The 57,671-nt window shown below is 58.1% G+C and carries 48 protein-coding genes and 2 tRNA genes (2 of these 50 only partly in view); 12 read left to right on the top strand and 38 right to left on the bottom strand.

The genetic code is table 11. From position 1 onward, the window contains the following. The 6 genes from HMPREF2749_RS08075 to HMPREF2749_RS08050 form a co-directional block, all read right to left on the bottom strand. Positions 1-1,838, bottom strand: the 5' portion of a protein-coding gene (locus HMPREF2749_RS08075) for an N-acetylneuraminate synthase family protein (RefSeq protein WP_070594034.1). 406 nt of this gene lie to the left of the window's left edge; the window shows 1,838 of its 2,244 coding nt (coding positions 1-1,838); the start codon lies at positions 1,836-1,838; its stop codon lies off the left edge, out of view. Positions 1,839-1,928: 90 nt separating this feature from the next. Continuing rightward, positions 1,929-2,657, bottom strand: a complete 729-nt coding sequence (locus HMPREF2749_RS08070; RefSeq protein ID WP_049346748.1) for an acylneuraminate cytidylyltransferase family protein — start codon at positions 2,655-2,657, stop codon at positions 1,929-1,931. After that, complete coding sequence (locus HMPREF2749_RS08065; protein WP_070594033.1) at positions 2,657-3,751, bottom strand: RNA-binding protein; 1,095 nt, start codon at positions 3,749-3,751, stop codon at positions 2,657-2,659. The genes HMPREF2749_RS08070 and HMPREF2749_RS08065 overlap by 1 nt, the downstream gene beginning before the upstream one ends. Continuing rightward, positions 3,744-4,310: an acyltransferase gene (locus tag HMPREF2749_RS08060; RefSeq protein ID WP_012904026.1), complete on the bottom strand. Its 567-nt coding sequence runs from the start codon at positions 4,308-4,310 to the stop codon at positions 3,744-3,746. Before HMPREF2749_RS08060 ends, HMPREF2749_RS08065 begins: the two co-directional genes overlap by 8 nt. Beyond that, complete coding sequence (locus tag HMPREF2749_RS08055; protein WP_049341578.1) at positions 4,301-5,299, bottom strand: CgeB family protein; 999 nt, start codon at positions 5,297-5,299, stop codon at positions 4,301-4,303. Before HMPREF2749_RS08055 ends, HMPREF2749_RS08060 begins: the two co-directional genes overlap by 10 nt. Before the next feature lie 258 nt (positions 5,300-5,557). Continuing rightward, entirely contained in the window at positions 5,558-6,478 is a 921-nt protein-coding gene (locus tag HMPREF2749_RS08050; RefSeq protein ID WP_070594031.1) for a glycosyltransferase family 2 protein, read from the bottom strand. Between the two features lie 181 nt (positions 6,479-6,659). Between HMPREF2749_RS08050 and HMPREF2749_RS08045 the strand changes: the two genes are divergently transcribed. Further along, positions 6,660-7,622, top strand: coding sequence for an alpha-1,2-fucosyltransferase (locus HMPREF2749_RS08045; RefSeq protein WP_070594029.1), 963 nt, complete (start codon positions 6,660-6,662; stop codon positions 7,620-7,622). Next, positions 7,619-8,587, top strand: coding sequence for a glycosyltransferase family 2 protein (locus HMPREF2749_RS08040; protein ID WP_070594027.1), 969 nt, complete (start codon positions 7,619-7,621; stop codon positions 8,585-8,587). Before HMPREF2749_RS08045 ends, HMPREF2749_RS08040 begins: the two co-directional genes overlap by 4 nt. 101 nt (positions 8,588-8,688) lie before the next feature. On the opposite strand, the gene HMPREF2749_RS08035 is transcribed toward HMPREF2749_RS08040, so the two are convergent. After that, positions 8,689-10,497, bottom strand: a complete 1,809-nt coding sequence (locus HMPREF2749_RS08035) for an ABC transporter ATP-binding protein (RefSeq protein ID WP_246823523.1) — start codon at positions 10,495-10,497, stop codon at positions 8,689-8,691. A gap of 721 nt (positions 10,498-11,218) precedes the next feature. Between HMPREF2749_RS08035 and HMPREF2749_RS08030 the strand changes: the two genes are divergently transcribed. Next, the gene (locus HMPREF2749_RS08030; protein ID WP_070594024.1) at positions 11,219-12,343 is read left to right on the top strand and encodes an arsenate reductase/protein-tyrosine-phosphatase family protein; all 1,125 of its coding nucleotides are present in this window, start codon (positions 11,219-11,221) and stop codon (positions 12,341-12,343) included. Between the two features lie 148 nt (positions 12,344-12,491). Here HMPREF2749_RS08030 and HMPREF2749_RS08025 read toward each other — a convergent pair whose 3' ends face one another. From HMPREF2749_RS08025 to HMPREF2749_RS08015, 3 genes are all read right to left on the bottom strand, one after another. After that, a complete protein-coding gene (locus HMPREF2749_RS08025; RefSeq protein ID WP_049352070.1) occupies positions 12,492-13,472 on the bottom strand; it encodes a ribose-phosphate diphosphokinase in 981 nt (326 codons plus the stop codon). 20 nt (positions 13,473-13,492) lie between these two features. Next, the gene (gene glmU / locus HMPREF2749_RS08020; protein WP_070594023.1) at positions 13,493-14,947 is read right to left on the bottom strand and encodes a bifunctional UDP-N-acetylglucosamine diphosphorylase/glucosamine-1-phosphate N-acetyltransferase GlmU; all 1,455 of its coding nucleotides are present in this window, start codon (positions 14,945-14,947) and stop codon (positions 13,493-13,495) included. Between the two features lie 87 nt (positions 14,948-15,034). Continuing rightward, positions 15,035-15,105, bottom strand: a tRNA-Gln gene (locus HMPREF2749_RS08015). Positions 15,106-15,340: 235 nt separating this feature from the next. Here HMPREF2749_RS08015 and HMPREF2749_RS08010 point away from each other — a divergent pair. Then, the gene (locus tag HMPREF2749_RS08010) at positions 15,341-17,170 is read left to right on the top strand and encodes an ABC-F family ATP-binding cassette domain-containing protein (protein WP_070594022.1); all 1,830 of its coding nucleotides are present in this window, start codon (positions 15,341-15,343) and stop codon (positions 17,168-17,170) included. An 85-nt stretch (positions 17,171-17,255) separates the two neighbouring features. On the opposite strand, the gene HMPREF2749_RS08005 is transcribed toward HMPREF2749_RS08010, so the two are convergent. The 6 genes from HMPREF2749_RS08005 to rsmI all read right to left on the bottom strand — a co-directional run bounded on the left by HMPREF2749_RS08005 (position 17,256) and on the right by rsmI (position 23,617). Next, positions 17,256-18,266 carry a 4-(cytidine 5'-diphospho)-2-C-methyl-D-erythritol kinase gene (locus HMPREF2749_RS08005; RefSeq protein WP_070594020.1) on the bottom strand — a complete coding sequence of 337 codons (1,011 nt, stop codon included), beginning with the start codon at positions 18,264-18,266 and terminating at the stop codon, positions 17,256-17,258. A gap of 68 nt (positions 18,267-18,334) precedes the next feature. Then, positions 18,335-19,207 (bottom strand): 16S rRNA (adenine(1518)-N(6)/adenine(1519)-N(6))-dimethyltransferase RsmA, encoded by an 873-nt coding sequence (rsmA, locus tag HMPREF2749_RS08000; RefSeq protein WP_049327929.1) that lies wholly within the window; start codon positions 19,205-19,207, stop codon positions 18,335-18,337. A gap of 45 nt (positions 19,208-19,252) precedes the next feature. Next, entirely contained in the window at positions 19,253-20,074 is an 822-nt protein-coding gene (locus HMPREF2749_RS07995; protein WP_049346770.1) for a glycosyltransferase family 25 protein, read from the bottom strand. A 385-nt stretch (positions 20,075-20,459) separates the two neighbouring features. Further along, positions 20,460-21,281, bottom strand: coding sequence for a glycosyltransferase family 25 protein (locus HMPREF2749_RS07990; protein ID WP_070594019.1), 822 nt, complete (start codon positions 21,279-21,281; stop codon positions 20,460-20,462). A 230-nt stretch (positions 21,282-21,511) separates the two neighbouring features. Next, positions 21,512-22,585, bottom strand: coding sequence for a TatD family hydrolase (locus HMPREF2749_RS07985; protein WP_049346771.1), 1,074 nt, complete (start codon positions 22,583-22,585; stop codon positions 21,512-21,514). 66 nt (positions 22,586-22,651) lie between these two features. Then, positions 22,652-23,617 (bottom strand): 16S rRNA (cytidine(1402)-2'-O)-methyltransferase, encoded by a 966-nt coding sequence (gene rsmI, locus HMPREF2749_RS07980; RefSeq protein ID WP_049358446.1) that lies wholly within the window; start codon positions 23,615-23,617, stop codon positions 22,652-22,654. A 197-nt stretch (positions 23,618-23,814) separates the two neighbouring features. Between rsmI and HMPREF2749_RS07975 the strand changes: the two genes are divergently transcribed. Further along, on the top strand, positions 23,815-25,461 hold the full coding sequence (locus HMPREF2749_RS07975; RefSeq protein WP_070594018.1) for a dolichyl-phosphate-mannose--protein mannosyltransferase: 1,647 nt from the start codon (positions 23,815-23,817) through the stop codon (positions 25,459-25,461). A 168-nt stretch (positions 25,462-25,629) separates the two neighbouring features. Here the strand turns inward: HMPREF2749_RS07975 and HMPREF2749_RS07970 are convergent, their stop codons facing one another. The 3 genes from HMPREF2749_RS07970 to HMPREF2749_RS07960 all read right to left on the bottom strand — a co-directional run bounded on the left by HMPREF2749_RS07970 (position 25,630) and on the right by HMPREF2749_RS07960 (position 27,769). After that, entirely contained in the window at positions 25,630-26,964 is a 1,335-nt protein-coding gene (locus HMPREF2749_RS07970) for a TIGR01906 family membrane protein (RefSeq protein ID WP_070594017.1), read from the bottom strand. Positions 26,965-27,110: 146 nt separating this feature from the next. Beyond that, positions 27,111-27,332: a DUF3499 family protein gene (locus tag HMPREF2749_RS07965; RefSeq protein WP_049346776.1), complete on the bottom strand. Its 222-nt coding sequence runs from the start codon at positions 27,330-27,332 to the stop codon at positions 27,111-27,113. A gap of 20 nt (positions 27,333-27,352) precedes the next feature. Continuing rightward, positions 27,353-27,769, bottom strand: coding sequence for a WhiB family transcriptional regulator (locus HMPREF2749_RS07960; protein WP_070594016.1), 417 nt, complete (start codon positions 27,767-27,769; stop codon positions 27,353-27,355). 694 nt (positions 27,770-28,463) lie between these two features. Here HMPREF2749_RS07960 and HMPREF2749_RS07955 point away from each other — a divergent pair. After that, positions 28,464-29,264 carry a TIGR03089 family protein gene (locus tag HMPREF2749_RS07955; RefSeq protein ID WP_070594015.1) on the top strand — a complete coding sequence of 267 codons (801 nt, stop codon included), beginning with the start codon at positions 28,464-28,466 and terminating at the stop codon, positions 29,262-29,264. Between the two features lie 180 nt (positions 29,265-29,444). Here HMPREF2749_RS07955 and HMPREF2749_RS07950 read toward each other — a convergent pair whose 3' ends face one another. After that, positions 29,445-30,062 carry a GtrA family protein gene (locus HMPREF2749_RS07950; RefSeq protein ID WP_012904046.1) on the bottom strand — a complete coding sequence of 206 codons (618 nt, stop codon included), beginning with the start codon at positions 30,060-30,062 and terminating at the stop codon, positions 29,445-29,447. Between the two features lie 363 nt (positions 30,063-30,425). On the opposite strand from HMPREF2749_RS07950, the gene HMPREF2749_RS07945 reads away from it, so the two are divergent. From HMPREF2749_RS07945 to HMPREF2749_RS07935, 3 genes are all read left to right on the top strand, one after another. Continuing rightward, entirely contained in the window at positions 30,426-31,616 is a 1,191-nt protein-coding gene (locus tag HMPREF2749_RS07945; RefSeq protein ID WP_070594014.1) for a 5-(carboxyamino)imidazole ribonucleotide synthase, read from the top strand. 99 nt (positions 31,617-31,715) lie between these two features. Next, the gene (gene purE, locus HMPREF2749_RS07940; RefSeq protein WP_070594013.1) at positions 31,716-32,354 is read left to right on the top strand and encodes a 5-(carboxyamino)imidazole ribonucleotide mutase; all 639 of its coding nucleotides are present in this window, start codon (positions 31,716-31,718) and stop codon (positions 32,352-32,354) included. Between the two features lie 19 nt (positions 32,355-32,373). Further along, positions 32,374-33,375: a lipid II:glycine glycyltransferase FemX gene (locus tag HMPREF2749_RS07935; RefSeq protein ID WP_049341541.1), complete on the top strand. Its 1,002-nt coding sequence runs from the start codon at positions 32,374-32,376 to the stop codon at positions 33,373-33,375. A 198-nt stretch (positions 33,376-33,573) separates the two neighbouring features. Here HMPREF2749_RS07935 and glpX read toward each other — a convergent pair whose 3' ends face one another. Further along, positions 33,574-34,581: a class II fructose-bisphosphatase gene (gene glpX, locus HMPREF2749_RS07930; protein ID WP_049327916.1), complete on the bottom strand. Its 1,008-nt coding sequence runs from the start codon at positions 34,579-34,581 to the stop codon at positions 33,574-33,576. 417 nt (positions 34,582-34,998) lie between these two features. Between glpX and HMPREF2749_RS07925 the strand changes: the two genes are divergently transcribed. Together HMPREF2749_RS07925 and HMPREF2749_RS07920 are read left to right on the top strand one after the other, a co-directional pair. Beyond that, positions 34,999-35,718, top strand: coding sequence for a carbonic anhydrase (locus HMPREF2749_RS07925; protein ID WP_049338718.1), 720 nt, complete (start codon positions 34,999-35,001; stop codon positions 35,716-35,718). Positions 35,719-35,942: 224 nt separating this feature from the next. Next, the gene (locus tag HMPREF2749_RS07920; protein ID WP_070594012.1) at positions 35,943-37,349 is read left to right on the top strand and encodes a class II fumarate hydratase; all 1,407 of its coding nucleotides are present in this window, start codon (positions 35,943-35,945) and stop codon (positions 37,347-37,349) included. A gap of 132 nt (positions 37,350-37,481) precedes the next feature. Here HMPREF2749_RS07920 and HMPREF2749_RS07915 read toward each other — a convergent pair whose 3' ends face one another. The 5 genes from HMPREF2749_RS07915 to mca all read right to left on the bottom strand — a co-directional run bounded on the left by HMPREF2749_RS07915 (position 37,482) and on the right by mca (position 42,481). Continuing rightward, complete coding sequence (locus tag HMPREF2749_RS07915; RefSeq protein WP_239662235.1) at positions 37,482-38,753, bottom strand: MFS transporter; 1,272 nt, start codon at positions 38,751-38,753, stop codon at positions 37,482-37,484. A 414-nt stretch (positions 38,754-39,167) separates the two neighbouring features. After that, positions 39,168-39,674 (bottom strand): NUDIX hydrolase, encoded by a 507-nt coding sequence (locus HMPREF2749_RS07910; protein ID WP_049341532.1) that lies wholly within the window; start codon positions 39,672-39,674, stop codon positions 39,168-39,170. 127 nt (positions 39,675-39,801) lie between these two features. Further along, positions 39,802-40,329 (bottom strand): prepilin peptidase, encoded by a 528-nt coding sequence (locus HMPREF2749_RS07905; protein ID WP_049341530.1) that lies wholly within the window; start codon positions 40,327-40,329, stop codon positions 39,802-39,804. A gap of 91 nt (positions 40,330-40,420) precedes the next feature. Continuing rightward, a complete protein-coding gene (gene uppS, locus HMPREF2749_RS07900; protein WP_049346793.1) occupies positions 40,421-41,230 on the bottom strand; it encodes a polyprenyl diphosphate synthase in 810 nt (269 codons plus the stop codon). 279 nt (positions 41,231-41,509) lie between these two features. Continuing rightward, a complete protein-coding gene (gene mca / locus HMPREF2749_RS07895) occupies positions 41,510-42,481 on the bottom strand; it encodes a mycothiol conjugate amidase Mca (RefSeq protein ID WP_049346795.1) in 972 nt (323 codons plus the stop codon). 419 nt (positions 42,482-42,900) lie between these two features. Here mca and greA point away from each other — a divergent pair, with 419 nt between their 5' ends. Next, complete coding sequence (gene greA, locus HMPREF2749_RS07890; RefSeq protein WP_044150727.1) at positions 42,901-43,398, top strand: transcription elongation factor GreA; 498 nt, start codon at positions 42,901-42,903, stop codon at positions 43,396-43,398. A 171-nt stretch (positions 43,399-43,569) separates the two neighbouring features. Here greA and ilvA read toward each other — a convergent pair whose 3' ends face one another. From ilvA to HMPREF2749_RS07830, 12 genes are all read right to left on the bottom strand, one after another. Further along, positions 43,570-44,823 carry a threonine ammonia-lyase gene (gene ilvA / locus HMPREF2749_RS07885; protein WP_070594011.1) on the bottom strand — a complete coding sequence of 418 codons (1,254 nt, stop codon included), beginning with the start codon at positions 44,821-44,823 and terminating at the stop codon, positions 43,570-43,572. 233 nt (positions 44,824-45,056) lie between these two features. Then, the gene (locus HMPREF2749_RS07880; RefSeq protein WP_070594009.1) at positions 45,057-46,331 is read right to left on the bottom strand and encodes an AI-2E family transporter; all 1,275 of its coding nucleotides are present in this window, start codon (positions 46,329-46,331) and stop codon (positions 45,057-45,059) included. Positions 46,332-46,503: 172 nt separating this feature from the next. Further along, entirely contained in the window at positions 46,504-47,493 is a 990-nt protein-coding gene (locus tag HMPREF2749_RS07875; RefSeq protein ID WP_049346804.1) for a Bax inhibitor-1/YccA family protein, read from the bottom strand. Between the two features lie 197 nt (positions 47,494-47,690). Continuing rightward, positions 47,691-48,575 carry a Cof-type HAD-IIB family hydrolase gene (locus HMPREF2749_RS07870; protein ID WP_083301094.1) on the bottom strand — a complete coding sequence of 295 codons (885 nt, stop codon included), beginning with the start codon at positions 48,573-48,575 and terminating at the stop codon, positions 47,691-47,693. Between the two features lie 313 nt (positions 48,576-48,888). After that, positions 48,889-48,962: transfer RNA gene (locus HMPREF2749_RS07865), tRNA-Leu, on the bottom strand. Positions 48,963-49,222: 260 nt separating this feature from the next. Continuing rightward, entirely contained in the window at positions 49,223-50,608 is a 1,386-nt protein-coding gene (locus HMPREF2749_RS07860; protein WP_070594006.1) for an NAD(P)/FAD-dependent oxidoreductase, read from the bottom strand. Between the two features lie 438 nt (positions 50,609-51,046). Further along, entirely contained in the window at positions 51,047-52,663 is a 1,617-nt protein-coding gene (locus HMPREF2749_RS07855; RefSeq protein WP_070594005.1) for a S8 family peptidase, read from the bottom strand. 63 nt (positions 52,664-52,726) lie between these two features. Continuing rightward, entirely contained in the window at positions 52,727-53,680 is a 954-nt protein-coding gene (locus HMPREF2749_RS07850; protein WP_049338698.1) for a Ppx/GppA phosphatase family protein, read from the bottom strand. A 153-nt stretch (positions 53,681-53,833) separates the two neighbouring features. After that, positions 53,834-54,433 (bottom strand): DUF501 domain-containing protein, encoded by a 600-nt coding sequence (locus HMPREF2749_RS07845; protein WP_049352121.1) that lies wholly within the window; start codon positions 54,431-54,433, stop codon positions 53,834-53,836. Positions 54,434-54,517: 84 nt separating this feature from the next. Continuing rightward, complete coding sequence (locus HMPREF2749_RS07840; protein ID WP_049362338.1) at positions 54,518-55,162, bottom strand: septum formation initiator family protein; 645 nt, start codon at positions 55,160-55,162, stop codon at positions 54,518-54,520. Between the two features lie 223 nt (positions 55,163-55,385). Next, complete coding sequence (gene eno / locus HMPREF2749_RS07835) at positions 55,386-56,666, bottom strand: phosphopyruvate hydratase (RefSeq protein WP_049341512.1); 1,281 nt, start codon at positions 56,664-56,666, stop codon at positions 55,386-55,388. 371 nt (positions 56,667-57,037) lie between these two features. After that, a protein-coding gene (locus HMPREF2749_RS07830) for a nucleoside triphosphate pyrophosphohydrolase (protein WP_049346817.1) crosses the window boundary here: on the bottom strand, positions 57,038-57,671 show its 3' portion. Its footprint extends 113 nt past the window's final position; only the last 634 of its 747 coding nucleotides appear in the window; its start codon lies off the right edge, out of view; it ends in the stop codon at positions 57,038-57,040.

The following is a 57,671-nucleotide window of genomic DNA, read 5'->3' as shown; positions in this document are numbered from 1 at the left end:
AGGCGAACGCCAGATGCGTCCAGACGCTTCAGAGCCTCACCGATACGCTCGTACTTCTCAGCACGTGCAGCAACGGGGATATGCTTGTCCTTGGTAAAGCCACCCATGGTCACAACCATGACCGGGTCCTCATCCACAGTGAAGTAGCGGGTCAGGTCACGGGTGATGTCAATGGTGCGCTGAACTTCAGCGATGGAGCGCTCCCACACCTCGGGGTCCTTGGACGCGAGGTCCACCAGGAAGTCGCCTGCGAACAGGTCGGGCAGGTGGGTGGTGAAGCCCATGTCCAGCTTGGAGTCAAAGACGTCGTCGATGTTAATCTCGAGGTCCTTGTAGGAGAAGTGGAACTCCAAGAAGTCCGGCTTCGCCTCTTCGATCAGCGGCTTGTAGTCGTGGTAGCGAACCGGCAGACCCCAGGGGCGGTCGAACTTGAAGTCGCGGCGGGTCACCAGATCGTCCTTCAGGTCACCCTCGAAGAAGAACGAGCCTTCTTCAACATCGCGCTGCATGGTACGGCCGACCAGCTGCGGCAGGTGGTTCGGCTGCAGACCGCGACCGGGGGACTTCACAGCAACGTCAGCCTCAGTCACAACCTCGCCCTTAGCGATGTGGCGGGTAGCAACCAGGGACTTTGCCAGGTTCACACGGTTCATCAGCTCACCGGTGGACACCTCGCGAGGAGCAGCAGAGCCAATAGCCGCCTCAACCTCACGGATCTGCTGAACCATTGCCTTGAATTCCTCAGGCAGCAGGGAGACGGTGTGGTCGTTACCCTCGAGGGTCTTGTCGGTGGTGAAGTGCTTCTCAATAATCTTCGCGCCGCGAGCAACAGCAGCAATCGGCACGTGGTAGCCACGCTCGTGACCGGAGTAGCCGACCAGGCACTGACCAATCTCAGCCAGGCGGTCCATATACGCCAGGTTGACGTCCTTGAAGGGTGCCGGGTATGCGGACTGGCACTGCAGCAGAGCGTAGGACGCGCCAGCGTTACGCAGCAGGGCAACCGACTCGCGGATTTCCTCTTCGCGGCTCATACCGGTGGAAACCAGCATGGGCAGGCCGCGGGAAGCCACGTCGCGCAGCAGCTCGTGGTTGGTCAGGTCAGCAGAAGCAATCTTCATGCCCTGGATGCCGTAGTCAACCAGCGCCTGAACGGAGGGTGCGTCCCAGGGGGTGCACATGATGTCCATGTCGTGCTGCTTGACGTGGTCGAAGACCTCGTACATCTGGTCAACGGTCAGGGAGAAGCGAGAGAGCAGGTCCAGGGTGTACTGAACGCCCAGGTCCTCACCTGCGGTTGCTGCGCCGCGCTGGCGGTACAGAGCGTCCATGTCGCGCAGCTGGAACTTCACAGCGTCCGCGCCGGACTCAACAGCCAGGTCCACCAGTTCCTTAGCGAAGTCAACGCTACCCTGGTGGTTGTTACCAATCTCAGCAATGATGAAGGAGGGGGAATCCTCGCTGATGGTGTGCTTACCGATGCGCAGGACGTCCTGCTCATCCATCGCCAGTGCCACAAGGTGACCGCGCTCGTCGGTCAGCGGCACGTGGTTGATGCCCTTCGCGAAGTATGCGCGCAGGGTCTCGGGATCAGCATCAGCCGGTGCGGTCTGCGGGTTGGTGTTCGCAGCGTCCAGGGCGCTGGTCTCCAGGGATGCGGTCGGGTTAGCAATCAGCCAACGACGGAAGTCACCGTCAGAGAGCGAACCGCGCAGAATACCGGACTCATTCACCAGGAAGATGATGCGCTGGCCGTTAGCAGAAATCTTCTGCAGGGCGTTGAGAATCGGGTCTTCAGCGAAGACCACGTAGGGGGCAATATTGCGTTCAATAATCACGATTTTGACCTTTTCGTTTGAGCGTTTAGTTGAATGCCTGAGTGCTGGTCAAGCCGGAAGCGGCAGAAGAGGTACTGCCGCGGGTGAAGGTTACTTGCCTTCGGACAGGATCTGAGTGAGCTGGTGCTCTGCCACGGAGAAGTCAATCGGTGCGTCAATATCGACACCCTCGACCTCGTCCAGCATGAACAAATCAATGGTACCGCCGGGGTAGCCCGCCAGGCGGTTGTGGTGGTCCATGTACACGTGGGTCTTGGTGATGTACATCGAACCGTTCTCACGGTAGCGGAAGGTTTCCTTGGTCAGCTCCTGGCGGCGCGGGCGAGCCATAATCTCGAACGCCGCGGTGGGCTCACCGTCAGCGTGCCAGGTCCAGATGAACGGACCAATCGGAATCACACCGACCATGGAGTCCTTACCGTTCTCCGCGAACTGGCGGACCGCACGAGCCAGAGTACCGGGCAGACGCACCGGGCTGGTTGCCTGCAGCAGCATGACAGCCTCGGGTTCCCAACCGTTTTCGGTGTAGAACTCGATGGCGTGCTCGATGACCGGCTCGGTTGCAGTGGTGTCTTCAGCCAGGTGTGCCGGACGAATGAACGGTACCTCAGCACCGTACTCGCGGGCGATATCAGCCAGCTCAGCATCGTCGGTGGAGACGACAACACGCAGCTCGTGCTCGCCGGCTACTTCTTCCTTAGCAGCCAGTGCCTGCTCGATGGTCCATGCGACCAGCGGCTTACCCGCGATGGGGCGCAGGTTCTTACGCGGAATGCCCTTTGAGCCACCGCGCACGGGGATGACGCAGAGAATACGCATTATGCCTCCAAAATTTCAATCATGAGTTCAGCGATACGCTGTGCCGGTTCCTTCTTCGGCTGAACCGGTGCCGGGGTCGGTTCCTGACCCCACTGGTTCATGCCGTAGCGGTCCCAGAATTCCACGAGCCATGCCGGCGGTGCCGGGTGGTAAACCCACGCCGGGATACCGCGGATCGCAGCCTCCAAAACACCGGTAGAGAAGATGGACACCACCGGGTTTGGCACTTCGTTCAGCGGAGTGCCGGAGCGGTCAATGCGGATGCCTTCCTTCTCCCACAGCTTGTGGGTCAGCACCGACAGCTTGTCCTTCTCGCTCGGGTGCGGGCGGTAGGTTCCACCAAACTTCTTCAAGAAAGAGTGGGAAGCGTACGCGAAGGATGCGCGCGGCAGTTCCGCACCGTGCATCTGTCCTAGGAAGATCGGTTCCAGGTCGTTCTGTTTCTGCGCCTCAGCACCGGCTGCCTTCTGCGCCGCGAGGTAGAGCAGCTGCGAACCCACCGCGTGAGTGGTGACATCGCGGCGGCCTGATGCCCAGAATTCGGCATCAGCTTCGCTGAAAGCCAGCAGGGTACATCCGACCGGTAGCGGCGGTGCCTGAGGCACCAGCAGGCCGTGCTGAACCATCCAGTACTCTGCGCCAATTGCACGAGAGAACTCGTAAGCTACTGCACCGCGGCTGAGGAACTGGGCTGCAGAAAGCACAATGCGAATATCAGGCAGGAGGCGCATCAGCTCGTCACCGGAAATCTCCTGCTCGGTCCAGTCCTTGCGCGAGTAGTGCTCGCTCGCGTACTGTCCGTCCAGGTACTCGCTAGCGTCCTCAGGAACCCACAGAGCCACGTCAACAGCATCTAGATGCTTAAGAGGCTCCAAGATTGCGTTGCGGTTCGTCGGAGAGAACGAATCCATAACGATCAGCACCTGAGGCTTAGTACCGCGAGTGTACAGAAGGCCGTGTACGGGTTCCTCCGCAATGGTTCGGGAACGTGCAGAGTCAAGAAGTGAATTCAGCTTGTACTTAACCCACTTCAGCTTCTTCTGACGCCTCTGCCACGCCTGCCAAGCATCCAAATCTAGAGGGTATTTAAGCATCCTGCTTCTCCCCAGAACGGACTCGAATAACGGTAGCCGGGATGCCCACAGCCACAGCGTTAGCCGGAATGTCGCGGGTGACCACAGCTCCAGCACCAATCACCGCACCATCTCCAATGGTGACACCACCGAGCACGGACACATTCTGACCAAGGAAAACGCGATCGCCAATCACGATGTCGCCTCCGGGCTGCACATCATGCAGAGAGTCCAGAGGGTGCTCGCCAGAATTGACCATCACGTTATCGGCAAAGACACAATCCTTACCAATAGTCACATTCGACAGAGCGTGAATATGGCTACGGTGACCGACATAGGTCCCAGAACCAATACGCAGAATACCTCCGGCTTCAGAAGCGATCCAGGCATCCTCGTAAATTGCGATCTGGTCACCAAGGTAGATGTTCTCTACACCGACCATACGCAGAGGGCGGACAAGAACAGTCCCCGAACCGAAAGAGCCGAACGCCCGCGAGTACAGGGTCTTGCCCAGCAGGTCTGCCATGTGCCAACGCACGCTCGGCATCTTGGTCACAATCTTAGAAAGGTTTAGGCCCATAGCTGCTCCAAAATCTTTACACGCTGATCGAAGGTGTGCTCAGCCAGAGTACGCTTCTGACCAGCTTCACGAATCTGACGAGCCCACTTCGGCTCACGGAAAATACGGGTACAAATCTCGATGAGCTCATCAATGCTCTCGTAGACCAGAACCTCTTCCCCAGGAATGTAGTAGCGATCCACGTCAGCGCGGTCAATCACCTGCAGAGCGCCCACGCCGGGAGCCTCAAAGGTACGCATGGTGAAACCATCCTGGTTATTGTGGATGTTCAGCGTTGCCGGGGAGGACGCCATAATACCGTACGCCTCGGAGCGGTCAACATCGCGACCTGCGGGCACGCCGGAATCCTTGAACTGCTTAGTGCGCAGAATATCGTAGGGGTGACGCGACCAGGCACGACCGTAAGCACGCACCGGCAGACCGGCTGCGACCAGCGCCTGCAGGGTCTCCTCACGGTTGGGGTACTTAGCACCCACAAAGTTGATGGAGTCCTCGCGCATGGGGACAACCGGGCAATGGGTGTCGTAGGCGTTGGGCATATCGAGCACCTCGAAGCCCTGCTCACGCAGGTGCTGCGCGTCCAGCGGGCTGTAGCTTGCCAGCGAGCCCAGGTGGTGCAGGTCCTCTTCGGTGTAGCTCATGCGGCGCATTTCGTCGTAGAGCCAGGTGCCGTAGCGAACACCGGAGGTCTTCAGCAGGTCCCACCATTCGCGGGAGAGCATATCGCCCTTAATGACCAGCACAATATCGGGGCGGAATTCGTTGAAAGCGTCAATAGCCTTACGGGTAGCCTGCGCTGCGAAGCTTTCGGGGCGGTACTTCTCGGGCAGCTCGTGGGCAAGCTTGTTGAGGATGCGCTCGGGCAGAGTACCCGGCGCATCGTAGATGTGGGTGCGCACTTCGTATCCGTGCACTTCCAGGGATGCCTGAATTGCCTTCCAGTACCCGTGGAATGCGGGCGAGAGCAGTAGAAGTTTGGGCTGAGTCATATGAGGATTGAATCCTGTCGGCGTTTGCTATAAGAACCCGCAGGGTAAAACCGTGCGGTGCTATGTGTTGGAGTGAAGAGGAACGGAAAGTTTCACCTACAACTTGAGGCAAAACATACCTATTGAAATTTTACAACGAAAGCAGGAGACGACACACTCGAGTGCACTGTGTCGCCTCCTACGTTCTATATGCGCCTTCTTACGAAGAGAGCTAGAAATCCTCCGGAATTACTCTTGCAGACTCCGCACGTTTCGTGCCTAGTTCTCGCGGCGCTCTGCCTTGGCAATACGCTCCAGCTCGGTGGCAAGGAAGCCACGAGCGTCCACATCCTTATTGCGCAGGCCGCGCACCGAGTTCACCGCAAAGTTTGCGTAGCTGGTAGCACGCAGAGCAGCAGCGAGCTTCTTCTCCCAGCCCCACTTATCCGCATAAATGAAGCGAGCGGTGGTCAGCCACTGCACACGACGCTCGGAGGGCGAAGATCCGCCACCCTCGTGGGTTACAGTCACCGAAGGAATCAGGTAACGGTCCACACCAGCGTTCGAGAGGCGGTACTGGAAATCCACCTCTTCGCTGTTCATGTAGAAACGCTCATCCATGCCACCGATGCGGTTGAAGGTCGTACGAGGAACAACCATGCATGCACCCATAACCCAGTCGACCTTCGCGTCCGAGGTACCGGTGCATGCTTCAACGTCGTGACCGACGCCGCGGTGCCACCAGTCGGTCGGCTTGAAACGAGCCAGCGGAGTGAACCATTCCCACGCAATATGCGCTGCGGTGGGGAACTTACGTGCGACCCACTGCTGCTTGCCGTCGTGGCCAATAATCTGGGGGCTAGCCAGTACCTCGCCGTGGCGTTCCACGGCTGCGAGCATGCGCGAGACGAAAGTGTTATCCAGCTCCAGGTCGCTGTTGAGGATGAAAACCCATTCACCGGTCGCGGCAGCAACACCGGAGTTCACAGCCTTACCGAAACCACCGTTAACAGGGCGGCGAACCACGGTCACGCCCTCAACCTCGGGGAACGGGATGGGCGAAACATCATCAGAGACAATAATCTCAATGTCTGCGGAGTCAATGCCCTGCTGAGCACGCAGAGTGTCAATAATGGCAAGAACCGGCTCCGGCTCGCCGTAGAAAGGAATAACCGCAGAAACGCGGGGAAGGAAGGTCATGTATTACAATCTTTCTTGAGTGAGAGGGATAATAGAAACCACCGTAGCGGTGGATGCTATCGTCTCTAGGATTATACAACTTCACTACTTTTTCAGCTGCACTTTTCAATCACCTATGCAGTTAACAAATACTCGCCCACTATCAACTCGCTATCTTACACATCCGAAAGGGGACTTTCTCGTGGATTCTGATATCCAACCCATCAATGAATCAGAAAGGGTCGCCGTATACACTGTTCAGCACCCCGCTTTCAAACGTGCTGTCGATACGGCTTACAACTCTATTCGCCATAAGTATCTGGGGAAATATATTAACCTTCTACGCCGCGGCGAAAAATTTATTCTCCTTTCCTACCCCATCTCCCGGGGAGGTAATTGGCTGTATCTATGGGCCCGCGCGGCTACTCTCCGCCATCACGGCACCGACAAAGCATCTTTGCTCTATGGTCCCGGGATGGAGGCATGGACCGAGGAGTTCCCGAAGCTTGCCTCCATTACGGCTTCTTCGTCAGAGTATACGTTCTTTACCCGCCGTAGCGGCTACTTCCCGACGGATATTGAGAAGGATATCAGCGAAGAAGATTTGCACTTTTTTATTCGCGAGTACCTTCTTTCTTCAGAGTCCTTTAGCGAGCGCCTTGCAAGAATGCAGGACATAGTGGATGAAAATTCTCTCGTCATTAACATTCGCCGTGGCGATTACTATTCTGTGCCTCAAATTAATGAGGTTTTCGGAATTGATACGGTGACCTATGTGGAGGAAGCACTGAAGAAACTTCAGGATACCGTAACTCCTTCAAAGATTATTTTTGTATCAGATGATCTTCAGTGGTGCGAGGAAAACCTCTCACACCTGAACTCAGTAGCACCCTGTATCTTTGAAAAGCAGGGTTCCGGTATGTTCGACGATCTGGCCCTTGTGGCCAGCGCCCCTTACCTGATTCTGACCAACACGACTTTCGGTTATTGGGGCGCCTATATCGGTGAGTTGCTGGCCCAAAAGCTCGTCCTTTCCCCTGATATTCATCAAGTTATTTCTGAAGATGCTCGTATCTATCAGAGCCGCCCAAAGATGCACCGTACTCATTGGGTTGCTGTGCATCACCCCGAAGGTAAAAACTGGATTACGGGTGAAATGCTGTGATTAACGCTCTTAAATCCCTCAAGCACCAGCTTTTCGTGCTGAAAATTAATCATGATAAAAAACGCGAAGCCATTGCGCTCCGTGAGAGTACTGAGTTTAAAGAACGTTACGCTTCGCTCGATAAAACATTTACCCACACGGTTCTCCCCTCCGGCCCCTTTATATGGGGCATAACCATGGTGAAGAACGAAGCAGATATCATCGAGCAGACAATCCGACATCTATTCGATCAAGGTGTGGACCATATCTTAGCAGCTGATAATGGCTCTTCAGATGGGACCTATGAGATACTGCTCGAACTCAGCAAGATCCTACCTGTGCACGTTATTCAGGACCGTGAACTAGCCTACTACCAATCAGAGAAAATGACCTGGCTTGCTGACCGGGTGATGGAGGCGGGCGCTGAATGGATTATCCCGTTCGACGCTGATGAATTTTGGTATGGTGTTTCCGCTCCGCTATCGGAAGTCCTACGCTCGCAAAAGGGGCGCACTATCGAACTGACGAAGCTGTACAACGTTTTTCCCAGTATTGAAGGACCTAGTCTCAGGGTTGATCCAACTCCCCACTGGGACCTGAAAGTGTGTTTCTCACGCTGGGAAAATGCCGTTATCAAAATGGGTAACCATGAGGTCATTGCACCGGGTAAGCAGAAGCTTAATGAAGTTGCTATCATCCACTACCCCTGGCGTTCAAAGGAACAATTTGCTCGCAAGCTACGTCAAGGGGCTAAGGCATTGGAAGCCACCGATTTGCCTGAAGATATGGGGTACCACTGGAGACGTAATGGTGATATAACCTTTGAAAGTGCTACCCCCCTGTGGGAAGCACTTTTGCGCGGCGAGGTTGACCATGAGACCATCACTTGGCGTCCAACCGGCCCTCTTACACCTATTGGTTCTTTACCTCAAGAGTTTAAAGAAATCGTTCATTTGCTCAATGAGAAGACGAGCACAGGTATTTAACGCGGATCTTTCCAGACGGTAAAAATACAATATAAAACCAAAAGAAGGGGCTCTCGTTCATGACGAGAGCCCCTTCTTTTTTAGATATGCAAGCTATGAGACTAGTCCGGCAACTGGCCCAGCTTCACCAGGTTAGCGAACTCTGCGTTTGCTCGCTGCACCTCAGCGAAGGTGCCTTGATTAGCAATTCGGCCATTGGAGAGATAAACCAGCTGATCAACATTGCGAACTGTCGATAGACGGTGAGCGACAATAATTACAGTGATATCCTTCGAGATTCGCTCAATGGTCTTCGTAATCTTGTGCTCAGTCTCGTTGTCCAATGCACTGGTCGCTTCGTCCAAGATTAACACGCTCGGGTTACGGTACAGGGCACGGGCGATGCCCATACGCTGCTTCTGGCCGCCCGAAAGACGGGTCGCGTTGTACCCCAGTTTAGTGTCCAGGCCATTTTCCAAGGACTCTACTACCTCAGTCAGCGCAGCAACTTCAAGGCAGTACTTAACACGCTCAACATCAATCTCATGTGGCTCAAGGCCAAAAGCGACTGCTTCAGTTACAGTACAGTCTGCGATAAAAACATCCTGAGGCACATAACCAATTCGCTGATGCCAAGAACGCAAATCCTTTTGAATCGACTCACCATTCTTCAGTACCTGTCCATTGGTCGGAGCAAAGAGGCCCAAGATTAGGTCAATTAGAGTCGTCTTGCCCGATCCGGAGCCACCCACGAAGGCAATTGAGGATCCCATCGGGACATCCAGCGTAATATTGTTAAGAACCGGCTTATCGCCATCAGGGTACTGGAAGCTCAAATTATCAATCTGAATGTCAATCGGTTCAATCGTTTTATTGATGTACTCGTAATCATCCGGAACAACAGGCTTGGAAGCTAGGTTAAACATTCGGGCTTCAGGCGTGAGCTGCTCGATCTCCTTCACAAGTTCGTCGCTGGCATGTTCACCTGCACGAATGTTGCCAAGGGATGCCACCATGCGAGTGTAGTTCGGCAGGATTCGGATACAAGCACCTGCGAAGAGAAGCAGATACCCAGTGCTATCTGCACCCTGAGTTGCGCTCATAAACGCAAGAAGACCCGCAATACCCAAGATAAAAATAATTTCAAGGGTGTACTTCGGAAATTCGGACAGGAAAGCACTACGCATAGAAGCACTTACCGCATCCAGACGCTTTTCCTGGTAACGATACATGTAACGATCAGTCGCGTCATACAGACGAATCTCACGGAAGCTGTCTACCGACTCAATCATCGCAGACCATGCACCCCTAGTCGCATTCAGGACAATAACACCCTGTTCACGGTTCTTACGCTTAAGAACGCTCTGCAGAACGAAGGATGTCAGTCCGAAATAAACCATTGCTATCAATGCTGGAACAGGCATAATAACGAGCAACATGACCATAAGCATTAGAATCGACAGCAATTCACCGACAAATCCCAAAACACCGCCGACATAGGCACCGTATGCTTGGGCGGTAACATCATTCACCGCGTTATAAATTGGGGCTGCGCCACGCTTACGGTGATCCAGATAAGGCTCACGAGTGTACCGATTCAAGAGGGCTACCGACACCGCGCTCTGCTGGGTTGCAAGAAAGCTAAGACTCCAGCGACGGACAACCAGCGAAAAAACGCCTTTAAGTACAAACGCAGCAACAAGAGTCAAACCGAAGATAATAATCAAGGTCGGAGTATCTGGGTTGCCAAAGAAATTAGAAACTTTCAAGATGAAACCCTCACGGGGAGCTCCCATAGCAAGGTTCACCAGGGGAAGCACCAGCGCAACACCAAGCATCTCGAACAGCGATACAAGGAAAAGGCCAATGATATTGACGATGAGGAGCCTAAATTTCTTACCAGGGAAGAAAAGTCGGATCTTAGAGTACATAGTCTTCACAATAAAACCTGCACCTTCTGCAGATAACAATCCGCAATAGAACAAATAACTTGAGCGAGAGAAGAAGTATTACAGTATCTGCAATAAATTCAGATTTTTAATCCAAATTTTACTATTAGATACAAAGTTATTCCTTCAATAATAAACAAGTTTGAAATAGGTATTCTAAAATTTAACATTCTGCACCATAAACATCGTTTCTGGTGCTGCAGGCCTGTTTAACTTCTACTACCCATCATAGAGGGACACACTCTCCAAGCCTTCCCCTGCTACCGTTGTATAGAGAAGAGAAATGTAACAAACTGCAAAGAACCCCGTTAAATTTCAGCATCTTTTACCAAAAGACGAAGCTAGTGTTTGCGGATAGAACTGAGGTTTCGTTGCGAGAAGGTTCATGATGCCTTTCTTGACCCGTCACAAAATATAGACAAGACCATGAGTTTGAGGAATGATGAGTAGAGTCTAGGCATAATTCTAGCATGCAGGCTTTCTTTAGCTATGGAGAGATTTCTGTACTTTAGGTCATCTTTCGTGGAAAAAACTGGGAGAGATGTCAACTTTACGTACACCTGTAGGGTATTCGCCACACGCAGGAAAAGGAACCGTTGAAGGTGCAAGTAACTCGGTATGATAGATACTATTCATTCAACCAACCCGACACTTCCGGCTTCCCTGTTCACTGTTGGGTACGTCAATTAGAAAAGGCTTTTTGATGGGCATCTTCAACATTAAGTCCCTCAAGGACAAGTACGCTTGGGGCTCCTCCGAGGACAAAACCAACTCCGCAGAAACCACCGAGGAGCAGCAGGCAACCGCCGCCTCTCCCTCCGCAAATATTGCCGACGGAGTCCGCTCCCTCATTAAGAGCAACCCCGAACTGGCGGGTAAGAACCGCCGCGGGGTTGCCGGCCGTACCATCACCCCCGACGGTTCACTCCGCGAAGCCATCGGAGACTACGAAGTCCGTTCCCCCTCCGAGGTAGCCGCTCAGGAAGTCACTCCCGAAGAAGAGCTCAGTGCCGACGGCACTGCAACCGTCTCCGCACAGCCCCTCACCCACACCGATATCGAGGCTACCCCCGGTGACATTCTCGACGTAGACGGCAAGCCCGCAGGCCCCAGCATTATCCGCGTGGGCCAGCACAACGCGCCCACCGTTGATGCCGAAGAGCTCGCCAACCCCGAAGAAGCCAACAGCCAGAACGCACAGGCTTCCCGCCCGGCTACTACGCCCCGCGGCGAACGCCCCTCCCTCTTTAAGTTCTCCCCCAAGACTCTCAACCGTACCGACAGCGCCCGCAAGGACGGCCCCTTCGAAGCCGTCTTCGTCTGCACCGGTAACATTGCCCGTAGCGCATCCGGCGAGGTCATCTCCAAGCACCTTGCCGCCGAGTACGGTCTGGAAGACAAGTGGATCTTCTCCAGCGCAGGCACCGGCGCCCTCGTCGGCCACGGCGTCTACGAACACGTAGCCAACGAACTCATCAAGCGAGGCTACAACCCGGAGGGCTTCGCATCCCGCCAGCTCAACGAACAGATTATTGAGAACGCCACCATCATCCTGGTAGCCGAGAAGGTGCACGCCGACTGGATTGTGCGCGAGTGGCCCCAGCACCACGCCAAGATTAAGCTCCTCAAGCAGGTTGCACGTATCCGCGAGGATGCACGCCGCGCCGAACCGCTGTCTTATCTCTACTCCTACGGTGCCCGCCCGCTTGATACCGATAGGCTGGAAGACCCCTACCGCCGCGGCCCCGCAGCAGCGAAGGTTGCAGTGGACGAGGTGGAGCAGTCCCTGCGCATCATTCTGCCCTGGCTCGCACAGGCACACCGCTAAACATACGAGGCTAAATACAGCGCTAACCCGGTTGGGACAGATATCTGTTCCAACCGGGTTAGCTTTAGCCTCTACAACTTAGCCTCAATAGCAGAAAGTCCCCCACCGACCAACAGTCAGCGGGGGATTTTCGTTAGGCTTTAGAAGCCTAGTGATCGAAAATCTCGGTCACAGAACCCTCGTCGAAGACCTCACGGATAGCGCGAGCAATCAACGGAGCAATGGAGAGAATAGTCAGGTTATCGAACTGCTTCTCTTCCGGCACGGGCAGGGTGTTAGTCACGATGACCTCCACAGCACCGCACTGAGACAGACGCTCAGCAGCCGGATCGGACAGAACCGGGTGGGTTGCCGCGATGATAACTTCCTTCGCACCCTTGTCCATGAGAACCTTCACAGCGCCAGCAATGGTGCCGCCGGTGTCAATCATGTCGTCAATCAGCACGCAGGTACGGCCCTCGATGTCACCCACGACAGTCTTAGAAACAGCCTGGTTGGGGACGTTGATGTCGCGGGTCTTGTGCACGAACGCCAGGGGTGCGCCGTCCAGCAAATCAGCCCAGTGCTCAGCCACACGCACACGACCGGTATCCGGAGAAACCACGGTCACGTTCGACAGATCCTCAACGCGCTCACGGATGTGCTTAGCCAGCACCGGAATTGCGAACAGGTGATCCAGCGGACCGTCGAAGAAACCCTGAATCTGCGAAGTGTGCAGGTCCACGCACATCAGGCGGTCAGCACCAGCAGTCTTGTACAGGTCCGAGATCAGACGTGCCGAGATAGGCTCACGGCCCTTGTGCTTCTTGTCCTGACGAGCATAGGGGTAGAAAGGAGACACCACGGTAATAGAGCGAGCAGATGCACGCTTGAGTGCATCAATCATAATGAGCTGCTCCATGAGCCATTCGTTGATGGGTGCCGGGTGCGACTGAATCACGAAAGCGTCCGCACCGCGCACCGACTCCTCAAAACGGACGTAGGTCTCGCCATTGGCGAAGGTATATGCGGAGGTGGGCAACAGGTCGTGGTCAAGGGCCTGCGCAATCTCCTCGGCGAGCTTGGGGTGTGCTCGACCGGAGACCACTACAAGCTTGCGCTCACCGGGGTTGGTAATCTCGCTACTCATGGTGTTGTTCTTTCCTCGGATTAGGATTCTGCCGGTTCCTGTGCGCCCGCGGCCTTTGCAGCCTCAGCGGGTTCGGTACCGGCACGGTTCTTCAGAACCCAGCCCTCGATGGTGCGCTGGGAAGTCTCAGAGTAGGCGAGGGCGCCCGCAGGAACATCCTTACGGATCAGCGCGCCCGCGCCGGAGTAGGCACCGTCACCCACGGTGACCGGTGCAACGTAGATGCCCGCGGATCCCATGCGGGCATGTGCGCCAATAACAGAACGGTTCTTCACCAGGCCGTTGTAGTTGGCGAAAATGGAACCCGCACCAATGTTGGCGCCCTCACCGATGGTGGCGTCGCCAACGTAGGACAGGTGCGGAACCTTCGCACCGTCACCAATCTGCGAGTTCTTAGCCTCGCAGAAGGTGCCGAGCTTCGAGCCCTTACCCAGGGTCGTACCGGGGCGCAGGTAGGCGAAGGGGCCGACGGTTGCGCCCTCGCCAATCACGGCGCCGAAGCCGTGAGCGCGGATGACGGTAGCGTCTGCCTCAACGGTCATATCGGTCAGGGTGGTGTCGGGGCCAATGGTTGCGCCGGTGGCAACGGTGGTGGAGCCGTGCAGCTGCACGCCGGGCAGGAGGGTCACGTCATTCTCGATGCGCACGGTCACGTCAATCCAGGTGTTCTGCGGATCGACGATGGTCACGCCGTTACGCATGTGAGCCTCGAGGATGCGGTTGTTGAGCATGCGGCCCAGCTGAGCCAGCTGCACACGGTCGTTAGCACCCTCAACCTCCCAGCGGTCCTCAATAGCCAGAGCGGAGGTACGGTAGCCCTTAGAACGAGCAATGGACAGAACGTCGGTAATGTACTTCTCGCCCTGTGCGTTGTTGGTGGTCACCTCGAGCAGTGCCTCGCGCAGAACAGCAGCGTCAAAAGCGTAAATACCGGAGTTAATTTCGGTAATTTCGAGCTCTTCGGGGGAAGCGTCCTTCGCCTCAACAATGGCGGTCACTTCGCCAGCCTGGTTACGGACAATACGACCGTAGGCGCCGGGCTCATCAATGTGGGTGGTCAGGACGGTTACGGAGTTCTTGTCGTCCTCGTGGAAGGCAATCAGTTCGCGCAAAGTCTCAGTGCGCAGCAGGGGAACGTCACCGTAGGTCACCAGGACGGTGCCGGAGACCGGTGCCTGCGCATCCAGGGCGTTCAGACCGACCTCAACAGCGCGGCCGGTACCCGGAATCTCATCCTGATCAACGATGGTTACCTCAGGGTCAAACGCAAGCACATGCTCAGCAACCTTATCGCGCTGGTGACGTACCACAACAGCGAGGCGCTCGGGGTTCAGATCGCGTGCAGCAGCGACAGCATGCTCAACCATGGATCGACCACCAATGCCGTGCATGACCTTGGGGGTAGCGGACTTCATGCGCGTACCAGCGCCTGCAGCGAGAACGATCACTGCAGAGGGTGCCAGTTCAGTGTTCACTGGGAAGACTCCTTAGACGAGGTTGTAAGAGTGAGGAGTGAGCGCGGACCGCCAACTCTCTATCAACGGTGCCGTTGAGTGCTTACGCTCCGCCACTAGGACTCGAACCTAGACAAACGGCTCCAAAGGCCGCTGTGCTGCCATTACACCATGGCGGATTATCCTTACATTCACGACAAGCCCCCGCTAGCGGGTCCTCATCGTCATTGACCGCCATTTTGGGCACAGAACAGCGCAATGCAGGAAATGCTTTCCTCAGTTTATCAAATATCTGTGCTCAACTTAGCCGCGCGCCCCGCAATCCCCACAGCTTTTCTCAGCACCGCCAAGTAGCCCCTCATCAAAGCTTGGAGCGCTACTTGAACTGAACACTCACCCTGTACCCTAGAAGGCGTGGCACATCTACTTGGCGGCGAATCGCTGCACCTCGAATTCCCTACCCGAACCATCTTTGAAGGCATCACGGTCGGCCTGAACGAAGGCGACCGCATAGGCATTGTCGGTCGCAACGGCGACGGCAAGTCCACCCTCATGAAGATCCTTGCCGGTCGGCTCGAACCAGACTCCGGCCGCGTCACCGTGCGCGGCGGCACCCGCATCGGCTACCTCGACCAGTCCGATGTACTCGACGACGACCACACGGTCGGCTACGCAATTGTGGGCGACACCCCCGAATATGAGTGGGCGTCCCAGGCGCGCATCCGCGACGTTATCTCCGGTTTGGTTTCCGACCTGCCCTGGGACGCGCCGGTTTCTTCTCTTTCTGGTGGTCAGCGCCGCCGCGTAGCGCTCGCCTCCCTGCTCGCGCAGGAGTGGGACGTGCTCATGCTCGACGAGCCCACCAACCACTTGGACGTCGAGGCCATCACCTGGCTCGCCAACCATCTGAAGTCCCGCTGGTCGAAGAACGCCGGCGGCCTCATGGTCGTCACCCACGACCGCTGGTTCCTCGACGAAATCTGCACCGACACCTGGGAGGTGCACGACCGCATCGTCGAGCCCTTCGAGGGTGGTTACGCGGCGTACATCCTGCAGCGCGTGGAACGTGACCGCCAGGCAGCCGCAGCTGAGGCGAAGCGCCAGAACCTGATGCGTAAGGAGCTCGCTTGGCTGCGCCGCGGTGCGCCCGCGCGTACCTCCAAGCCGAAGTTCCGCATTGATGCCGCGAACGCCCTCATTGCGGACGTTCCGCCGGTGCGTGACACGGTGGAGCTGAAGAAGATGGCGGTCTCCCGCCTCGGCAAGGACGTGGTAGACCTCGAAAACGTCTCGGTCACCTACGACGACCCCTCGATGCCCGGCGGCAAGCGCCCGGTGCTGAAGAAGGTCACCTGGCGTATTGCTCCCGGCGAGCGCACCGGAATCCTGGGCGTGAACGGTGCGGGTAAATCGACTCTGCTCTCCTTGGTCACCGGCGATTTGAAGCCGACCGAAGGCCGCGTCAAGCACGGTAAGACGGTGAAGATTGCAACCCTCACCCAGCAGCTCGACGAGCTCAACGAGGTCGCTAACGACCGTGTCTCGGATGTGATTGGCCGCAAGAAGCGCAGCTACATTGCCGATGGTAAGGAGCTATCCCCCTCGCAGATGCTGGAGCGTCTGGGCTTTACGAGTGCGCAGCTGTCTACCCCGGTCAAGGACCTGTCGGGTGGTCAGAAGCGTCGCCTGCAGCTCATGCTGATTCTGCTGGATGAACCGAACGTGCTGATTCTCGACGAGCCGTCCAACGACCTGGACACCGATATGCTCGCCGCGATGGAGGACCTGCTGGACACTTGGCCGGGCACCCTGCTGGTGGTCAGCCACGACCGTTACCTCATGGAGCGTGTCACCGATCAGCAGTACGCCGTGATTGACGGTTCGTTCCGTCACCTGCCCGGCGGTGTGGACGAGTACTTGGTGCTCTCAGCAGCTGGTGCTGGCGGTTCTGCCGCCGGTAGCGCGCAGGCGCGTGCCGCCTCCTCGGCGCAGGCTTCTGCTGAGCCGGATACCCCGAAGGTCTCCGGTGCCGAGCTGCGTGCGGCGCAAAAGGAATCCGGTGCGATTGAACGCCGCCTCGCCAAGCTCGCTACAGAGCAGGAGAAGCTCTCCGAGCAGATGAGCGCGCACGACGCCTCCGACTACGCCGGTTTAGCGGCACTCGGCGAGCAGCAGCAGGCACTTCAGGATGAGATTGACGAGCTAGAAATGCGCTGGCTCGAACTCTCCGAATTGCTGGGCTAAGGTCTACTGATATAAGGAATGCCGGTTCTAGATTGAATCTAGAACCGGCATTCTTCATATATTCAGCGCTCAGCTACAGCGGCAACTAAGGGTGATTCAGAACCGCACTGACCGCGCTGACCGCGTGGTTGCCCGCAGCGCGAAGAGTGGAGGCAAGAGCCTCCGCCCGAGCCTGCGAAGAAACCAGCAGAAGCACCGTCGGACCGGAGCCGGACACCAGGGACGCATACACGCCCTCGCTATCACGCAGGTTCAGGGTATGTTCCAACTGCGGGGCGCACGAAAGCGCGGGAGCCTGCAGGTCGTTACGGAGCAGCGGCGCCAAGGAGGCGAGCGCCGCCTCCGAACCATCATAAGAATTCAGGGTGCTCAGAAGCTCTACGGGTTCCACCAGCTTGCCTGAGGCAGGGTACAGCCCCGAGGCGCGGCCCGCGTCCAGCTGCTTGAATACGCTGGGGGTGGAGAGGCCAAACTGCGCGGCAACAATCACCAGGTGCAGAGGTTCCCGAGGCGCCGCAATATTCTGCAGCTCGGTACCGGTCCCCTGCCCCAGTGCGAGGGTCTGCCCGAGCGCGGCACGCACGCTAAAGGGAATATCGGCGCCCAGTTGCGCGGCAAGACGTTCATAATCCGTCTGGGTCAGGAGCGCACCGGTGCGGCCGGTTGCGTGCAGGTAGCGGTCCGTAGCAATGAGGGCAGCAGCCGCGTCCGCTGAGCCGCCAGCCATACCGCCAGCCACGGGCACAGCCTTCGCAATATGCAGGTGCAGCGCCGGGACAGATTCGATGCCGTGCTCCGCAAGAATCAGCTCAGCGGCACGATACACGAGATTCCGCTCATCCATCGGCACATCGGCTGGGTCGAACTGCCCCGCCTGCATCTGCTGCTCCACCAGGGAGCCGGGCATAATGTCCATGCTCAGGCTCAGCCCCGGCGTCTGCCCCTCAGAGACCGTGATGGTCTCCGTCAAAGAGACCGCCGCAAAAAGCGTAGTCAGCGGGTGGTAGCCGTCCGGGCGGACGTCCCCCACAGCAAGGTACAGATTGACCTTGCCGGGAGCATCAACCGAAATAGCGACCTGGGAGGCGGTACTCATCAGCGCATACACCTTTCGCACGGGAACTCGCGTGAGAACGTCAGTGAAAAATTTAGAGCGGGAAGAAGCTACTCCGTTACAGGCTCAGCCGGGACGGTCAGCGAAGCCTCCGCAATGCGGATAAAGCCGTGAATATCCAGCTTCTCACCGCGCTCGGTCGGAGCGATACCGGCAGCCACCAGAATCTGCTCCGCACGCGCACCCGAGCCCGCCCAGGAGCTCAACGCAGCGCGCAGAGTCTTACGGCGCTGAGCGAAAGCGGCGTCCACAATCGTGAACACCAGGTCGCGATCAACGGTCGAGAGAGGCTCTTCGCGCATGCGGAAGCCGACCAGGCCAGAGTTAATCTTCGGCGCAGGCCAGAACACGTTCTTGCCAATCACGCCCGCCTTATACACCTCGGCATACCAATTAGCCTTCACCGAGGGCACACCGTAAATCTTTGAACCCGGGGTCGCCGAAAGACGGTCGGCGACCTCGTCCTGAACCATCACCAGGGCGTGACGAATGCTCGGGAACTGCGCAAACAGGTGCAGAAGCACCGGAACCGCCACGTTATAGGGCAGGTTCGCCACCAGAGCATCCGGAGTGCGAGGCAGCTCGGTGACCTTCAGGGCGTCCATGAGCACCACGTCAATATCGCCCGCCTTCTCAGGGCGGAACTTCTCAATCGTGTGCGGAAGCTGCTGAGCCAGGGGCGGGTCAATCTCCACCGCCACCATATCCTTCGCAGCGTCCAGGATGCCGAGGGTCAACGAACCCAGGCCCGGGCCGACCTCCAGCACCGTCTCCTCCGGTGAAATCTCTGCCGCGTTGACAATACGACGAATCGTATTAGGGTCAATCACAAAGTTCTGCCCAAGAGTCTTCGTAGGACGAATACCGAGCATCTCGGCAAGCTCACGAATCTCAGCAGGGCCGAGCAGGGGCAGATCGTTCACAGCGTTCCTTCACATAGGTGGATGGTGGGGAGGTTACAGTTTAGGTTACCGCGAGAAACGCTGCTTTACCTCATCAACAGTGGCTTCCAGAGCGTTCTTAGCATTTGTAATACGCTTCTTCGGTGCCAAAGCGATACGCACTCGATCCAGCGGACCAGTACCGTGCTGGAGACTATTCACCTTATCCAGATGACGCTTACCGGATTCCAAAATGACGCTGCTGCCTTCCCAGCCGCACAGGCCAGGCTGCACAAAACGCACATCCACACCCCACTGCTGGTACAGCTTGTAATCATCAGCTACGGTGCCCGGTACCTTATCCTCAAATTGCTTGAGCAACAGCTCAGCACCCGAACGGGAAATCAGGTACAGACCGGTGCAAATCAGGGGCCACGTACCGTACGGCTTACCCATACGGTACTTACCGTGTACAAAAGGAGACAGCAGAGACAGGCGGATGTATTCCACCTGCGGGTTCAGCTTGCCGGCATCATTCGCAAAAGAATCGCTGAGGTTCACCAGCTGCACCTGCGGGTACTTCGTGATGATTGCGTTCACCACCGCCTCAGCATCCGGAGAAAGAAGAATGTCGTCTTCAGCAATCAGTGCCCAGTCGGCGTCGCTCGCAACAAAGTCACGCCACATCTTCACGTGGCTAAGCATGCAACCCTTCTCCGCGGGGCTCGGGTCGCGATGCCAGCGGCTACGGAAAAACTCAACGTCAAATTCTTCATCAGTGACGTGATTATCGCGGTTATCCACCGCAGAATAACGGACAAAATCCTGCGCGGGTGCGCCCACCGAATAGAACGAGTCAAAACGGTTCGCGCCATCCAGGCCCAGAACATACTTCAGAATCTTTGCCATGTTTTTCCCTTCAATAGCTCATCCAGAAGACCTAAGCAGTAGAAGATCGCGTCGGCTAATGATGAGCTTTCAGAACTTCAGACCACCTGCACAACAGAGGGGTTCATCAATCTTAAAAATCAGTGCGTAAACGGCAGGGAGTCTGAAATATTGAGCGTGTGATAAATACGCACACCGCAGTGCAACGTAAAAAGAATTCTATCATTCACCATGCGCCAATCTCAGGTCTCCTCAGGTTAAAACGCGATGTGGCACGCGTCGTACTGGTGCACAGCAAAAATCCCCTCCCTACCGGATATACACAATAGGGAGGGGATACTGGACAGGCAGAAGACCCACATATTTAGATTTTTATGTGATGACAGTAGCCCAATCCGTCTCTGGGTTATCGTCCCAGGCGCTGCTTCACATCATCAATGGTGGCTTCCAGAATATTCTTCGCGTTCGCAATACGCTTCTTCGGCGCCAGGGCGATGCGCAACCGATCGAGAAAACCAGTGCCATGCTGCGTGCTCTTGAGGCTTTCCAAATGACGAACGCCAGAAGTTTGAATGAGGCTAGTACCTTCCCAACCGCATAGACCGGGTTGCACCAAATATACGTCTACCCCCCATTCTCGATAGAGGGAATAATCATCGGCAACAACGCCAGGAACCGTCTCTCCATAACATTCCACGAGTCGTTCAGCCCCAGAACGCGAAAGAAGATACAGGGCAGCACCATACAGAGGCTTTGAACCATAGGCATTACCCATACGGTACTTGCCGTACACAAAAGGAGAAAGCAACGAAAGACGGGGATAATCAACCTGCGGGTTGAGCTTGCCAGCTTCAGAAGCGTAGATATCGCCCAGGTTAACCATCTGCACGTGAGGATACTTTTCAATAATCCTCTCCACTACAGGCTGCAGGTCAGGGGAAATGAGGACATCGTCTTCTGCCAGCAAAGCCCAGTCGGCATCTGAAGCGAGGAAGTCCTTCCACATGTGGTAGTGGCTCAAAGCGCAACCCTTTTCAGCAGGCCTCGGCTCTTTACCGTAACGAGCCAGGAACAGTTTGCTATCGAATTGTGCATCAGTGACGTGATTATCACGGTTATCCACCGCAGAATAACGCTGAAAACCTTGAGCGGGTGCCCCCACCGAGAAGAAAGAATCAAACCGGTTAGCGCCGTCCAGTCCCAGAACGTATTTCAGAATTTTTGCCATAGTGTCCTCCTAAAGCACCAATCACCGGGAGCAAGGCACAAAACCGAGTGAGAGTTCTTGCACCCCTAATTTTTAAGCGCATTCTTTTAGACGCAAAACATGCCTAAAGTACTACGCGCCAGATCATGGCATAGCTGTTTGAGTGAGTTATTTGTAGTCGCTACAGTCTAGCACGCAGACACGCACCGCGAGGCGACTCCAAGTAGCTATCCGCTACAGGCTGTACGTGCCTACCACTGACCGTAAACGCGCTCCGAATTCTCACGAATACGGCGGCAGAGCGCCTCCAGCTCCTCGCCGCGGTGAGCCGCCATGAACCGCACCGTGTAGTTCGTCATGTAGGACGCATTCGGGCGGCCGCGGAACGGATGCGGAGTCAAGAACGGCGCATCGGTCTCAGCCAGAATCAGCTCCGGACGAGCCATCTCCAACGACTCCTGAATACCCTTCGAGTTCTTGAAAGTCACCGTGCCGGCAAAGCTCATGTACCAGCCGCGCTCATTGCAGATTTCGGCAAGCTCCGGGCCGCCCGAGTAGCAGTGGAACACGGTACGTTCCGGTGCGCCCTCTTCATCCAGGATGCGCACAACATCCTCGTGCGCGTCACGGTCATGAATCTGCAACGCCAGGTTGTGCTTCTTCGCAATGCGAATATGCTCGCGGAAGCTGTAGTGCTGTGCTTCCTTACCCTCCTCGCCGGTGCGGAAATAGTCCAGGCCGGTCTCACCAATAGCGCGTACACGGTCGGCGGTGGCGAGCTCGTCGAGGGTGGCTAGCGCCGCCTCCAGCTGACCGGCTGTAGCCAGCTCGGGGGCGGTATTGGGGTGAATCGCAATGGCGGCGAGGACACGCTCATCAGCCTGCGCGGCGGCGACCGCGTACAGGGAGGAGGGGATATCATATCCGACCTGCACAATGGCGGCGATGCCGAGCTTTTCGCCGGCGTCGAGTGCATCGCGGGCGCTGATTTCTACTTCGCCGTCGAGCAGGTCCATGTGGGTGTGGTTATCCACGATGGGGTACGGCAGCGGTTCGGGGGCGGGCGGGAAGACCAGATTGCGGCTGCGGCCGTTCTCGCCGGTGGTGGAGCGACGGCGGGTGCCTTCTCCCCCTTCGGCGTCGCTGATGCCGGTGTAGAGTTCCGCCTTATAGGGTGCGGGGACTTCACCGGGGACAGGCGTCCAGCCGTTAGGCAGGGCGGTTGCCTGGAGTGCCGCGGGGGTGGGCAGGGTGTAGTTCGCCAGGGCGGCGAGGGAGTTCAGGTACTCCTGGGTGATTTCAGGACCGGGATAGCTCTGACACATTGATAAATCCTCGGGATAAAACAGCGGGGTAAAACTTAGGGGGTAAAATTGCGCGGTGATTCTGGGCTATTCGGAGCGGGCAGCCAGTGCCGCCTCATACAGGTCGCGCTTGGAGGTGCCGGTCTCAGCGGCAACCGCGGCGCAGGCGCTCTTGAGGCGCTCGCCGCCCGCTACACGGTCGAGGACCAGTTGCACTACGTCCTGTGCTTCGGGGGTTTCGGGGGCTTGTGCACCCTCGACAATAATGACGATTTCGCCGCGGACGCGCTCAGACTCAGCCCATTCGGCAAGCTCTGCCAGGGTACCGCGTCGAACCTCTTCGTGGAGCTTGGTTAGCTCACGGCTGACAGTTCCACGGCGGTCGGCGCCGAAGGTTTGCACAAAGTCCGCCAGGGTTGCGGCAGTGCGGTGCGGGGATTCGTAGAAAATCATGGTGCGCTCCTCCCCCGCCAACGATGCAAGACGGCGGGTGCGCTCGGAGCCCTTGCGGGCGAGGAAGCCTTCGAAAGTGAATCGTCCGGTGGGCAGACCTGAGAGCGCGAGCGCGGTCAACGCAGCGGAGGGGCCGGGCACCACCGTGACGGGCAGGTCGGCTTCCGCAACGGCTGCGGCGGCAACGTAGCCGGGGTCGGAGATGGTGGGCATGCCCGCATCCGAGAGCAGTAGCACGCGCTGACCGTCCTGTACCGCTTGCACGATGGTTTCGCTGCGTTCGGCTTCATTGTGGTCGTGGTTGACGATAATGCGGCCGCGGGTGCGCACACCAAGCCCGGAGGCGAGGGTTCGTAGTTTGCGGGTGTCTTCGACGGCGATGAGGTCTGCGGTGGCGAGGGCTGAGCGCAGTCGGTCGGAGGCATCGGCAAGGTTGCCGATGGGGGTGCCGCCGAGGATGAGCACGCCGCCTTCTTCGGAGGTGACGGCGGTGTCAGCGGTATCAGCGGTGTCAATCTCGAGTGCCTTGACCGTTTCTGAGGGGGCTGTGGTTTCTGAGGGGGCGGCGGTTTCTTCGGTGTATTCTGCGGGTGCGGTCATGGCAGGCCTCATGTCTGTGTCTGGTCTTCGTGTACCCACTAAGTGTAACGCCCGCGCTCAATCCGGTGCCGGGTGGGCTTACCGGGTGAGCCCGCCGATAGAAGTAGCTAGTGCGGGTGGGGCTCCGAGCGCGTCATATATGCTGTTCACGGGCTGAAATGGTGCATCGTGCGTTCTGACCCTTTAGGATTGATGGGGTGAAGATACCTAAGCTACTTTCTCCCGCATCTGCCGCTCCAGCTGGTCAGGCTGATTCGGCCCGTTCTTCGTCTGAACGCGGTCGTTACGGCCTCGATTCTCTGCTGGATGCGCTCGCTGTTGCCTATATTCGTGCCCCGCGTTGGGGTTGGTTGGCGCCCGCATTGATTGTGCTGGTTGCCGGCATTCTGCGTTTTTATAATTTGGCGCATCCGAATGCCATTGTTTTTGATGAGACGTACTACGCCAAGGACGCCTACTCGTATGTGCATTATGGCTATGAGTTGAGCTGGTCGAAGGACGCTAATGCTTCCTTTGCGGCGGGTCACCCGTCGGGTCTGTTGACGGATTCGCCGGAGTATGTGGTGCATCCGCCGTTGGGTAAGTGGATGATTGCCGCGGGCATGGCAATTTTTGGTGATAATAATCCCTTTGGTTGGCGTGTTTCTGCTGCGGTGATTGGCACCCTGTCGGTGGCGTTGATTGCGTATGCTGGCTGGCTGCTGTTCCGTTCGATGACGGTGGCGACTATTGCGGCTCTGCTGGCTGCGGTGGATGGCCTGATGCTGGTGGAGTCTCGCCTGGCTCTGCTGGATATTTTCCAGATGTTCTGGATTTTGGCGACTTTTGTGTGTCTGGTGCTTGACCGTATTCAGGCGCGGCGCGTGTTGGCGCGCAATATTGCGGAGGCGGCACGCCAGAATAGCGGTGTGCTTCCGCCGATGCCGTGGGGCCCAAGCATGGGTCTGCGCCTGTGGCGTTTCGCGGCCGGTGTGTGTGCCGGTGCCGCGGTGGGCGTGAAGTGGAATTCGTTGTTCTTCATTGCGGCTATGGGTCTGCTGACGGTGTTCTGGGATATTAATGCTCGCCGTATTGTGGGTCTGAACAAGTGGGGTTTGACGGCGCTGGTGCGTGACGGCATCCCCGCGTTCTTCCAGATGATTGGTGTGGGTCTGCTGGTATATCTGAGCACCTGGGCGGGCTGGTTCCAGTCGTCGAATGCGTATTTCCGCCGCTGGGCGGTTGAGAACCCGGGCAAGGGTGTCATGTGGCTTCCTGAGGATTTGCGTTCCCTGTGGGAGTACCATGTCTCGGCGTTTAAGTTCCATTCTGGTTTGAGCAGCCCGCATACGTATTCTTCGCAGGCGTGGCAGTGGCTGGTTTTGGGTCGCCCGACCTCGTACTACTATGAGTCGCCGAAGCTGGGTTCTTCGGGTTGTACCGTGAAGTCCTGTTCCGAGGCTATTTTGAATATCGGTAACCCGGCGATTTGGTGGGCTTTTATTCCGGCGATTATTGTGGCGCTTCTGGTTCTGCTGCTGAAGCGGGATTGGCGTTTTGGCGCGCTGCTGGTTGTGTTCGGTGCGGGCTATTTCCCGTGGTTTATGTACCCGACTCGCACGATGTTCTACTTCTACGCCCTGTCCTTTGAGCCGTTCCTGATCCTGCTGTTGGCGGGTGTTTTGGGTCTGGCGCTGTCGGGTGCTCGTGGTTCGGTGTTGCGTGCTCGTTTGGGCGTGACGCTGGTGGCGATTTACCTGGTGGGTGTGCTGGTGTTGAGCGCGTACTTTATGCCGCTGTGGACTGCTCAGGTGATTCCGTATGAGCAGTGGTATTCGCATATGTGGTTTAAGTCCTGGATTTAGGCTTGAGTTTTAGGCTCGGTTTTTAGGTTCGAGCGATGCGAGCTTAGGTATAGCAAAGGGGGCTGGGTTCTACCGTGTGGTAGAGCCCAGCCCCCTTTGTTGTGCCCTTTCCGCGCTGGCTTGCGCGGTGAAGTGGCTGATGATTTTTAGTTGTCGCCGACGCGTGTGTTAGTTGTCGCTGACGCGTGCGGAGGCGAGCTTGACGCGCAGGTCCTGGCGTTCCTGGCGGCGGCGTTCTGCCTTGAGCTTGCGGTATTTGGTGGGCCAGGTGGTCACGAGCAGGAGGGTAATCTGCACTGCCACGAGGACCGCTACGGCGATTGCTGCATCGATCCAGAATTGCGGCGGGTAAAGGCGGATGAGGGAGCTTCGTACGGAGAACTCCCAGTTGCCCTGCGGGAAGAACACCTGGTGGAAGGTGGTGAACAGCCATTCCCAGCCGAAGAAGCCCACAACGCCGAGCACCGCGATGAGTCCCAGGGTAATCCACGCGCCGGTGAAGAGGCTGCGGCGGATGGTTCCGGGGGCGCGCTCACGCAGGGAAATGCTGCTAAAGAGGGTCACCAAGAAGAGCGCGGCAACGGCTACAGTGGCGATGAGCAGTACCCACTTCACGTCGTGCATGTGGTTCACTTCTGCTTCGGTGAAGGCGAGGGTATTATCGGCACCGGTGGTAACGCGGGCGAGGTATTCTCGCGGCGCGAAGTTGTTGATGTAGTCCACGCCGTAGGAGCCCAGGCGCATCCTCTCGACGAGGTAGTAGCCGTAGCTGTCTTCGGGGAATCCGGGGCGGTGATATTCGAGCCAGAGGAAGGGCGCGGAAGCTACAGCGCGAATCGCGATCATGAGTACGGTCAGCGGTACGGTGAGCGCGATGAGGGTTGCACGGAGCTTGAGGAAACGCGGGGTGTCTTCCACAGCGTCTTCGCGTGCCGCGGCGCGTTCTGCGGCTTCGGGCGAGGCCGCCAGGGAGGACAGCGGCGCGTTGGGGTCTGCGACCGCGTGGGTGTGACCGGTGCGGGTGGTTTCGGTGCGGTACTTGCGTCCGGCGGTGGAGGCGCTTGCCGCCTCCGCGGTAGCGACGGTTTCCGCTTCGGCCGCATTTTCGGCTTCTGCGACTGCAGCGGCTTCTGCTTCGGCGGCCCTCTGCATGGTTTCGCGGTTGAGGTCGCTGAGCGTCGGGTTTTTGGGGGTGCTCTGCGAGTCGCGCACGAGGGGCACGAAGCCGGTGGAGACGTTGGTGCGGGTGCGCACACGGGTACCGACGCCCTGTTCACGGAGTTTGCTGCGTGCGGGGACGACGGGTACAGAGCCGGTAGGCAGGTCGGGTTCTTCGGCGACGGTGGGTACGTCTGCTGCGATGCGGCCAAATGCGCCGGTGTGCGGTGCCGGTTCGCTGGTCACGGTCTCTGCTCGACGAGCTTTGAGGAGTTCTTCGGCGCTATTTCGGCGGATGGCCGGGCGCAGTGCGCCCCACATTCCTCGGTGTGTTTCTTTGCTCATTGATCTCGCGTTCTTTTCGAGTGATCGGTGTTTGAGTGAGTTGCGGGTGTCTGTACTATCTGCCAGTTTCTCATACGCAAAGAACCTTCCGCATGAATTCGCGGAAGGTTCTTTGCATTCGGGTGTTTAATTCTTAGTTTTGAATTCTAGGATTCGGTGGTGTCCTGAACGGGTACCTTGTAGACCACTCGCCAACCCTGAGGTGCCGTCAGTCGTGCGGCGTGGTCGTCGCAGAGGTCATAGGCGTGGGGTTCGCGAAATTCAGAGAGCGCGTCAATGAGTGCCGTGGAATCTGCGTAGGAGTAGTGGAGAGTAACAGTCGCCTCTCGCTGGCAGGTTTGGCGGGAGCACAGTCGTGCGGTCTGCATGTAGATGGTACCTTCCTGGCTTAGCTCGCCTGCTTGCGCAGTCGGCGGCGTTCACGTTCTGACAGCCCGCCCCAGATTCCGAAGCGCTCGTCATTGTCCATTGCATATTGTAGACATTCTTCGCGCACGGGGCATACACCGCATACCCTTTTGGCGTCTCGGGTGGAGCCGCCCTTCTCGGGGAAGAAGGCTTCAGGGTCGGTCTGGGCGCAGAGTGCTTCAGCTTGCCAGGCGAGTTCTCCGTCTTCGCCTTCGGTTCCGTAGAGTCCTGCCGCTGCGGTCCATACGTCGGTGCAGGCAGGCATGTTTCGTTCTGCGTCTGCGGGAAAGGCGTCGGTGGCTTTTTCGAGAGATTGAGTGGGATTCATGCTACGGTGCTGAGCGCCTGATGCGCGCGCGGCCGCGACAGAGCGGTCGGATGCAATGTAGGAGCCCATGGGTTTTCCTTCCGTGTTCTCATTGTGAGCTTAATGAGTCTGCGGATCCGTCGTGGACGGAATCTTCGTGTGTATGGTGTGGCATGGTTTGCTGTGGCCTCTACGGTCCCTTCCAGAGCAAACACGCTTATATATCTATTAGACGTGCGACACGCCGTTTCGTCAAACTAGACTTAATCAATGTTTAGATGTATGTGTTACAGGCGTCATATTTAATGTGAATTTGACCTTTATATATTTTTCACCCCTTCACTTGCCCCTGGTCACATCTTGAGCCAGCCTCAAATTTCCCCTTTCAGGACCACTTGCCGCCGAATGCAAATTCCGCATCTTGACCGCAAATATAAGGGAAGTCGGCGGTGCAACCCCCTGCAGGAATCTCCCAAACCCCACTCCCAGAAATTTTCAGGAAATTCGAAAAGAAAAGTTTATCTTTTTGACATCCATGTTCTGCATATTTTTCCAGGCTTATTGCGAAACATTTATATTCCCAATTTATCTGCATGCCCTATTTCAAAATAGGACCTTAGTTAGTGCAAAGGTTTTTCATCATTAGGTTTTTTCAAGCACCATCAGAAGTTTTTACTTTACTTCTGTACTTTTCTAGCCCGGCAATCGGCCCTCCCCTCCTCTCCGCTCCCGGAATTGTCCCTGCGCCTCCGCTCCTTCTGAACCGTGAGGTAGAGTGAAACCCATGGTTACTCTCTCCCCCACCGGCGCGTCCGCGCCCACGACTCTGAACCGTTTCTTCGAGAAACTCAGCACTCAACAAACTCCCGCCCTCATCTGGTATTCGGCGGCAGGCGAGCGTATTGAGCTCTCCGGCAGGGTCCTCATGAACTGGGTAGACAAGAGCGCAAACCTGTTGGTTGAAGAATGCGAACTGGCGCCCGATGAAGGTTTTGATCTGCAGGCTCCCCTGCACTGGCGCACTATTGTTCTGGGTCTGGCGGCTCTGCGCGTGGGCGCGATCCTCGATCAGGACGAGCCGCTGGTTGCCGTGGTCTGCACCGAGCAGGAGGCGGGCTACACGAATGACCCCGCGTACCTTCTGGCGGTTGACCGTGCGCCGCTGGCTCTTTCCTACACCGGCGATCTGCAGGCACTGGCTCCGCACACCGAGGAGGTACTCGATTACTGCGCTCTGGTGCGCAGCTTTGGCGACCAGTACTCGGGTCTACTTCCCGATGATTCGGCAGAAATTATTGAGGGTTTCAGCTATGCGGAAGCCTACGAGCAGGTTCTTGCGCAGGCACAGACCTATCGCACGGCGGGGTACACGCTACCTTCGGGGCAGCGGGCGCTCGCACTGGAGTTGAGCCCCGACTACGGTTTTGATGCTTCGGAGGCGACCCTGAGCGCTCTGCTGGAGGTGCTAGCTATTTTGGCTTCGGGGCATGCGGTGTTTGTGGCTGACCCGAGCGTCAACTGGCAGGATGGACAGCTGGCCTCTCTGATGGTTGCTGAGCGTGCGGTGGAGATTCCCCGCGCATAATGCGCCTTCCCCTGTTGCCCGAAAAATCGCGCGGAAGGCTAACGACCGCGCAGGGTACCAACAGACACAGCACCAACAAGCACATAGGGGTTTAAATGATTCATCCCCCGATACCGTTCGTATCGGGGGATGAATCGTTATATCACGTTCTAACTATGCTGCTTCTACAATCCGAGGAGCTTAGGAGTTCTGCGAGCCGGGCTTCGACTGCGCCTCGGATGCAGCCGCCTCAGAGCGTGCCTTCTGCTTGGTGGTTTCTTCGCCGTCGAGAATGGCGGCGGCCTCATCAAACATGCGGCCGAGCTCTTCGTGGTCGGTGCCTTCGCCCTTTTCAACCTGCTTGCGGTGCGATCCGTACACCCAGAAGCGGTAGAGGAAGTAGCGAAGAATGGTGCCCAGAATGGTACCGATAATCGTACCGGAGATGAAGGACGCCTCGGGGGTACGCAGGTTCAGCACGTAGGTACTGAATGCCACACAGCCGGCTTCGACGAGAATACCGAGCAGGTTCACCAGACCGAACTCGATAGCTTCGCGCTTCCAGTTTTCGGAGCGGGAGTCGCGGAAGGTCCACAGGCGGTTCATGAGCCAGGAGAAGATGGTTGCGACAACACTCGCTACAACCTTCGCCTTGGTGTGGGACTCCGACATGATGGTCATCATCAGCACCCACACCGTCACAGAGTTGACGATGAAGGCGGCGCCGCCCACGGTACCGAATTTGAGAACCTCAATACCGTAGCTGTCCCAGAGGGATTTCAGGCGTTCGGTAATGGTCGGTTTCGTCTGTGCGCTCATGCGGGGCCTATCTAGCGGGGTTTTATCGGAGAAAAAGGTGCCGATGCTGCGACGGTGAGCGTTGGTTACGTTGTCACTGCGTGGCGCTTCGGTCTCTTTTACAAGCTCTTATATGTTAGTACAGTCCCGGTACGTTGTTTGTCCCTTTGGGAGTTTTTCCATAGACCTCTCAGCTACCGGGTGACTCTTTTCATCATGCGCTGATAGTTTCGTCTCTGCCTGACCGCGCAGAAGGCAGGTTTTTACGATTTCTTCCGGTATTCACGCCCAAATATTGGGCTCTGAAGCCCAGTTGAACCCATTCTGCGACCTTCATGTGGTCTTGCTCCCATAAACACTCCGAACCCGGTACACTTAGGTGATGTGACTTACCCTGTGACTGGACCCGTAATTGGTGTCATCGGCGGCGGCCAGCTGGCCCGCATGATGGCACCCGCAGCAACTAACCTTGGCCTCGATCTGCAGATTCTCGCGGAGGCGCCCACCGTCGGCGCCGTGGCGGCGGTACGTACCGCCCCCGTCGGGGACTACAAGGATTTGGACACCCTCCGCGAATTTGCTCGCGGCAAGGATGTCATCACTTTCGACCATGAGCATGTGCCCACCGAATTTTTGCGCACCCTCATGGCGGAGGGAGTGAATGTTCAGCCCCGTCCCGAAGCTCTCCAGTACGCCCAGGACAAGCTCCTGATGCGCCAGGCCGTTGAGCGCCTGGGTCTGCCGAACCCGCGTTGGGCTCAGGTTTCTACCCTGGACGAGCTGCTCGCCTTCGGTGATGAGATCGGCTGGCCCGTGGTGTTGAAGACCCCGCGCGGCGGCTACGACGGCAAGGGCGTTCTCGTTCTGGATTCCCCCGCCGATGCTCGCGAGCGCAGCGCCGAGTGGTTCGAGCAGCTGCCTTCCCGCACCGATTTCTCCGCCCTGCTTGCCGAGGAGAAGGTTCCCTTTACCCGTGAACTCTCCGCTCTAGTGGCTCGCCGTGAAAGCGGCGAGGTGCGTCCCTGGCCGGTTGTTGAGACCATCCAGGTGAACTCCATCTGTGATGAGGTTATTGCACCCGCGCAGGACCTGGACCCCGAGATTGCGGAGGCTGCCGCAGCCGCCGCGGTGACCATTGCCTCCGAGCTGGGGGTCACCGGTGTCATGGCTGCTGAGCTTTTCGAGGTGCCCGGCTCCCCCGCCGGCTTCTACATCAACGAGCTGGCGATGCGCCCGCACAATACCGGCCACTGGACTCAGGACGGCTCGGTGACCAGCCAGTTTGAGCAGCATCTGCGTGCGGTACTTGACCTGCCGCTGGGTGATACCTCCGTGCTGGAGGGTGTTGCCGTGATGAAGAACTACCTGGGCGGCGAGAACGAAGACATTTTCGGCGTCTACCCGCTGGCGCTTTCAGCTGAACCGCGCGCGAAGATTCACTTCTACGGCAAGGAAACCCGCCCGGGCCGCAAGATTGGTCACGTGAACATTACCGGCACGGTGGCTGAGCTTGAGGCGTTGCGCCATAGCGCCGCGAATGCCGCCTCCATTTTGCGTGACGGCCGCCCCCTGTAGCCCTATTTTTAGCCGGTGCGTGGGGTGAGAGTATCCTGCGTATCCGACGCACCCTATTGATGGTGGTTCGCCACCGCATCCTGAAAGGATATGAGGATTATGTCTCAGTCTCCCTATAATTCTTCCCAGCCCATTGTTGGCATTGTGATGGGTTCGGATTCGGACTGGTCGGTCATGGAGGCCGCAGCCGAGGTTCTGGACGAGTTCGGCATCCCTTACGAGGCTGATGTTGTTTCTGCACACCGCATGCCCGAGGACATGATTGAGTACGGCAAGAAGGCTCACAGCCGCGGTATTCGCGTGATTATTGCCGGCGCCGGCGGCGCCGCTCACCTGCCCGGTATGCTCGCTTCCGTCACCGCTCTGCCTGTGATTGGTGTTCCGGTGCGTCTGAAGAACCTCGAGGGCATGGACTCGCTGCTGTCGATTGTTCAGATGCCCGCCGGTGTTCCGGTAGCTACCGTCTCCATTAACGGTGCTCGCAATGCGGGTCTGCTGGCTCTGCGTATTCTGGGTTCGGGTACTGATTCTTTCGCCCGCCAGGTGCATGACGACCTGCGTCAGTTCTCTCAGGATCTGCGTCAGAGCGCTATGGACAAGGGCGCCGCCCTGCGCGCCCGCGTAGCCGAGGCGAAGGCGAAGGCTGCTGCCGAGCATGAGGCTGAGGAGAGCACCTCCTCGACTCGCCCGGCACCTGCCCCCGAGGCTTCCTCGGAGCCGCAGGCTTACGTTCCCTAAGCTCGGATACACTAGAAGTATGAGCAATATTCTTCAGTCCGATATTTGGGCACGTTTTCAGGAATCTAATGGTCACACCGTAATCCGTAAGAGCGGTAACGGCTGGTCGTACCTTGCAACCGTTGAGGGCGGCGCTACCGGCCGCTACCTGTACAGCCCGTACGGACCGGTCGCCTCCAGCGCTGTGGCTTTTGATGAGGCTCTCGCGTCATTGAAGGAAGAGGCTGCGAAGCTTCGTTGCCTGTTTGTGCGCATTGAACCCACTGAATCCGCTATTTGGGGCGATCAGGATGCGGCTACTTTCCTGGCTCGTCGCGGCGCGGTTCTGGCTCCTCGCCAGGTGCAGCCTTCGCACACTCAGATTATTGATCTTTCGGGCTCTGAGGACGAAATCCTCAAGGGAATGATCCCCAGTTACCGTAATCGTCATCGTAATCTCCACAAAAAGGGCGTGACCGTTGAGGTTTCGACCAATCCCTCGGATATGACGATTCTCTTCGGCTTCCTCGAGGAAACCGCGGACCGTAACGGTTTTAACCGTCAGCAGGATGAGTACCTGATGCAGGTTGCTCGTGTGCTGATGCCCGCCGGTGCGGCGTCCCTGTACATTGCGAAGCTGACCGATGAGAACGGTGAGAGCACCCCGATTGCGGCGGCGTTTGTGTACGATTCGGATGACACCCGCACCTACGCGCACGCTGCGGCTTCTTTTGAGCACCGCAACCTTAGTGCAGGTGTTGTGGTGGTGACGAACTTTATCCTGGACGCTAAGCGCAAGGGTCTGAAGTACGTTGACCTCTTCGGTATTGCGCCGGAGGATCAGCCGGATCACGAGTGGGCTGGTTTCACGAAGTTCAAGAAGTCCTTTGGCGGCGAGTCTGTGGAGTACCCGGGTACCTGGGATGTTCCGGTAACCTCGCTGGGCTACCGCGCCTACACGCTGGCGTACAAGGCTCGTCCGGCTGTTCGTGATGCTGTGGCGAAGGCGAAGGCGAAGGTTCAGTCTTTCCGCTCTCGCTAACGGGTTCAGACGCGCCCTTACCGGGAGCACTCTGAGAACTAAAAGCTAAATACATGAGGGAGCCGCCCCCACCGAGTTCTTCGGTGGGGGCGGCTCCTGCGCGTATGTATGTGCAATGTTCGAGGAGTCTTAGCGCGGCTCCTCAGCCCTTGCGGGGGCGAAGATTACTGCCCTTCGAGGATTACTGCGCTTCGAAGATTACTGCTCTTCGGGGCTCTTGGTGTGCGAGAGAATCTCGCGCAGGCGGGAGAGGCGGTGCTCTGCCTCGACGGTACGCACGGTACCCGAGGAGGAACGCATAACCAGCGACTGGGTGGTCACAACGTTCTTGCTGTAGCGCACGCCGCGCAGCAGCTTGCCGTCGGTGATACCGGTTGCGGCGAAGAAGCAGTTGTCGCTGGTGACCAGGTCGTTGGTGGTCAGCACACGGTCGAGGTCGTGGCCGGCTTCCAGTGCCTTTTCACGTTCTGCCTCGTCGGTCGGTGCCAGGCGGCCCTGGATGACGCCACCGGTTGCCTTGATAGCGCATGCTGCGACAACACCTTCGGGGGTGCCGCCGGTGCCGAGCATGAGGTCCACGCCGGTGTTTTCGCGGCAGGCTGCGATAGCGCCGGCGACGTCACCGTCGAGGATGATGCGGGTACGGGCGCCGGCCTCGCGAATCTCCTGGATCAGCTTGGCGTGGCGGGGGCGGTCCAGCACGCATACGGTCAGCTCGCTGACCTTCTTGCCCTTAGCCTTAGCGACCAGGTGCAGGTTCTGCTTGACGGGCAGGCGCAGGTCGACGAACTCTGCGGCTTCGGGGCCGGTGACCAGCTTCTCCATGTAGAACACTGCGGAGGGGTCGAACATGGTGCCGCCGTCTGCCACAGCAATCACGGAGAGGGCATTGTCCATGCCGAGTGCGGTCAAGCGGGTACCGTCGATGGGGTCAACCGCCACGTCGAGGGAGGGACCGGAGCCGTCGCCGACGTTCTCGCCGTTGTACAGCATGGGAGCCTTGTCCTTCTCGCCTTCACCGATGACAACGGTGCCGTTGAAGTTGACGGTGGAGAGGCGGTAGCGCATTGCGTCTACGGCTGCACCATCTGCGAGATTCTTTTCGCCTGCGCCGACCCAGGGGCCTGCAGCAATTGCTGCTGCCTCAGTCGCGCGGACCAGTTCCATTGCGAGGTTGCGATCGCCGTGGTTGTTGTTCGTAGTCATAGACTCACCTTCGAGATTTCTGAATACACCGTCGGCTGGCTGGTTCTTTCCAGCACGAAGTCGCCGACGCAGTAGTGCTCCTTTCAGGATAGCGCGCGGGCGCTTCGTTTTTCTTGTTCTGAACGAGTTTGCGTGCGTGTTGACTTTAAGGTGAGCAGATGCGGCAAATTGGTGAGGGCTGCGTCTCTCTTCGGCGCTTCATACGCTCTGAGGCACTGATTTTGGGTGTTGTGAAGGCGTGCCAAACTAGCTATTTTTCGCATATTTAAGGCATATTTGAGGTAGGTTCTTTCTCCGGGAGGCTCCCGGCAAGGAGCTGAGCTTCAGCGCGAGCGCCTGAAGCCCCATATACCCGTTCGCAGATTCGCTGGCTCCGACGGCACGCGTTATCTGTATTTGTCCGCTAAGGAGCATCACATGGCTGGCATCCAACCGACTCCCGCAGAAGCATGGAAGCGTCTGAAGGACGGTAACCGCCGTTTTGTTGAGGGTAGCAATGAGCACCCCAACCAGGACACGATTCGCCGTACCGACCTGGCATCGGGTCAGTTCCCGTTCGCCTCGATTTTCGGTTGCGGTGACTCTCGCCTCGCGGCAGAGATTATTTTTGACCTGGGCCTGGGCGACGCGTTCGTGGTGCGTACCGCCGGCCACGTCTTGGAGAATGCCGCGCTCGGTTCGTTGGAGTACGCGGTTGATGAGTTTGAGACCCCCATTGTGATGGTTCTCGGTCACGACTCCTGCGGTGCTGTGACTGCGGCCAGCAAGTCCCTGGAGTCCGGCGAGATGCCGCACGGCTTCATCCGTAACCTGGTGCAGCACATCCTGCCTTCGGTGATGTCTCCGAAGCTGCCGGAGAACCCGGTCGTCAACGACATGGTGCGTGAGCACACCCGCCAGACCGCCATCCGAATTATTGAGCAGTCCCACATCATTTCGGATGCGGTGGTTGAGGGCAAGGTCGCCGTGATTGGTGTCTTCTACCATCTGAAGGAAGGTAAGGCGGAGCTGGTGTTCAGCTCGCAGGACCTGACCCTGCCGGAGGAGAAGAACGACGCGCAGAACCCGCCGACTCAGGCGCTTCCGGTGGTCGTGAAGACTCCCCCGCGCGTTGTGGTTGCGGAGAACCTGGACTAGGTTTCCTCTTCTCCGCTCATTACGAGCCTTAGCGCGAGAACCCACATGCTCGCACTTAACAACAGATTTTTCTATGGGATACCCCCGCCACGGTAGCATGTTCGCACATCTACCGGGGCGGGGTTTTTACGCGCCTTCTCACGCCTCAAAATTTATGAGCGTTTTTCCTCTTTTGACACCTTTTCGAGGCGACGTAAGCCACTTTGAACGCCTATCCTAGAGATATGGCTGAAAACATTGAATACCGCATTGAACATGACACCATGGGCGAAGTTCGCGTTCCGGCTGATGCACTCTACCGTGCACAGACCCAGCGCGCAGTCGAGAACTTCCCGATTTCGGGTCAGACCCTCGAATCCGCCCATATTCGTGCGCTTGCCCTCGTGAAGAAGGCAGCCGCGACCGCCAATGAGGAACTCAAGGTGCTCGACGCTGAGCGCGCCCAGGCTATCCGCGACGCAGCGGATCTGGTAGCAACCGGTAAGTACGACGCCCACTTCCCCATTGACGTTTTCCAGACCGGTTCCGGTACCTCCTCGAACATGAACACGAACGAGGTTCTGGCAACCCTGGCATCCCGTTCCCTGGAGTCTAAGGGTATTGAGGTTCACCCCAATGACCACGTGAACGCATCCCAGTCCTCCAACGACGTCTTCCCCACCTCCGTGCACGTTGCTGTGACCGAGGCTCTGGTGAAGGACCTGATTCCCGCTCTGGAGGTGCTCGCTGAGTCCCTGGAGCGCAAGTCCGCAGAGTTCAAGGACGTTGTGAAGTCGGGCCGTACCCACCTGATGGACGCAACCCCCATCACCCTGGGCCAGGAGTTCTCCGGCTACGCCGCAACCGTGCGTTACGGCATTGAGCGTGTGAACGCTTCCCTGCCCCGCGTGGCTGAGGTTCCCCTGGGCGGTACCGCTGTGGGTACCGGCATTAACACCCCGGACGGCTTCTCGGCTCGCGTGATTGAGCTGCTCGCTGAGGAGACCGGCCTGCCCCTGACCGAGGCTCGTAACCACTTCGAGGCTCAGGCTAACCGTGACGGCCTGATTGAGGTTTCCGGTCAGCTGCGCACCCTGGCGTACGGCCTGATGAAGATCAGCAACGACATCCGCTGGATGGGTTCGGGCCCGAACACCGGCCTGGGCGAGCTGCACATCCCCGATCTGCAGCCCGGCTCCTCGATTATGCCCGGTAAGGTCAACCCCGTGATTTGTGAGGCTACCATTCAGGTTGCCGCTCAGGTCATCGGTAACGACGCAACCATTGCTCTGTCTTCCACTAACGGCGCGTTTGAGCTGAACGTGGGTATTCCGGTTATGGCCGCTAACCTGCTGCAGTCGATCCGCCTGCTCGCTAACGTCTCTCGCGTTGCCGCCGAGAAGATGGTTGACGGTCTGACCGCTAACGTTGAGCGTTGCCGCTTCCTGGCTGAGGCTTCGCCCTCGACCGTGACCCCGCTGAACAAGCTGATTGGTTACGAGGCTGCTGCGAAGATCGCTAAGTACTCGGTGGCTCACAAGGTGACTGTCCGCGAGGCAGTTGTGGCTCTGGGTTACGTGGAGCGCGGCGAAGTGACTGAGGAGCAGCTGGATGCGGCTCTGGACGTCACCAAGATGCTGGGCAACTTCTAATCTCACTCGCTTGAACCTCGCCTGAGGTTCGCGGCTTAACCATAGAAGGAGGGGCGACTCGCCATGACGGCGGGTCGCCCCTCCCTCTGTATGTGTTCTCTGCTCCGTCAATGAGTTGGTAGCGGGTTCTCGCTATTGTTCAACGATATTAAACACTTTGAACTGTTTATAGTGGACCAGCGTGTAGATGAGGCAGAGTACAGCCGGGATACTGACGACAAGCGCAGCGTTGAAGGAGCCGAGATGGTCAAGCATCAGTGCTACCGCGCCCATGGAGTACAGCGTTCCTAGCCCAAACACGGCACCGTCAAGGGAGCTGGCACGCCCCAGTAGCTCATTCGGTGTAATGCAGTCACGCAGATTGTTGGAGAAGATGAAAGCTGATGCCCATCCTACGTCCAGGATGAAGAGCAGGGCGCCGAGCACTACAGGGTTATTGCTGACGGTGACGAGCGGTATTCCGAGCAGGGATACGACGTTGGCGACCAGTAGCATTCCTTGCGTGTTCTCAAAAGAGAGGAAACGATCGATGATGAGTGCCGCAACGATACCGCCGATACCGCTGCAGGCCATAATCATGCCTACCACTGAGGCTTCAAAAGTGAGCTCCTCATACAGGCGGTAAATAATGATGAGTGAATACGATGCCGTAGCTGCCGCCAAGAAGAACGTGTAGACAAGGATAAGTCTCTGCGGGGCACCGGAGAACATGTATTGGATACCGTCAAACATGCGGTGAATAAACCCATGTTGCGCGGTTTCGCGTTGCTCAGTTTTAGTTTCCATCTCTACGGATGGCAACGTTGCGTATGAAATAGTTGCCGCCCCGAAAAGGAGCACCGGGACGATAAGACCGACCGTTGCACCCGCGACAAGAACAATAAATCCTGCTGTAGGGGGCGCAATGATTGCGGATATTCCCTCGCAAATTTCACGACGTGCATTGTACGAAAGAAGGTTTTCTCGTCCGAGAAGCTGCGGAATATATCCTGCTTCTGAGGCAGCAGCCAGCTCAGAGAAGACACCACTCACAAATCCTAGTGCGGCGATGGCGAACCATGACAACATATGCTGCTCAATCATCAACGCCAAGGTAAGGATGCTGAGGATGTTTACTGCCCCGGCAATCACAATCATAGGTTTTCGAGGCAGACTATCCGATAGGGTTGCTAGTGGATATGCCAAGGCGATATTGGGGATTTGCATGGCTACCGCCATTACGCCAGCCAGCCCAATTTCGCCTGTACTAGCGAGAATCGCAATGGGTAGGGCGAAGGAATATATTCCTGTACCCACCAGAGAGCCAATAAGGGCTACGTAGATTCTCCAGGGTATTTTATGTGTTGTCATGCTTTGCTCCTTCCAGGACGCATCAAAATAGCGACCAAGAATTGCGATGAACACAATGAGCCTAGTTCACAGAAAAATGGCATGCCTTAAAGATTTATAGGCAGAGTAAAAGGAAAGCGACTACGCTCACCAGAACATCACGTGAACGAATCTTTCTCGGGTTACTGACTAATACGGGGCCGTCACTCCCAATGTAACCCGCGTCATATATAAAGCATCTCATGTACACCACTCATAACTCGATGCACAGGCACAACTTAAAGTAAAAAAGACAAAAACAAAATAGAACCACGGCAACATTTAGGCTTCCAGACCCCCACTCCCACAGAAAAACAGGAAGAACCACCCAATAACATGTAACAAACTGTCATAAAAATACTGGGAGGGGCGACTCGCCACGACGGCGGGTCGCCCCTCCTGCATATACACGCCTCAATCAGCGGCTTTTATTTAGTCCCAGTAGCCGGTCTAGAGTTCTTCCGGCGGCACCGACTCCAAACCAAAACGGCAGTGGCCATCATAGTTCAGCGCCGCATCAATACGGTCCAGCATCCGCTCCGAAAGCAACGCACGCTCCGCCGGGTCAGACACATCCGCCCAACGCACCTGCGAAGACTCCTCATCGTTCACCTTCGCCTCACCAGAAACCCAGCGGCACAAGAACGTATGATCCAAGAACTGGCAGCGGTCACCATTACCGAACTGCATCGGCGGGTCAGCCTTCACCTGCGCCAACTCCAGCACCTCAATCTGCACGTTCGCCTCCTCCTGCGCCTCACGCAGGCAGGTCAGTGCGGGGCTCTCCCCCGGGTCCACAATGCCCGTAATCGGGGTCCACGCCCCGTTATCGCTACGGCGCACCAGTAGCACCTTAGAATCCTGCTCACGGTACACCACAGCCGTCGCACCGGACAGCCATAGGTAATCCGATCCAATCTGCTCACGCAGCTTACGGATATAGGGAGGAGTAGGCATAACATCAACCTTTCAAAAGCCCCGGCAGTTCCGCCGAGAAATAGGTGCTAGAGAGCAGAGCGAACAGCCGCGAGCCGCACACAGAACGAGCCCGCCACTTAGCCGGACGGTCACCCTACTTCGGAATCTACCACAGAGAATACGCCGGAGCAGCCAACGCCACCAGCGCGCCCAGAAGCATAAACGGACCGAACGCAATGCGGGTGCTACCGCGCGCCTTCGTGAACAGAACCAGAGCCAAAGACACCAAGCCACCGGCAAGGAACGTCACCAGCGACGCCCAGCCCAGATTCGCCCAGGACAGGTACCCGAGCACGCCGCCCAGAATGCCGGCAAGCTTCACATCCCCGCGGCCCAGCGCGCCAAAAGACAGGATACGTAGAAGCAGGTAGCAGAACCACAGCACCAGACCGGCACCAATCACACGCCAAATATCGGCGGGGTGACCGGCAAAAAGCAAAGACACAGGCAGTGCCGTGTAGGTCGCAATAGCCAAAGGAATCAGGATGCGGTGCGGCAGACGGTGCTCCCGCACATCAATACGCCACAGCCGCAGGGCACACCACAGAAAATACAGTAGGTAGCTGCCGAGCACCAGAGCGGCAATAACGGAGGCGCCTCCAGCGTTGTAGAGGCGGGAAAGCTCAGCGAGCATAGAACGTCCATTCTGTATTGCTGGAGGCTGTACTACCGGCAGACTACTAGCCAGCGGCACTAGAGTACATAGGCGCTAGAGCATCTAAGTTCTAGGAACCGAAGCGGCGGGAACGGTTCGCGTAATCCCGCAGGGCACGCAGAAAATCAACGCGTGTGAAATCCGGCCACAGGGCGCGGCAGAAGTAAAACTCAGAATACGCACTCTGCCAGGTCATGAAACCGGACAGGCGCTGCTCGCCCGAAGTGCGAATCAGCAGGTCCGGGTCGGGCATATCGGCGGTGTACAGGTGCGAAGAAATATCCTCCACGCTCAGCTGTTCGGCAAGCGAGTCCAAGGATGCCCCCTCAGCGGCAGCCTCGCGCAGAACCGAGCGGACCGCGTCCACAATCTCCTGGCGGCCGCCGTAACCGACCGCAATGTTCACGCGAACACCGGGTAGGTGCGCAGTCTGCTCAATCGCCCAATCCAGGCGCTCGTGCAGCTGAGGAGGAATTAGGTCAATATTGCCGATGGCGCGCACCGGACCGCAGGCGGACTCCACCAGACGCACCAGAAATGCATCAATCACAGCGACCAGGCCGGTCAGCTCCTTCTCGGGGCGCTTCAGGTTCTCAGTGGAGAGCATGTACAGGCTCACCTGCGGAATCGACAGCTCAGTACACCAGGCCAGAAAATCAATAATTCGCTCCGCACCGGCGGCGTGGCCCTCACGGGTGCTCAAGCCGCGCTGAGCCGCCCAGCGGCGGTTACCGTCCACCAGCACTCCAATATGTGCCGGCAGGGATTCGGGGCTCAGCGAGCGCGCCAGAGCCTGCTCATAGATGGTAGGCTCAGTGACAGTGCCGGGGTTGCTGGCGTGGCCGTGCACAGTAATCACGGGCAGGGCGTTGGCGCTCATAGCTCATACCTCATTCGGCTGTCGTGGCAGATAATTCAGCGGGCTCATAACGAAAGAGTCCAAGCTCTTATTCTACGCCGCCGCGCCGTACCTTCGCGGCAATCAGCATCGCGGTTGGGCTGAGAATCGGCTCAAAATTTGTGGCGGCTGGTGGCGGTATCCGGGGTGCGTACAGGGGCTGCACGCATCGCGCGCCTAATAATAGTTGATGCCCTTCACCTACGACTCATATCGTGGGTGAAGGGCATCATTGTAACGCGCGGGGCGCTGCGCCCCAGCCTAGATAACGTAGTAGTCGCTCAGGCCCTCGTCCAGGCTAGATTCGGGCAGCTGAACCTCAGTATGCGAGGCGGCCAGCGTGTAGTCCTCCCAGGGCCAAATGTCCTTCAGCTGTTCACTGGGAACGGCGAAGAACACGCCGTTCGGGTCCACCTGCGAGGCGTGCGCGCGCAAAGCCTGATCGCGCTGCTCAAAGTGCTCGTGAACCAGGATGCGGGTCGTAGTCTCGTGGCGAGGTGCCTCCCCCGAGGAGGCGCGGTGCGCGAGGTTCTCAATCCAGCCGCTCAGCAGGCTCTCACCGTGCGTATCGAGCAGATGCTCGTGCAGGGCGAGGGTGCGTTCGGGGTTGAATGCGCGGTCGTAGTAGAGCTTCAGTGGGGTCCAGGGCTCACCCTCACCCACGTAGGCTTCCGGGTCGCCTGCCTTCTCGAATGCTTCCACGGCAACCTTGTGGGTCATGATGTGGTCGGGGTGCGGGTAACCGCCGATCTCGTCATAGGTGATGATGATGTGGGGGCGGTACTCACGCACCAGACGCACGAGCGGCGCGGCGGCACGGTCCAGGGGCATGGTGCCAAAGCTACCGAAGGGAAGCGGCGACATGGGGTCGCCCTCGGGCAGACCCGAGTCGAAGAAGCCAATCCAGCGGTGCTCAATACCCATAATCTCGCGGGCAGCCGCCATCTCAGCACGGCGCAGACCCGGCAGGTCGCGGTGCGCACGCGGGCTCTTATCGATCTCCTCGTTCAGGATGTCACCGCGCTCGCCGCCGGTCATCGTCGCCACCATGAAGCGGGCGCCACGGGCAATATACGCCGAGGCGGTACCGGCGCCCTTGGAAGACTCGTCGTCCGGGTGGGCGTGCACCGCGAGGATGCGCAGACCGGTGTAGTCCTCCTCCAGGGGTTTGAGGGAGTCCACGGGAGGGTGAGACGGCAGGTTTGCCTTCAGCTGTTCAATGGCTTCGCTCACGGTGGTCTCCTTTAGATGATGCGCCAGGGGGTCGATGATGTGTCTGTGACTCGCGAATACGAGCGCTACACGGCAGAAATTTTACGGTTGTAGCTTCTCGTATGATACCCAAGGATAGCGCCGGTGTACTAGCGCAGATGACGCCGTGTGACATCGTGAAACGTGCCGTCATATCAGCAGATTCACGGGCATGAAACAGGCTGATGCTGGCGGAGTGTTCAGCTACCGGCGTGCGTACCGACGAAGATGCGTTCAGAGGGGAAGATACGACCGGCATAACAGCCGAAAATCCTCCGGTGCTCTAGAATAGGTCTGTTGATTCATTCCGTTACCGGTACCGCCGCGCATTGAACGCGGCACGCGGTAGCGGGTTTATTCGTTTCGCACCGGCAACGCCGGCGCATAAGCAAAGGACACGCATGGCTGAAAACACCGGTGCCTGGCTCACTCAGGACGCCTTCGACCGCCTCACCCAGGAGCTGGAGTACCTCTCCGGCCCGTACCGCCAGGAAATTGTTGACCGCATCGCGCAGGCACGCGATGAGGGTGACCTCCGCGAGAACGGCGGCTACCACGCTGCACGCGACGAGCAGGCTAAGAACGAGGCACGCATCAAGCAGCTCAAGCACCTGCTGGAAACCGCGCACATCGGCGATACTCCCGCTGACGACGGCGTGGTAGAACACGGCATGGTCATCGAAGCTGAGGTTGCCGGCCGCACCCTGAAGTTCCTGCTCGGCTCCCGCGAAATTGAGGACACTCTGCCTGCAGGTAGCGACCTGAAGGTCTTCTCTGAGAAGTCCCCCCTCGGCGCAGCAATTATGGGTGCTAAGCAGGGTGACGAAGTCACCTACACCGCTCCGAACGGTAAGGAACTGAGCGCCAAGATTATCTCCGCAACCCCCTACCAGGGCTAAGAAGTTAGAGCTAAGAGACAGCGCTAGATTTAAAACAAACAGTGCGGGGTGCTGACTATAACGGTCAGCACCCCGCACTGTTTTTTGTCTGCCTGCGTGCGCCTATCTGGTTGCCTCCACCCTTCCGATTCGAGGCAACGCTATAGCTCGTCGGCTAATAAATATATCGGCTTAGTAGACGATGATGGGCTTGAAACCCTCATCCTCCAGGGCAGAAATCACCTGGCGGCAATGCTCCACGCCCTTGGTTTCCATGTCGATGGTAATCGACACATCACCCATGGACAGCGAACCACCCACACGGGTGTGATCCACACCGGTCACGTTCGCATCATTCTCAGAAATAATGCGGGAAATGGTCGCCAGCTCACCCGGACGGTCAGACAGCATCATCTTCACGGTCATGTAGCGGCCAGCCGCAGACAGACCGCGCTGAATCACCTTCAGCATCAGCATCGGGTCAATATTGCCGCCGGAAAGCACGCACACGACGGTACCCAGGTCGCCGTACTCTTCCTTCAGCTTGCCGTTCATCAGCGCAGCCACGGGCACCGAACCGGCAGGCTCCACCACAAGCTTGTTACGTTCCATCAGGAAGATCAGGGCGCGAGCGATATCGTCTTCACTCACGGTCGCCACATCGTCTACCAGCTCCTTGATGATGGAGAAAGGCATCTGACCGGGGCGGCCCACCGCAATACCATCAGCAATGGTGGAAACCTTCTTTAGCGGCACCAGAGCATCCGCAGCCAGCGACAGCGGGTACGCCGCCGCGTGCTCCGCCTGAACACCAATAATCTTGATCTTCTTACCGAGCTTCTGCTCCTTCGCGCGGATAGCAGCGGACAGACCAGCCAGCAGACCGCCGCCGCCAACACCCACAATCACGGTGTCAACGTCCGGAACCTGCTCCAGGATTTCCAGACCGATGGTGCCCTGGCCGGCAATAATGTCTTCATTGTCGAAGGGGTGCACGAACACCGCGCCGGTCTCTTCGGCGTAGCGCTTCGCCTCCGCCAGAGCCTCATCCACGGTCAGGCCGTGCAGCTCAACCTCAGCGCCGTGATCGCGGGTTGCGGTAATCTTAGGCAGTGCCGCACCCAGCGGCATGTAAATGCGAGCCTTAATGCCCAGACGGTCAGCAGCCAGAGCCACACCCTGAGCGTGGTTACCTGCACTCGCCGCCACGACGCCGCGCTTCTTCTCCTCCTCGGAGAGCTTTGCCATGCGCACATACGCGCCGCGCACCTTGAACGAACCGGCGCGTTGCAGGTTCTCACACTTGAAGAACACCTCGGAACCCAGGCGCTGGCTCAGGGCACGCGAATGGGCGACCGGGGTGCGTTCAATAACGCCTTCGAGCAGCTCTGCGGCACGTTCAATGTCGGTGAGGGTCACGGGCAGGGAGTCGAGATCTACGCTCACGGGTTTTCCATTCTGACGGTGCGTTGTCCCGCGGGCGCGGGATGGTGATGTATTGCTCATCCCATTTTAGAGGATGGGTACAGCGAAGGGGGCTACCCGGTCGCAAGTAGCCCCCTGGCGAGACACCGCCGTAGACGGCATCGCGGCCGGCGGTATCGCCGGGACGAGTTAGCGGTGCGTTATCGAGGGTGGCGGGGTGCCCTACGCCAAAACCTCCCGCTCGATGCAGGCCCCTAGTCTTCGGAGGAGTCCGAAGCCTCGGAAGCCTGGTTCTCAGGCTCCTCAGCCTTCTGACGGCTCGGCACCCGGGAGGCCAGATTCTTGACGCTCTCCTGCCGTTCCTGGGCCTTCTCCTCAGCCTGCTCGCGGCGAGCCACCTCGTGCGGGAAGAGGAACTCCTCCTCACGAGGCGCCTCCTTCTCCCAGTCACGATTCGCCAGGTAACGCACCACCGCGTTGACCACAGCCAGAGTCGGCACGGCGAACAGAGCACCCACCGCACCAAAAATCATGGAGCCACCAGCCACCGAGAAAATAACAGCCAGCGGGTGCAGGGAGACAGCCTTACCCATAATGAGCGGCTGCAGAATGTTGGATTCGAGCTGCTGAACCAGCAGAACAATACCGAGCATAATCAGCGCCTGCACCGGGCCCAGAGCAACCAGCGCCAGCAGCACAGCCACAGCACCGGAAATGAGGGCACCAATCACCGGAACGAAGGAGCCGAGGAAGACCAGCACACCCAGCGGGATAGCCAGCGGAACACCCAGAATTGCGGCACCAATACCGATGCCGATAGCGTCAATAGCCGCCACCAGAATCTGAACGCGCACGTACGCACCCAGGGACTTCCAACCCGCGCGACCCGCACCGTTGACTGCGGCACGCGCGTCCTTCGGGAAGAGGCGAGTGACGAACAGCCAGATACGCTCACCCTCCATCAGGAAGAAGACCAGGGTAAACAGGGTCAGCAGGGTGCCGGTTGCAACCTCAGCCGCAGTCGAACCCACCTGAGACACACCGTGCAGCACGGAGCTGGGGTTATTGGTTACAGCGCTCTCCATCTGTTCCAGCAGCTGGTTCAGCTGGTCTGCACCGAACTCGTAGCCGAGGTTCTTCAGCCAACCAATCAGCTGCTGGTAGCCCTGCATCGCCTTATCCGCCATGGACACAAAACCGCGCAGAATCTGCTGACCGGTCAGCGAAATAATACCGGCGAGCACCAGAATCATACCGATTTCGGCAATAGCCGCCGCGCCACCGGCACGAACGCCCTTCTTACGCAGAAGCATCACGGCGGGGCTCAGCAGAGCCGCCAGCAGCAGAGCCACCAGAAGAGAAATAACCAGCAGGGAGACGTGCCCCAGGCCCTTCCAAAGGATCCAACCGGCACCGGCAATCATAATGATGCGCCACGCCCAAGCACCAGCAACTTCCATAGCAAAAGGCACCCGGTAGCCGCGCTCCTCCTCGGCTACATGCTCTTCTGCAACAGGTGTAATTTTCACGGTGTCTCCAAATCGTTATCGGTGTCGCGCCCGCGCGGGGCAGCTTCGGCTGCCCCAGCGGAGGCGGTATGTGGTGATGTTGTTGCGCCCCTCCCCTGCGCCTCGATACATCGGGGAAGTAAAGCGGCAAAGGCGGCGGCACCATCACGGTACCGCCGCCTCAAAGTGAGCTTTAGTCGTTTCTAAAGATGCTTGCCAGGTACATGAGAACACGCAGGATCTCAACATACAGCCAGACCAGAGAAGCGGTCAGGCCGAAAGCAAGGCGCCAAGACTCACGCTCGGGCAGGCCAGCCTCCACAGCCTCGGAGGTGGTGGTGAAGTCCAGCAGCAGCGAGTAGGTTGCCAGCGCAACAGCGAACAGACCAACCACCAGGCCCAGCGGAATACCACCAATAGAGAAGCTGTTCAGCGAGGAACCGAAGATACCCGCGGTCAGCATGGACACCAGGCCGTAACCCAGGTAGCTGAGCGCACCAATCATGAAAATCTTATTCAGCTTGGGGGTGGTGCGAATCTTGCCGTTGGCGAAGAGAGCCAGGGTCACACCCGCAACCACGAGGGTTGCCAGAACCGCCTGAACTGCCACGCCGGGGTAGCGCATATCCACAACAGCGGACAGACCACCGAGTAGCAGACCTTCCATGAGCGCGTAGGTCATGACCAGAATCGGGGAAACCTTCTTCTTGAAGGAGTTCACCAGACCCAGGACCAGACCGCCAACCATGCCCAGGAGCAGCAGCACCGGTGCATTCCATGCAACAGCGGCACCGACAGCGACCAGGCCCAGGTTGATACCGGTCTTAACCAAGACATCGTTCATGGTCAGGCGCTCACCGGCGGGGATGGGCTCCGAGTAGGTGGGGGCTGCTACGCCGTAGTCAGCCTCACCGTACGGCTGGCCGTACTGTGCCTGCTGACCGTACTGGGGCTGACCATACTGCTGGCCATAGGGCTGCTGGCCGTAGGTGTTCTGGCCGTAGCCCTGCTGATCATACTGCTGACCGTACTGGCCATAGGTCTGCTGCTGACCGTACTGTGCCTGCTGACCGTACTGCGCCTGCTGGCTGGTCTGCTGCGGCTGCGCACCAAAACGACCGAAACGAGAGTCACCCTGAGTGACATTCTTCGTCATTGAATTCAGAAGCGGGTTTCCCGCCATCTTTCTCTCCTTAAACGGGTACAAAACTAATTCTGTTAATTATATCGGATAGATTCTGTGCTCACGGGCGCTGTTCGTTACCAGCATGGGCTTCTAGCGACCTTGCCAGAATATTTCAGGGCGGTGTTTACCTGAGGTTCACCCAGGCCCGCGCCGCCCCGCATGCAAAGGCTTCTGCGCGTCTCTTTGTGAAGCGTCTAGTGCGAAGCTTCCAAACGGTCCAGGAGCTGTTCCAGATACTCCAGAACTGCCTGTTCCTCGTTCGAGCCAATCACCTCATCAGCAGCATTTCGCACAACCTCCGGGGCATTAGACATGGCAACACCCCAGCCCGCGTAGCGGAGCATTTCCATGTCGTTCTCACCGTCACCGAAGGCAAGAATGCCCGCCGGATCAGCATCCAGACGCTCGCACAGGTCCTCCAGACCGGTCGCCTTATTGACACCGGTACGCACCAGATCAATGGCACCGAAGCCGCTAACCATCGGAGTGACGGTCTGCGGAAGAACCTCACGCAGGTAAACGCTCAACTGCTGCGTCTGCTTAGGCGGAGTCAACAGCGGGAACTTAATGGGTGCACCCTCAAAATCCCCAATAGAGTCAACCATGACCGAGCCGGGGAAGAAGAACGCCGCAAAGTCCTCCAACGTGAGGGTTTCGGGAAGCTCCTGACCGGTGTCTTCAAAATAGCCGCGAATCATGTGCACAATCTGGTCGCAACGGTCCTTGGGCAGGTAGATACCTTCGGTGGTGCAAACCAGCAGACCGATCTGATCCAATCCCTGCACTACCTCAATAATGCGCGGCACGTCCTCTTCTTCAAAGGGATGCACGGCAAGCTTGCCATTCTCATCAGCAAGGTATGCACCGTTTTCAGCGATATAGATAAGACCTCGTCCTTCAAAGCCACGCATATAGTCCTGCAGCTTGGCGTAGGTGTTTCCGCTCGCCACAACAAAGTGAATTCCCTGCGCCTGCAGGCGGGATAGGATGCGCGAGAAACGTTCGGTGTCGAAAGTTTTGGAGTCGGTGAGGAAGGTGCCGTCCATATCGACAGCAATGATGGAGGGTATAGTCTGCATGCTGTGCCTTTCTGACTCTGCTGCCCCATTCAGGCTGGGGTGCATCTGTGGCTGCGTCTCTTCTAGGGTCTCACGTTTTTGAGCTCCGGAAGACGGTATGCGGGCGTTTTTGAGAGTGGAGCCCACGGGTACCATCGCTTCCTTCGAGCAGGTGGGCATCCCCATGGCAACCGAACTGGTCGGGGGCATCGTCTTTTACCCCCCCCCAAAAAAAACCCAGACATGTAAACCTTCAAACACGCGAGCGGCGACTCCTCCCCTACGGGAAGAGCCGCCGCCTATCTATACCGCGCATCTACGCGTGTCTATGCAGTGCCCCCACTGGGACTCGAACCCAGAACACAAGGATTTTAAGTCCTCTGTCTCTGCCAATTGGACTATGAGGGCGTATCCCGAACAGTCCGGGACACAAATATTTATTATTCCACGAAAACGCACCCGAATCTAAGCAGAGACACATTTCAAACAGTTCCCCGCACCCCACCGCAGCAAGCATCACGCAAAAGCGCTGGTGGGGAGCTAAGCTAGACAGCTCGCAAGCATCCAGGCGCAAAATAGGCGGTGCGGAAGACCAAAGTCTTCCGCACCGCCCATTGCTTTTATCTCAAATGCGCTATCCCAGGGGCGTACCCCTAAGTCAGGCTATTTTAGAGCTTTGCCTTCTGGCGTGCCGGTGCAGTACCGGTTGCTTCCTGGAATGCCAGGCGCGGGGAACGCTGGTGGCGAATCGAGGAGGTGTCGCGACCGAAGATCTGGTTCAGAGCCCAGGTGGTCATAACGCGAACGGTACGCTCGGTGGTGGGGATTGCAGAGCCGTGGTAGCCGCGGTGCATGATCCATGCCAGCGGGCCGCCAATGGTCTTGCCCTTGAAGTTTGCAACGCCCTTCCACAGGCCCAGACCTGCCACAACACCAATGGTCTCGTGGTAGTAGTCGGTCAGGGGCTCGCCGCGGCGAGCAGCCAGCAGGTTCTTAGCCAGAACAACAGCCTGGCGGGAAGCGTGCTGAGCGTTGGGAACGCAGAAGCCGCCCACGCCGCCACCGGAGAGATCCGGAACAGCTGCGTTGTCGCCTGCAGCCCAAGCACCCTCAACCACGCCGTCGTCGCCGGTGACGCGCAGGTCTGCGCTCACGCGAACGCGGCCACGCTCGTCAATCGGGAAGTCGGTGTTCTTCAGCATCGGGGATGCTGCCACGCCTGCGGTCCAGATCAGGGTGTCGGTCTTGATCTCGCCTGCGGGGGACTTGTCAGCCATGTTAATCAGCTGCAGGTTACCGTCGGTTGCGTCGGAGAGGGAGGTGTTCAGCAGGATTTCGATGCCGCGCGCACGCAGCTCTGCAACGACCTTCTCTGCACGGTCTGCGGGAACCTCGGGCATGATGCGCGGTGCAGCCTCAATCATGACGAAGTGCAGGTCAGAAACGGAAAGACGCTCGTTGCGCTCAACAGCAACGCGTGCCATGTCTTCGAGCTCGGAGATGGTCTCAACACCAGCGAAGCCACCACCAACAACAACGAAGGTCAGGGCGCGGCGGCGTGCCTCAGCGTCGGACAGCATGGATGCAACCTCGATGCGGTCCAGAACCCAGTTACGAACGGAGACTGCCTCTTCAATGGTCTTCAGACCGATAGCGACCTCTGCCAGACCCGGAATCGGGAACGCGCGGGTCACAGCGCCTGCGCCGAGAACAATCTCGTCGTACTTCAGCTCGAAGGGCTCACCGTTGTCGGTGGGCTCAACAACAGCGGTGCGGTTTGCGTGGTCGATGGAGACAACGCGGCCGGGGATCAGCTCGGTGTCGCGCAGGTGCTGGCGCAGCGGCACAGTTGCGTTACGGCCTTCCATGGAACCTGCTGCAACCTCGGGGAGGAAGGGCTGGTAAGTCATGTAGGGGTTCGGCTCAACGATGGTGACGACGCCACCGGTCTCCTTGATAGCCTTCTGAATCTTCTTAGCAACGGTGAAGCCGACGTAGCCGCCACCGACGATCAGGACGCGAGGACGGTCCTGTGCCACCTTAGTGAATGCCATTTTGTTACTTCCTAGTCTTTAGGTACCGAGGTTCGGTAGCCCCGGTAGGTTGATATGTGCAACTTTCGGCTCGTTCCGAAAGCTCCCCTGACGAACAAAGCGGCTCGCTCTGGAAGTCCTTGCGCAACGCGAAGTGGCTAGCAGCACGAGCCTGTCTATCACATACCTGTTGTCTTTTATTTTACGCCTTTGTTTAGGTGATTTCGCACTTATGGCCCCTTTGAGCTGACCCTAAGTTAAAAGTTTTGAAGATATGAACAGGGTTCATCTCGTGATGTGGATTACGGTCTAAATCACTCTTTCCGTTTTTTGCGCGGTATGTTCGATATTTTCGTTTATTGGGGTGTTCCCCCGTCGAAAGCCAGCCCCCGCATCACAAAGCCCGGGACTAACTCAAAAGTCAGCCCCGGGCGAACAGAAAAACGCAATCAAACGATGCTAACGAGAGGTCCGGCGAGCGCCCCGACGTGAACCCTGATGAGAACCCGGATGATGCGCCGCCGCACGAGCCATCCGCGCAGCCTCACCCGCACTTACATGCAGCCTGTGCAAACGATGCACCGAACCAGCCGTAATAATCGTCAGCCACAGCGTCAAAGCCGCCAAAATCACCGGCGGCAACCAGCCACGATCCTCCGGAGGGCGACGCGCATCCGGCGCAGCCGCCTTCACAATGCTCTCACCCTCCTCATGGACCGGCGCAGCATCGCTAGGAGTCGGATCGCTCACCTGCTGCTTACGGTGCACAGCAATCCACTCAGAAATCGAACCCAACGGATTAGCCGTCACCGTAGGCGCCGCCAAAGCCATCGCATCCTGCGGATTGAAAATACCGTAACCATACAAAGGGTCACGGCCCGTCGCACCAGCATCATCAGCCGAAGCAATCAAACGCTGAGCCAGCTGAGCCGCAGACTCCTTCGGATACTTCTGCTTCAACAACGCCGCAACACCCGTCACCAGCGGGGCAGCAGCCGAAGAACCAGACCAAATCATGTACCCGTTACCCGGAGCAGCCGCAATCATATCCGTACTCGGAGCAACCACAGCAATCGAAATGCCCTGAGTCGACGACCCTTCAGCAACAGCCTTCTTCCGGTCAATACCGCCCACGGTCAGCACGCCAGGAATCGTCGCCGGAGCACCAACCTGCGTCAAGCCGCTACCGCGGTTACCCGCAGCCGCAACAATCAGCACGCCCTTCTGCTCAGCGTAGGCAAACGCCTCATCCCAGCTCTGCGGCCAGCTCGTCTTATTCGAGCCAATGGACATGTTAATAATCTGAGCCCCATTATCGACCGCGTAACGCACCGCCGCCGGGATCTGCTCATCAATGCTCTTACCGCCGGTCGTACCCATATTCAGCGAAATCGGCAGAATCTTCGCATCGGGAGCTACACCAATCACACCGGTCGGCTTACCCGGCTGACCTGCAATTGCAGAATAGCCCCGCGTATCGTGACCGTGACCGGCGATCAGAGAAGCGACCTCCGTGCCGTGCATCGGCTCAGCGCCCAGGCCCTTCCAGCCGTCCTCGCTACCAACACCCGAGGCGTCATAACCGCGCAGAACATTACCCTCAAGATCCGGGTGGGTACCGTCCACGCCCGTATCAATCACAGCAACCGTCACGCCCTTACCCGTAGCCTGCGACCACAAGGACGTAATGCCGTACTCCTTCAGCCAGTACTCACGCTGACGGACATCATCACCATTCGTGGTTGACGCGCCCTGACTCGGAGTCGCAGAAGTCTTTGGCACCGCAGTACCCGACGGCGAAGGAGTCGCCGTCACCTCCCTCTTAGGGCTCGGCGACGCAGAAGCAGAAGGCGTCGGGTCAGTCGCCCAAGCGGCAGGCGCCAGCGGAGTCCACAACGGCAGAAGAGTCAACGCGGCACTAGCGCCCAAAGCTGCAACCTTAGGGATGCGGCGAGTAGCGCCTCGGTCAGAACCAACCGAAGCGCGCACACCAAATACACGAGACGCACAGGCGAAAGACGGCGCAACAGACCAGCCGGGCAGGGGCATACCTCGCCGACGCTCAGAATGGAACATTAAAACTCCTCAAGCTGAGCCGCGCCGCGAACCACCATCGGTTCACGGCGCGAGCGCTCAAGCCTACAGCTGGGACAGAGCGATACCGTCCAGAATGTCGTGCTCGCTGACGGTCACCGAATCCACGGCACCATCAGTCATCTCATTCAGACGGGTCAGGATGCGAGCGTAAATCGTCGCGCCGGCACCAATCACATCCACCCGGCCGGGGTGCATGTAGCCGAGCTCCTCACGCTCGGCTCGGCTCAGCGAAGCCAACCAGCGGGCGGTCTTCTGAACGGTCTCTACGGAGAAGCTTTGAGCGTTAATAGCCTCAGAATCGTAGCGGTCCAGACCCAGCGCAGCGGCAGCCACAGTGGTCGCGGTGCCAGCCACAGCCACCACACGGCGTGCATCCTGCAGGGGCACAGTCTTACGAGCCACCTCGAGAGCCTCGTCAGTATCAGCCTCAACACGGGCAATCTGCGAGTCAGTCGACGGGGCGCTCATCATGTGACGCTCAGTCAGACGCACACAACCAATATTGACGCTGCGGGAAGCCTTCACACCCGACTCGTCACCGAGCACGAACTCAGTCGAACCGCCACCCAGGTCGAACACCAGGGTATCGCCATCACCGTAACCGACAGCGCGCACCGCACCAGCAAAGGACAGAGCAGCTTCCTCATCACCGCTGATAACCTCGGGCTCAATACCCAAAATCTCGCGGATACCGTCCACAAACACCTGACGGTTACCCGCATCGCGAGTCGCACTGGTCGCCACAAAACGTACCGAATCAGCGCCGTGCTCCTTCAGCAACTGCGCGTACTCACGAGCCGCAGCGAAAGTACGGTCCAGCGCCTCCTGCGCCAGCCAGCCGGTCGCGTCCACACCCTGACCCAGACGCACAATGCGCATCTCACGCACAACGTCCTTCAGGACGGTCTTCTCGACCCCGTCCACCACCTCAGTAGTGGAATCAGCAATCAGCAGGCGAATAGAGTTCGTACCGCAGTCAATCGCTCCAACGCGCACGGTGGGTTCCTTTCAGGTCTTCAATACCAATCAGTGCCAAAAGGCAACGCGAGCGCCGTAGGCGAAAAATTTTCGCTTTTCGGCGCTCTTTCTTCTATCTATTATGCGCCCGCACCGTCCTTCAAGACGATGCGGGCGCACCAGAATCAATATTTAGGCTTCTTCACGCCACGCGGGGTCGCAGGAGCAGACCTCGGGGGTCCACCACTCGGCGATAGCGTCCAGGCCGCGGTCACCCATCGGGTTCACGCCGCGACCCACCGACAGAGTGTGGCCGATAACAGCGTGCAGGCACTTCACGCGGGTCGGCATACCGCCGGCAGAGATACCGTCAATCTCCGGGACCTCTTCGGTGCCGCTGATCAGGCGGATGCGCTCACGCTCAGCCAGGTAGTTCTCGTGTGCGGCAGCGTACTGTGCCGCCAAGTCGGCGTCCTCAGCCAGCGAGTCGGTCATCTCGTACATCAGGCCGCCCGCCTCCAGACGGGAAGCCGCAGCGGTAATCACCGGATGCGCCAGGTAGAACACGGTCGGGAAGGGGGTGCCGTTGCTCAGGCGCGGCGCGGTCGCAGCCACAAGCGGGTTACCGCACACGCAGCGTGCCGGAATCTCAACCACGTCGCGGACCTTACGGCCCAGCTGCGCGGAGAGAACGCGGATGTCCTGCTCGGTGGGGGTCAGGGTTTCAACAGTTACGCCGAAGCCGCCGGGGGTGCGTGCCTTCAGCTCTTCAATGGTGTTTTCGGTGCTCATAATCCTAAGTTCCTGGAACGAGGGGTCACCTCGTCCGCTTGTGCCGGGTGCTTGCCAAGGCAGGGTTCCTGCCGGTGGCTGGGGCTAGTTCTTCTCGAGAGAATTCCAAACCTTCGTGGTCCAGGCTTCCTCGGGGGCGTTCTTCGCGTTCGCAGAAGTACCGTCCGCCTTCGTGGAGTCCTCGGTAATGCCGGTGACCACGTAGGGGGTGTCGCCGGGGTTCACATAGTAGAGGCGGCTACGTGCCTGCTGACGAACGTAGTTGTCGTCGTTCCACCAGGTCTGCTCCGCCTTCAGCTGGGCGTTCTCCTGTTGCAGCTGGGAAATGTGCGTGTTGATCTGCTTGATTTCCCGGTCCTGGTCAATGTAGGTGACCACCGGGTATGCGGTACCGAGCGCAATCACGCCCACCACAACAGCGGTCAGGAAGCTACGACCGGAGAACATATGAGCCGCCACGGGGGCATCGTATCCGCCTTCTTCACTGCCCTGCTGGGCTGCGGCGCGGCGGCGGGCACGCTCCTCACGGCGAGCCTGCGCCTGACGTTCACGCTCGGGGTGGCGCTGGTTCAAGCCCACGCCGAAGAAAAGGGCACTAGCCTTTTTCATCAGGGAGGTGCGGGCTTCCTTAGCGGCGCCACGCGGCGCATCGGAGGCGGTAGCGCCCTGAGCGGGTGCAGTGGAACTCGTAGAGTGCGACCGGGTCTGCTGGTTTGCTCGCTGGCTCATTGCTCTATCCCTCGTTCCGTTCTGTGCCGCTAAACGCTTCCTTCATATTCTACCGGGTTCGGAGGGCTTCCCCAGCTCTATGTTGCAAGCGATACATTCTACCCTGCCACGGCATACCTGAGCTGATAGATCGCGCACAGAGAAGGAGGCGGTGCCACTCCCCTACGGGGTAGCACCGCCTCCTTGACGTCTAACCGCTCACGCGGTCGGATGCTTCAGTAACTTATGCCTTGAAGCGGGGGAATGCGGACTTGCCAGCGTAAACAGCTGCGTCGCCCAGCTCCTCCTCAATGCGCAGCAGCTGGTTGTACTTAGCAACGCGCTCGGAACGTGCGGGAGCACCGGTCTTGATCTGGCCAGCGTTGGTTGCAACAGCCAGGTCAGCGATGGTGACGTCCTCGGTCTCACCGGAACGGTGAGAAACCATGCAACGGTACTCGTGGCGCTGTGCCAGCTCCATTGCATCCAGGGTCTCGGTCAGCGAACCGATCTGGTTCACCTTCACGAGCAGAGCGTTAGCTGCGCCCTCTTCGATACCGCGAGCCAGACGCTCGGGGTTGGTCACGAACAGGTCGTCACCGACAATCTGGACCTTGTCGCCGATCTGCTCGGTCAGGGTCTTGTAGCCCTCCCAGTCGTTCTCATCCAGGGGATCCTCGATGGAAACCAGGGGGTACTTTGCAACGAGGTCAGCGTAGTATGCGCTCATCTCAGCTGCGGACTTCTTCTGGCCCTCGAACTCGTATGCACCGTCGTTGTAGAACTCGGAGGATGCAACGTCCAGTGCCAGTGCAACCTGCTCGCCCGGCTTGTAGCCAGCCTTCTCGATTGCCTCAACGATCAGGTCCAGTGCAGCTGCGTTGGACTCCAGGTTGGGTGCGAAACCACCCTCGTCGCCCAGGCCGGTTGCCAGGCCGCGGTCGTGCAGCACGGACTTCAGGGAGTGGTAAACCTCAACACCTGCGCGCAGAGCGTCAGAGTAGTTGTCGAAGCCGATGGGAGCAATCATGAACTCCTGGATGTCAACGTTGGAGTCTGCGTGAGAACCACCGTTGAGGATGTTCATCATGGGGACGGGCAGAACGTGAGCGTTCGGGCCGCCGAGGTACTTGTACAGGGGCAGGTCAGCGGACTCAGCAGCAGCCTTAGCAACAGCCAGGGAGACACCCAGGATTGCGTTTGCGCCCAGCTTGCCCTTGTTGTTAGTTGCATCCAGAGCAATCATGGCTGCGTCAACAGCGCGCTGGTCGGAAGCCTCAATGCCGATGACCTCTTCAGCGATTTCTTCGATAACAGACTTCACTGCGCCCAGAACGCCCTTGCCCAGGTATACGGACTTGTCGCCGTCGCGGCGCTCAACAGCTTCCCACTCACCGGTGGATGCGCCCGAGGGCACAGCTGCGCGTGCGAAAGCACCGTCTTCGAGCAGAACCTCAACCTCAACGGTCGGGTTGCCACGGGAATCCAGGATCTGGCGTGCGTGAACTGCGGTAATAACAGCCATGAATTGTTCTCCTTATGAGATGTCAAGGATGTGAACGGCTCACCCGGTAGTGGACAAGTCGCGTCCCCTAAATTCTAGCAAAACTCCCACACAAACACACTAGTTGCCACCGCTTTTTTATTGCCTTAATGAAGGTCTCAATAACCCTTAGTCAGGCGCTACAAAGCGGAACAAGACCCACACTCCCCCACATTGTGAGGGTGTGGGTACTCCCCCAAAGCACAACATGAGCCCAAATGCCGGGGTATGTGCCACGAGCATCCTCACGGTTGCCCAACACAACCCCAAACAAACAGAAGGCGCTTTGAAACCTTTCATTCCCTCAGAGAACAGATTTCAAAGCGTCTCACAGAAGAACTCAACCAGCGTTTCTAATAGCTCGGCTCATCATGCGTATGCTGAGCAATATAGCGACGAGTGTACGAACGCAGGGCACGCTCCGGATCCAAACCATTACGCTGTGCGCGGCTCACCAACGCAAAGAGCAGCTCGCCGAATTCCTCTTCAGTGTGCATATAGCGCAGGTCGTCCTCCATGCTCGTGGGCTCCGGCGGCAGAATAATACCCGCCTTACGTGCCTTCACAGCAGTCTTCTCAGCCATAGCGAGCGCCGGCAGATGCGGTGGAATACCATCCAGCGCGCCACGGTCGCTCTTCTCCTTCTTCTTCAACGCATCCCACGCCGCCTGCTGCTCAGCCGCGGTGCGAGGCGCCTCCGAAGAGCCCTCAGACTCAGCCGCAAACACATCGGGGTGGCGCGAACGAAGCTTCTGCACAAGGCCCTCAACCACCTGCACGATGTCGAAGCCCTGCGGGTTTGCCGCAGCAATATCAGAGTGGAACACCACCTGTAGCAGCACGTCGCCCAGCTCCTCACGCAGCAGCGGCATATTCGGCTCGCCGCCGGTTTCTACCGCCTCGACAACCTCGTAGGCTTCCTCCACCAGGTAGCGGATTAGGGAGGCGTGAGTCTGCTCAGCATCCCACGGGCAACCGCCCGGTGCG

Source organism: Rothia sp. HMSC075F09 (assembly GCF_001810515.1).
Classification (GTDB): domain Bacteria; phylum Actinomycetota; class Actinomycetes; order Actinomycetales; family Micrococcaceae; genus Rothia.
Note: the sequence above shows the minus strand (reverse complement) of the source record. Positions and strands in the feature narration are given on the sequence as shown.

What these genes read in the sequence shown, in the direction of transcription:
- HMPREF2749_RS08055 (WP_049341578.1), bottom strand. Translation starts at nt 5,299, where the DNA reads ATGACTCAGCCCAAACTTCTACTGCTCTCGCCCGCATTCCACGGGTAC.
- HMPREF2749_RS07965 (WP_049346776.1), bottom strand. Translation starts at nt 27,332, where the DNA reads ATGCAGACCGCACGACTGTGCTCCCGCCAAACCTGCCAGCGAGAGGCG.
- HMPREF2749_RS08050 (WP_070594031.1), bottom strand. Translation starts at nt 6,478, where the DNA reads ATGACCTTCCTTCCCCGCGTTTCTGCGGTTATTCCTTTCTACGGCGAG.
- HMPREF2749_RS08070 (WP_049346748.1), bottom strand. Translation starts at nt 2,657, where the DNA reads ATGCGTATTCTCTGCGTCATCCCCGTGCGCGGTGGCTCAAAGGGCATT.
- glpX (WP_049327916.1), bottom strand. Translation starts at nt 34,581, where the DNA reads ATGACTACGAACAACAACCACGGCGATCGCAACCTCGCAATGGAACTG.
- HMPREF2749_RS07960 (WP_070594016.1), bottom strand. Translation starts at nt 27,769, where the DNA reads ATGGGCTCCTACATTGCATCCGACCGCTCTGTCGCGGCCGCGCGCGCA.
- HMPREF2749_RS07935 (WP_049341541.1), top strand. Translation starts at nt 32,374, where the DNA reads ATGAGCAATATTCTTCAGTCCGATATTTGGGCACGTTTTCAGGAATCT.
- HMPREF2749_RS07905 (WP_049341530.1), bottom strand. Translation starts at nt 40,329, where the DNA reads ATGCTCGCTGAGCTTTCCCGCCTCTACAACGCTGGAGGCGCCTCCGTT.
- greA (WP_044150727.1), top strand. Translation starts at nt 42,901, where the DNA reads ATGGCTGAAAACACCGGTGCCTGGCTCACTCAGGACGCCTTCGACCGC.
- HMPREF2749_RS07990 (WP_070594019.1), bottom strand. Translation starts at nt 21,281, where the DNA reads ATGGCAAAAATTCTGAAATACGTTCTGGGACTGGACGGCGCTAACCGG.
- eno (WP_049341512.1), bottom strand. Translation starts at nt 56,666, where the DNA reads ATGGCTGTTATTACCGCAGTTCACGCACGCCAGATCCTGGATTCCCGT.
- HMPREF2749_RS07870 (WP_083301094.1), bottom strand. Translation starts at nt 48,575, where the DNA reads ATGCAGACTATACCCTCCATCATTGCTGTCGATATGGACGGCACCTTC.
- HMPREF2749_RS07875 (WP_049346804.1), bottom strand. Translation starts at nt 47,493, where the DNA reads ATGGCGGGAAACCCGCTTCTGAATTCAATGACGAAGAATGTCACTCAG.
- HMPREF2749_RS07910 (WP_049341532.1), bottom strand. Translation starts at nt 39,674, where the DNA reads ATGCCTACTCCTCCCTATATCCGTAAGCTGCGTGAGCAGATTGGATCG.
- HMPREF2749_RS07840 (WP_049362338.1), bottom strand. Translation starts at nt 55,162, where the DNA reads ATGAGCCAGCGAGCAAACCAGCAGACCCGGTCGCACTCTACGAGTTCC.
- HMPREF2749_RS07985 (WP_049346771.1), bottom strand. Translation starts at nt 22,585, where the DNA reads ATGTGTCAGAGCTATCCCGGTCCTGAAATCACCCAGGAGTACCTGAAC.
- HMPREF2749_RS07845 (WP_049352121.1), bottom strand. Translation starts at nt 54,433, where the DNA reads ATGAGCACCGAAAACACCATTGAAGAGCTGAAGGCACGCACCCCCGGC.
- HMPREF2749_RS07950 (WP_012904046.1), bottom strand. Translation starts at nt 30,062, where the DNA reads ATGAGCGCACAGACGAAACCGACCATTACCGAACGCCTGAAATCCCTC.
- HMPREF2749_RS08025 (WP_049352070.1), bottom strand. Translation starts at nt 13,472, where the DNA reads ATGAGTAGCGAGATTACCAACCCCGGTGAGCGCAAGCTTGTAGTGGTC.
- uppS (WP_049346793.1), bottom strand. Translation starts at nt 41,230, where the DNA reads ATGAGCGCCAACGCCCTGCCCGTGATTACTGTGCACGGCCACGCCAGC.
- HMPREF2749_RS07925 (WP_049338718.1), top strand. Translation starts at nt 34,999, where the DNA reads ATGGCTGGCATCCAACCGACTCCCGCAGAAGCATGGAAGCGTCTGAAG.
- HMPREF2749_RS08065 (WP_070594033.1), bottom strand. Translation starts at nt 3,751, where the DNA reads ATGCTTAAATACCCTCTAGATTTGGATGCTTGGCAGGCGTGGCAGAGG.
- HMPREF2749_RS08030 (WP_070594024.1), top strand. Translation starts at nt 11,219, where the DNA reads ATGGGCATCTTCAACATTAAGTCCCTCAAGGACAAGTACGCTTGGGGC.
- HMPREF2749_RS07855 (WP_070594005.1), bottom strand. Translation starts at nt 52,663, where the DNA reads ATGTTCCATTCTGAGCGTCGGCGAGGTATGCCCCTGCCCGGCTGGTCT.
- HMPREF2749_RS07920 (WP_070594012.1), top strand. Translation starts at nt 35,943, where the DNA reads ATGGCTGAAAACATTGAATACCGCATTGAACATGACACCATGGGCGAA.
- HMPREF2749_RS08060 (WP_012904026.1), bottom strand. Translation starts at nt 4,310, where the DNA reads ATGGGCCTAAACCTTTCTAAGATTGTGACCAAGATGCCGAGCGTGCGT.
- HMPREF2749_RS08035 (WP_246823523.1), bottom strand. Translation starts at nt 10,497, where the DNA reads ATGTACTCTAAGATCCGACTTTTCTTCCCTGGTAAGAAATTTAGGCTC.
- HMPREF2749_RS07995 (WP_049346770.1), bottom strand. Translation starts at nt 20,074, where the DNA reads ATGGCAAAGATTCTGAAGTATGTTCTGGGCCTGGATGGCGCGAACCGT.
- HMPREF2749_RS07860 (WP_070594006.1), bottom strand. Translation starts at nt 50,608, where the DNA reads ATGGCATTCACTAAGGTGGCACAGGACCGTCCTCGCGTCCTGATCGTC.
- HMPREF2749_RS07955 (WP_070594015.1), top strand. Translation starts at nt 28,464, where the DNA reads ATGGTTACTCTCTCCCCCACCGGCGCGTCCGCGCCCACGACTCTGAAC.
- rsmI (WP_049358446.1), bottom strand. Translation starts at nt 23,617, where the DNA reads ATGACCGCACCCGCAGAATACACCGAAGAAACCGCCGCCCCCTCAGAA.
- purE (WP_070594013.1), top strand. Translation starts at nt 31,716, where the DNA reads ATGTCTCAGTCTCCCTATAATTCTTCCCAGCCCATTGTTGGCATTGTG.
- HMPREF2749_RS07970 (WP_070594017.1), bottom strand. Translation starts at nt 26,964, where the DNA reads ATGAGCAAAGAAACACACCGAGGAATGTGGGGCGCACTGCGCCCGGCC.
- HMPREF2749_RS08005 (WP_070594020.1), bottom strand. Translation starts at nt 18,266, where the DNA reads ATGAGTACCGCCTCCCAGGTCGCTATTTCGGTTGATGCTCCCGGCAAG.